The sequence below is a fragment of the Cohnella rhizosphaerae genome, from assembly GCF_029525575.1.
GTDB lineage: Bacteria > Bacillota > Bacilli > Paenibacillales > Paenibacillaceae > Cohnella > Cohnella rhizosphaerae.
Genome location: NZ_JAPDIA010000002.1, coordinates 346,030 through 397,433, shown reverse-complemented (window position 1 = coordinate 397,433; position 51,404 = coordinate 346,030). Strand labels below are relative to the sequence as shown.

Annotated in this window: 51 protein-coding genes and 6 pseudogenes (1 of these 57 running past the window's edge); 18 read left to right on the top strand and 39 right to left on the bottom strand. The window is 59.9% G+C overall.

The features are described from left to right. Positions 1-136 precede the first annotated feature (136 nt). The 9 genes from OMP40_RS05410 to OMP40_RS05370 all read right to left on the bottom strand — a co-directional run bounded on the left by OMP40_RS05410 (position 137) and on the right by OMP40_RS05370 (position 7,137). Positions 137-604, bottom strand: a complete 468-nt coding sequence (locus tag OMP40_RS05410; RefSeq protein ID WP_277529809.1) for a DUF6259 domain-containing protein — start codon at positions 602-604, stop codon at positions 137-139. Further along, positions 541-786 carry a hypothetical protein gene (locus tag OMP40_RS05405; RefSeq protein ID WP_277529818.1) on the bottom strand — a complete coding sequence of 82 codons (246 nt, stop codon included), beginning with the start codon at positions 784-786 and terminating at the stop codon, positions 541-543. Before OMP40_RS05405 ends, OMP40_RS05410 begins: the two co-directional genes overlap by 64 nt. Positions 787-800: 14 nt before the next feature. After that, positions 801-2,000 carry a DUF6259 domain-containing protein gene (locus tag OMP40_RS05400; RefSeq protein WP_277529770.1) on the bottom strand — a complete coding sequence of 400 codons (1,200 nt, stop codon included), beginning with the start codon at positions 1,998-2,000 and terminating at the stop codon, positions 801-803. A 65-nt stretch (positions 2,001-2,065) separates the two neighbouring features. Next, complete coding sequence (locus OMP40_RS05395) at positions 2,066-2,557, bottom strand: carbohydrate ABC transporter permease (protein ID WP_277529768.1); 492 nt, start codon at positions 2,555-2,557, stop codon at positions 2,066-2,068. Next, positions 2,517-2,891: an ABC transporter permease family protein gene (locus OMP40_RS05390; RefSeq protein WP_277529766.1), complete on the bottom strand. Its 375-nt coding sequence runs from the start codon at positions 2,889-2,891 to the stop codon at positions 2,517-2,519. The genes OMP40_RS05395 and OMP40_RS05390 overlap by 41 nt, the downstream gene beginning before the upstream one ends. Further along, positions 2,888-3,766, bottom strand: coding sequence for a carbohydrate ABC transporter permease (locus OMP40_RS05385; RefSeq protein ID WP_277529764.1), 879 nt, complete (start codon positions 3,764-3,766; stop codon positions 2,888-2,890). Before OMP40_RS05385 ends, OMP40_RS05390 begins: the two co-directional genes overlap by 4 nt. A 91-nt stretch (positions 3,767-3,857) precedes the next feature. Further along, positions 3,858-4,955: an ABC transporter substrate-binding protein gene (locus tag OMP40_RS05380; RefSeq protein WP_338131033.1), complete on the bottom strand. Its 1,098-nt coding sequence runs from the start codon at positions 4,953-4,955 to the stop codon at positions 3,858-3,860. 355 nt (positions 4,956-5,310) lie between these two features. Beyond that, positions 5,311-6,333 carry a LacI family DNA-binding transcriptional regulator gene (locus OMP40_RS05375; protein ID WP_277529762.1) on the bottom strand — a complete coding sequence of 341 codons (1,023 nt, stop codon included), beginning with the start codon at positions 6,331-6,333 and terminating at the stop codon, positions 5,311-5,313. A gap of 594 nt (positions 6,334-6,927) precedes the next feature. After that, positions 6,928-7,137 carry a hypothetical protein gene (locus OMP40_RS05370; RefSeq protein WP_277529760.1) on the bottom strand — a complete coding sequence of 70 codons (210 nt, stop codon included), beginning with the start codon at positions 7,135-7,137 and terminating at the stop codon, positions 6,928-6,930. A gap of 68 nt (positions 7,138-7,205) precedes the next feature. On the opposite strand from OMP40_RS05370, the gene OMP40_RS05365 reads away from it, so the two are divergent. The 9 genes and pseudogenes from OMP40_RS05365 to OMP40_RS05325 all read left to right on the top strand — a co-directional run bounded on the left by OMP40_RS05365 (position 7,206) and on the right by OMP40_RS05325 (position 13,439). Continuing rightward, complete coding sequence (locus tag OMP40_RS05365) at positions 7,206-8,189, top strand: SGNH/GDSL hydrolase family protein (protein ID WP_277529758.1); 984 nt, start codon at positions 7,206-7,208, stop codon at positions 8,187-8,189. Between the two features lie 195 nt (positions 8,190-8,384). Continuing rightward, on the top strand, positions 8,385-8,849 hold the full coding sequence (locus OMP40_RS05360) for an AraC family ligand binding domain-containing protein (protein ID WP_277529756.1): 465 nt from the start codon (positions 8,385-8,387) through the stop codon (positions 8,847-8,849). Continuing rightward, complete coding sequence (locus OMP40_RS05355) at positions 8,821-9,216, top strand: helix-turn-helix domain-containing protein (RefSeq protein ID WP_277529754.1); 396 nt, start codon at positions 8,821-8,823, stop codon at positions 9,214-9,216. Before OMP40_RS05360 ends, OMP40_RS05355 begins: the two co-directional genes overlap by 29 nt. A 219-nt stretch (positions 9,217-9,435) precedes the next feature. Further along, positions 9,436-10,101: pseudogene (locus OMP40_RS05350) on the top strand (spore germination protein); the annotation flags it as partial. A 73-nt stretch (positions 10,102-10,174) separates the two neighbouring features. Then, positions 10,175-10,879, top strand: a complete 705-nt coding sequence (locus OMP40_RS05345; RefSeq protein ID WP_277529805.1) for a spore germination protein — start codon at positions 10,175-10,177, stop codon at positions 10,877-10,879. After that, entirely contained in the window at positions 10,876-11,553 is a 678-nt protein-coding gene (locus OMP40_RS05340) for a Ger(x)C family spore germination protein (RefSeq protein ID WP_277529817.1), read from the top strand. The genes OMP40_RS05345 and OMP40_RS05340 overlap by 4 nt, the downstream gene beginning before the upstream one ends. A gap of 16 nt (positions 11,554-11,569) precedes the next feature. Continuing rightward, entirely contained in the window at positions 11,570-12,055 is a 486-nt protein-coding gene (locus tag OMP40_RS05335) for a Ger(x)C family spore germination C-terminal domain-containing protein (protein WP_277529752.1), read from the top strand. A gap of 3 nt (positions 12,056-12,058) precedes the next feature. Further along, positions 12,059-12,292 (top strand): hypothetical protein, encoded by a 234-nt coding sequence (locus OMP40_RS05330; RefSeq protein WP_277529750.1) that lies wholly within the window; start codon positions 12,059-12,061, stop codon positions 12,290-12,292. A gap of 184 nt (positions 12,293-12,476) precedes the next feature. Then, a complete protein-coding gene (locus OMP40_RS05325) occupies positions 12,477-13,439 on the top strand; it encodes a GerAB/ArcD/ProY family transporter (RefSeq protein WP_277529748.1) in 963 nt (320 codons plus the stop codon). Between the two features lie 52 nt (positions 13,440-13,491). Here OMP40_RS05325 and OMP40_RS05320 read toward each other — a convergent pair whose 3' ends face one another. Continuing rightward, a complete protein-coding gene (locus OMP40_RS05320; RefSeq protein ID WP_277529746.1) occupies positions 13,492-14,292 on the bottom strand; it encodes a hypothetical protein in 801 nt (266 codons plus the stop codon). Positions 14,293-14,374: 82 nt separating this feature from the next. Between OMP40_RS05320 and OMP40_RS05315 the strand changes: the two genes are divergently transcribed. Together OMP40_RS05315 and OMP40_RS05310 are read left to right on the top strand one after the other, a co-directional pair. Continuing rightward, positions 14,375-14,602 carry a hypothetical protein gene (locus OMP40_RS05315; RefSeq protein ID WP_277529745.1) on the top strand — a complete coding sequence of 76 codons (228 nt, stop codon included), beginning with the start codon at positions 14,375-14,377 and terminating at the stop codon, positions 14,600-14,602. A 316-nt stretch (positions 14,603-14,918) separates the two neighbouring features. Continuing rightward, on the top strand, positions 14,919-15,167 hold the full coding sequence (locus OMP40_RS05310; protein WP_277529743.1) for a hypothetical protein: 249 nt from the start codon (positions 14,919-14,921) through the stop codon (positions 15,165-15,167). Between the two features lie 64 nt (positions 15,168-15,231). On the opposite strand, the gene OMP40_RS05305 is transcribed toward OMP40_RS05310, so the two are convergent. The 8 genes and pseudogenes from OMP40_RS05305 to OMP40_RS05270 form a co-directional block, all read right to left on the bottom strand. Further along, positions 15,232-16,362 (bottom strand): DUF5107 domain-containing protein, encoded by a 1,131-nt coding sequence (locus tag OMP40_RS05305; protein WP_277529742.1) that lies wholly within the window; start codon positions 16,360-16,362, stop codon positions 15,232-15,234. Next, positions 16,251-17,897 carry a DUF5696 domain-containing protein gene (locus OMP40_RS05300; RefSeq protein WP_277529802.1) on the bottom strand — a complete coding sequence of 549 codons (1,647 nt, stop codon included), beginning with the start codon at positions 17,895-17,897 and terminating at the stop codon, positions 16,251-16,253. The genes OMP40_RS05305 and OMP40_RS05300 overlap by 112 nt, the downstream gene beginning before the upstream one ends. Next, a complete protein-coding gene (locus OMP40_RS05295) occupies positions 17,894-18,358 on the bottom strand; it encodes a hypothetical protein (RefSeq protein ID WP_277529741.1) in 465 nt (154 codons plus the stop codon). Before OMP40_RS05295 ends, OMP40_RS05300 begins: the two co-directional genes overlap by 4 nt. Positions 18,359-18,402: 44 nt before the next feature. Further along, positions 18,403-19,179: a hypothetical protein gene (locus OMP40_RS05290; RefSeq protein WP_277529740.1), complete on the bottom strand. Its 777-nt coding sequence runs from the start codon at positions 19,177-19,179 to the stop codon at positions 18,403-18,405. Positions 19,180-19,264: 85 nt separating this feature from the next. Next, on the bottom strand, positions 19,265-21,262 hold the full coding sequence (locus tag OMP40_RS05285) for a carbohydrate binding domain-containing protein (protein WP_277529739.1): 1,998 nt from the start codon (positions 21,260-21,262) through the stop codon (positions 19,265-19,267). A gap of 212 nt (positions 21,263-21,474) precedes the next feature. Then, the gene (locus tag OMP40_RS05280) at positions 21,475-22,365 is read right to left on the bottom strand and encodes a carbohydrate ABC transporter permease (RefSeq protein WP_277529737.1); all 891 of its coding nucleotides are present in this window, start codon (positions 22,363-22,365) and stop codon (positions 21,475-21,477) included. Positions 22,366-22,380: 15 nt separating this feature from the next. Continuing rightward, positions 22,381-23,284: pseudogene (locus OMP40_RS41215) on the bottom strand (ABC transporter permease). After that, positions 23,281-23,904 (bottom strand): hypothetical protein, encoded by a 624-nt coding sequence (locus tag OMP40_RS05270; protein WP_277529735.1) that lies wholly within the window; start codon positions 23,902-23,904, stop codon positions 23,281-23,283. Before OMP40_RS05270 ends, OMP40_RS41215 begins: the two are co-directional and overlap by 4 nt. Before the next feature lie 104 nt (positions 23,905-24,008). Here OMP40_RS05270 and OMP40_RS05265 point away from each other — a divergent pair, with 104 nt between their 5' ends. Next, on the top strand, positions 24,009-24,188 hold the full coding sequence (locus OMP40_RS05265; protein WP_277529734.1) for a hypothetical protein: 180 nt from the start codon (positions 24,009-24,011) through the stop codon (positions 24,186-24,188). Between the two features lie 99 nt (positions 24,189-24,287). On the opposite strand, the gene OMP40_RS05260 is transcribed toward OMP40_RS05265, so the two are convergent. From OMP40_RS05260 to OMP40_RS05240, 5 genes are all read right to left on the bottom strand, one after another. Continuing rightward, positions 24,288-24,455 carry a hypothetical protein gene (locus tag OMP40_RS05260; protein ID WP_277529732.1) on the bottom strand — a complete coding sequence of 56 codons (168 nt, stop codon included), beginning with the start codon at positions 24,453-24,455 and terminating at the stop codon, positions 24,288-24,290. Beyond that, positions 24,452-25,084 (bottom strand): hypothetical protein, encoded by a 633-nt coding sequence (locus OMP40_RS05255; RefSeq protein ID WP_277529730.1) that lies wholly within the window; start codon positions 25,082-25,084, stop codon positions 24,452-24,454. Before OMP40_RS05255 ends, OMP40_RS05260 begins: the two co-directional genes overlap by 4 nt. A 98-nt stretch (positions 25,085-25,182) precedes the next feature. After that, complete coding sequence (locus OMP40_RS05250) at positions 25,183-26,106, bottom strand: helix-turn-helix transcriptional regulator (RefSeq protein WP_277529727.1); 924 nt, start codon at positions 26,104-26,106, stop codon at positions 25,183-25,185. Position 26,107: 1 nt separating this feature from the next. After that, entirely contained in the window at positions 26,108-26,803 is a 696-nt protein-coding gene (locus OMP40_RS05245) for a response regulator (protein ID WP_277529725.1), read from the bottom strand. Next, positions 26,800-27,630 carry a sensor histidine kinase gene (locus tag OMP40_RS05240; RefSeq protein WP_277529801.1) on the bottom strand — a complete coding sequence of 277 codons (831 nt, stop codon included), beginning with the start codon at positions 27,628-27,630 and terminating at the stop codon, positions 26,800-26,802. Before OMP40_RS05240 ends, OMP40_RS05245 begins: the two co-directional genes overlap by 4 nt. 239 nt (positions 27,631-27,869) lie before the next feature. On the opposite strand from OMP40_RS05240, the gene OMP40_RS05235 reads away from it, so the two are divergent. The 3 genes from OMP40_RS05235 to OMP40_RS05225 all read left to right on the top strand — a co-directional run bounded on the left by OMP40_RS05235 (position 27,870) and on the right by OMP40_RS05225 (position 30,191). Beyond that, positions 27,870-28,070 (top strand): hypothetical protein, encoded by a 201-nt coding sequence (locus OMP40_RS05235; RefSeq protein WP_277529723.1) that lies wholly within the window; start codon positions 27,870-27,872, stop codon positions 28,068-28,070. A gap of 770 nt (positions 28,071-28,840) precedes the next feature. After that, positions 28,841-29,416 carry a hypothetical protein gene (locus OMP40_RS05230; RefSeq protein WP_277529722.1) on the top strand — a complete coding sequence of 192 codons (576 nt, stop codon included), beginning with the start codon at positions 28,841-28,843 and terminating at the stop codon, positions 29,414-29,416. Beyond that, on the top strand, positions 29,379-30,191 hold the full coding sequence (locus OMP40_RS05225; protein ID WP_277529721.1) for an SGNH/GDSL hydrolase family protein: 813 nt from the start codon (positions 29,379-29,381) through the stop codon (positions 30,189-30,191). Before OMP40_RS05230 ends, OMP40_RS05225 begins: the two co-directional genes overlap by 38 nt. A 707-nt stretch (positions 30,192-30,898) precedes the next feature. On the opposite strand, the gene OMP40_RS43045 is transcribed toward OMP40_RS05225, so the two are convergent. The 5 genes and pseudogenes from OMP40_RS43045 to OMP40_RS05200 all read right to left on the bottom strand — a co-directional run bounded on the left by OMP40_RS43045 (position 30,899) and on the right by OMP40_RS05200 (position 37,816). Further along, entirely contained in the window at positions 30,899-32,491 is a 1,593-nt protein-coding gene (locus OMP40_RS43045; RefSeq protein WP_277529719.1) for a response regulator transcription factor, read from the bottom strand. Further along, positions 32,488-34,230, bottom strand: coding sequence for a sensor histidine kinase (locus OMP40_RS05215; protein ID WP_277529717.1), 1,743 nt, complete (start codon positions 34,228-34,230; stop codon positions 32,488-32,490). Before OMP40_RS05215 ends, OMP40_RS43045 begins: the two co-directional genes overlap by 4 nt. Before the next feature lie 30 nt (positions 34,231-34,260). Beyond that, positions 34,261-35,132: pseudogene (locus OMP40_RS05210) on the bottom strand (carbohydrate ABC transporter permease). Between the two features lie 17 nt (positions 35,133-35,149). Next, a complete protein-coding gene (locus tag OMP40_RS05205; protein ID WP_277529716.1) occupies positions 35,150-36,061 on the bottom strand; it encodes an ABC transporter permease in 912 nt (303 codons plus the stop codon). Positions 36,062-36,151: 90 nt separating this feature from the next. Continuing rightward, on the bottom strand, positions 36,152-37,816 hold the full coding sequence (locus OMP40_RS05200) for a type 2 periplasmic-binding domain-containing protein (RefSeq protein WP_277529715.1): 1,665 nt from the start codon (positions 37,814-37,816) through the stop codon (positions 36,152-36,154). Positions 37,817-38,106: 290 nt separating this feature from the next. Here OMP40_RS05200 and OMP40_RS41200 point away from each other — a divergent pair. From OMP40_RS41200 to OMP40_RS05185, 3 genes and pseudogenes are all read left to right on the top strand, one after another. Continuing rightward, positions 38,107-38,457, top strand: a pseudogene (locus tag OMP40_RS41200) (beta-galactosidase); the annotation flags it as partial. Then, a complete protein-coding gene (locus OMP40_RS05190) occupies positions 38,441-40,057 on the top strand; it encodes a beta-galactosidase (protein WP_277529713.1) in 1,617 nt (538 codons plus the stop codon). The pseudogene OMP40_RS41200 and the gene OMP40_RS05190, both read left to right, overlap by 17 nt. A gap of 21 nt (positions 40,058-40,078) precedes the next feature. Beyond that, positions 40,079-41,506 (top strand): alpha-L-fucosidase, encoded by a 1,428-nt coding sequence (locus OMP40_RS05185; protein WP_277529712.1) that lies wholly within the window; start codon positions 40,079-40,081, stop codon positions 41,504-41,506. A gap of 584 nt (positions 41,507-42,090) precedes the next feature. Here OMP40_RS05185 and OMP40_RS41195 read toward each other — a convergent pair. The 11 genes and pseudogenes from OMP40_RS41195 to gtfA all read right to left on the bottom strand — a co-directional run. Then, a complete protein-coding gene (locus tag OMP40_RS41195; RefSeq protein WP_420871895.1) occupies positions 42,091-42,534 on the bottom strand; it encodes an MFS transporter in 444 nt (147 codons plus the stop codon). A gap of 16 nt (positions 42,535-42,550) precedes the next feature. Then, positions 42,551-43,315 (bottom strand): annotated as a pseudogene (locus OMP40_RS41190) (MFS transporter); the annotation flags it as partial. A 58-nt stretch (positions 43,316-43,373) separates the two neighbouring features. After that, positions 43,374-45,689, bottom strand: coding sequence for a GDSL-type esterase/lipase family protein (locus tag OMP40_RS05175; protein WP_277529709.1), 2,316 nt, complete (start codon positions 45,687-45,689; stop codon positions 43,374-43,376). 28 nt (positions 45,690-45,717) lie between these two features. Then, positions 45,718-46,251, bottom strand: coding sequence for a carbohydrate ABC transporter permease (locus OMP40_RS05170; RefSeq protein ID WP_277529707.1), 534 nt, complete (start codon positions 46,249-46,251; stop codon positions 45,718-45,720). Next, positions 46,142-46,594 carry an ABC transporter permease family protein gene (locus OMP40_RS05165; protein WP_277529705.1) on the bottom strand — a complete coding sequence of 151 codons (453 nt, stop codon included), beginning with the start codon at positions 46,592-46,594 and terminating at the stop codon, positions 46,142-46,144. The genes OMP40_RS05170 and OMP40_RS05165 overlap by 110 nt, the downstream gene beginning before the upstream one ends. Before the next feature lie 37 nt (positions 46,595-46,631). Beyond that, on the bottom strand, positions 46,632-47,537 hold the full coding sequence (locus OMP40_RS05160; RefSeq protein WP_277529702.1) for an ABC transporter permease: 906 nt from the start codon (positions 47,535-47,537) through the stop codon (positions 46,632-46,634). Between the two features lie 61 nt (positions 47,538-47,598). Next, positions 47,599-49,128 (bottom strand): ABC transporter substrate-binding protein, encoded by a 1,530-nt coding sequence (locus OMP40_RS05155; protein ID WP_277529701.1) that lies wholly within the window; start codon positions 49,126-49,128, stop codon positions 47,599-47,601. Next, a complete protein-coding gene (locus tag OMP40_RS05150; RefSeq protein ID WP_277529700.1) occupies positions 49,122-49,697 on the bottom strand; it encodes an alpha/beta hydrolase-fold protein in 576 nt (191 codons plus the stop codon). The genes OMP40_RS05155 and OMP40_RS05150 overlap by 7 nt, the downstream gene beginning before the upstream one ends. Next, the gene (locus OMP40_RS05145) at positions 49,698-49,985 is read right to left on the bottom strand and encodes an alpha/beta hydrolase (RefSeq protein WP_277529699.1); all 288 of its coding nucleotides are present in this window, start codon (positions 49,983-49,985) and stop codon (positions 49,698-49,700) included. Between the two features lie 46 nt (positions 49,986-50,031). Continuing rightward, entirely contained in the window at positions 50,032-50,955 is a 924-nt protein-coding gene (locus OMP40_RS05140; protein WP_277529799.1) for an alpha/beta hydrolase, read from the bottom strand. A 177-nt stretch (positions 50,956-51,132) separates the two neighbouring features. After that, positions 51,133-51,404, bottom strand: a pseudogene (gene gtfA, locus OMP40_RS05135) (sucrose phosphorylase); its annotated part runs 667 nt beyond the window's last position; the annotation flags it as partial.

Genomic DNA, 51,404 nt, shown 5'->3' with positions numbered 1-51,404 from the left:
GCTTCAGCACGCTGCCGTCCCGCATGTGAATGGTTTGCGCGGACACGCCGGTCAGCCGCTCCGGCGCGAGCATCCTGCCCGTCGCGAATATACGCGCTTGCCCGCGCCAAGTGCGCCAGGCGTCAAGATCGGGGAATCAGGGTGCCGAGATCGCCGGATGATCCGGCGCTGGGTAATCCCCATTCCCGTCCCCCAATCCCAGTTGATCGCCCCGCCGCGTCCGAGCACGACCGTGAACAGAACATATCTCCCGCCACGAAGATAGGCGGTCCGCACAGAGCAGTTTGTCCGGCGACTTGAGCAGGTCGATGCTCTGGCCGCTGAAGTTCTGGTTGCCCATGAAGTTGTTAACCCGATATTCGTGGTATACATACTGATAGACAGGCACCGGCTCGCCGGTGAACAAGGCCGATGCTGAAGCGCAGGTCGTTAAAAGGAAGCTCGCCCAGGAAGGGCTCTGCGGCTGCCGCTTCGCAGCCCGAGCACGATGTGCTCCGCCCATCGCCTTCCACTCCTGCCGAATCTTGCGGAACAACGTCTTCATCGCTTCCGTCTGCCAGCGCCCGGGCCCCGGCGGATGATCGTGCTCCTTGCTGTAGCACAGGTTCGACAGTTGCCCAGATTCTGGTCGAAATACTGCATGTAATCGCAGCCGCTGTTCGCGACGCCTCGGATCTCCTCGAGCACCGTCTCCGTCACAAATGGCTCTGACGGACACATGTCGTATCCCCAGCGCTGCACGCCGTTGCAGATCAAGGAGTACGGCAGCTCGCCCTCCGGCGACACGCACATGACCTTCTCTAGCTCCAGACGTTCGAAGTCCGCTTCCCGGTTGTAATCGGGGTCGAGCAGACTCCTCTGCGTCCAGGCGATGCCGCTCGCGTACAGACCGAGCAGATGGCCGCGCGCGTGCAGCTCGTCGGCGAACTGCCGCATGCCTTCTTCTCCCCGTAAGGGGGCCAGATGTAAGGCGGCGCCCAGGGGGCCGACCCTTCCCAGTGCATAAGCAGCGCCATCACCTTGCTATCGAAGCGCTCGGACAGCCGCTCCAGATGCGGAATCGCATTGACGTAAGGAAAATATTCGTTCGGGTCCATGCTGCCCGTATCCTTGACGCCGCGCACGGGATACGTCACGACGACGGGCGATTCCCGGTACCAGGCGGGGAGCTCCGGATTGTCCGCGATGCGCGGCGGCGTGCTTCCCTGTTCGAACCAACGTCGGTACAGCTCGGCAGCCTGATGCCAATCGCCGTGGAAGACGCCCAGCACCATATTAAAGTTCATTCGATAGGAACCTTGACCGGCCCCCTCGACGAAAATCCGATACTGGAGCCTCACGCCCCCGTCGAACGGAAGAAATTCGATCGATTTGACGTGGTGCCTCGCATCGTGCGCGCCTACGTAGAGGCCGCAGTCGTCATCGTAATAAGCCATGAACTGCGTCGGCGCGGGGCCGGGATAGGTTCCGTCCCAGCCTTTGCTGGGATAGCCGGTTTCCTGGTATTTCAGCCAAGTGTTCTCTCGTCTGCCGATGTCCTCGATCAGCACGCCCTCATGGGCCGGCCACAGAATCCGGGCAGTCCCGCCCGCGGCGACGAGATCGTTCGGCACGACGACGTCCGGGAAGTCGACCCATTCCACGAGGTATGACGTCCGATTGTCGAAGGAAATGCGCCAGTCGGTCAAGTTGGAATCTTGCGGGAGGTCGACCTCGACGACGGCATCCAGATCCAGGTTATTCAGCTTCGTATATTTAAATCGGAGCTGCGTGCCGTCGTCCGCCGATATCGAGGCCTGCTCCAGCGTGACGGACGCCGCTTGCAGCGCCGTAACGTCCAGCGCCTGTCCGGCGTCGTCCCGCAGCCGGAGCGTAAAGATCGGCCTGGCCGCGCTCCCGCCGTGAATCATGTTTTTCCCGGATCGCTTATCCGTAAATGCCAGCAAAGATCCGTTCGCCGAATCCAGTTCGATCGTATAGGCCGAGCGCTCGATGATCATCGTTTCATTTCTCCTTAGCTTGTCGTCAGCTTATCGTCTCTGTCCCAGCATGCCGTACACTTGTCTCAACCCTTGACCGCGCCGGCCGTCAGACCTTTGAGGAACTTATCCTGCACGAAGAAAAACAATAGAATCAGCGGAATCGTAGCTATGACGCTCAAGGCGAAAATCGGTCCCCAATCGGTCGTCCGCTCCTGCTTGAACTGATAAATGAGCGTCATCAGCGTTTGTTTGCCGGGGCTGTACAAGTAAATGAGCGGTCCGAAAAAATCGTTCCAGATCGTAAAGACGTTCGTCACGATGACGGTGCCGGTGGCAGGCAGCAGGAGCGGGAAAATAATCGTAAAAAAGGTTCGCGTCTTCCCGCAGCCTTCCATGGCGGCGGCCTCCTCCATCTCGGAAGGGATGCCTTTGACGAAGCCCGTGTAGATGATGGTGGCAAACGGAATCGCGCCGGCCGTATACAGCAAAATCATGAGCGTGCGCGTATTGATTAAGGAAATCGCGGTCGCGAGCTTAAAAATCGGGATGATCGTCGATTGCAGCGGAATGATCATGCCCGAGATCAGAATAAAAAAACACGATCTGGAATAAGCCCTTGCCTGAACGCCCGATCGCATATCCGGCCATGGAAGTGAAAAGCACGACGAGCCCCAGGCTTAATGAAGTGATGACGACGGTATTGAACAACGACTGCGCAAATCGGCCCTCGCCCAAAATCGCCCCGTAATGCGCGAACTCCCAGCTTGAAGGGAAATGGAGCGCGTCGAACACTTCGCTTGAAGGCTTGAAGCTGGCAAGAAGCACGTTCAAGAAAGGGACCAGAAAAAGACAAGCCGCGATCAGCATGACCAGTTCTGCGATGCCGAGGCCTATTCGAATCTTTTTCACATTTCCACCTCTCTTCTGCGCGTGATGCTCAGCTGCAAGAAGGTGATCACGGCGATCAAAATCATGAACAGCATCCCAGCCGCGGTCGCATAACCGTAGGACTCGTGCACGAAGGCGTACTTGTAAATCAATAGCCCGAGCGTCGTCGTCGCCGTGCCCGGACCGCCGTTGGTCAGGACGAACGGCACGTCGAACAGCTTCAGGCTGCCCGCGATACCGAGAAACGTATTGATCGTAATAAACGGCATAATCAGCGGAATGGTAATGTGGTAGATTCGTTGCAAGCCCGTGGCCCCGTCGATCTGCGCGGATTCCTGAAGCTCCCTGGGCACGGACTGCAGCCCGGCCAGGTAAATGACCGCCCCGAAGCCGGTCCCTTGCCACAGCAAGATCAGGATAACGGCCGGCAGCGCGTAATCCATCGTCCCGAGCCAGTCCTGAATCCCGTTCTCGAATCCGAATAGCGTCAGAACCGCATTGAGCAGGCCGTCGTATTGCAGGATGAAGCCCCAGCTGATCGAGATAACCATGAGACTCATGAGCGCGGGAAGAAAGAAAAGCGTCCTGAGCAGTCCTCGGCTCCGCAAGGGCAGATTGAGCAGCAGCGCGAGGGTCAGGGACAACGGATTGCCGATCAGCACCATGACGGCGAGAACGTAAAGCGTATTTTTAGCGGCTTGCATGATCGCTTTGTCGTGGAATAGCGCCCGGTAATTGGCCAGGCCTACATAGTCCGGGGACTGCAAGCCGTCCCAATTCGTAAAGGAATAAAGCAGGCTGCCGAGAAAGGGATACAACGTAAAAATGCCGTACAGCAGCAGGGCGGGCAGTACGAAAAATACTTTTAACCGGTAAAAGCTTCTGCTCGATCTCATGCGGTATCACTCACCTGACTGATCCTGGCGAGGGGCGGATGATGTGCCGCCCTCGCTTCGGATGAATAAGAATGGCTTACGCAATGTGCGCTTAGAAATTAACTTTGGATTTGTCCTTCTCGTAAAGCTTGGCCAGCTCCGCAGCCGAATCGCCCACGCCGCCGCCGGCCAGAATCTTGGTCAAGGCCGTGTTCAGAGCGTCCTGGACGGAAGGCGGGAAGTAGTCGCCGGGATTGCGATGCCCCGGGTGAGCCTGCAGCGCCGCCTGAATCTCGGACATCGCCGGGTTGGCGAATACGGGATTGACGTCGTTGAACGCGCTCAGCGCGTTGTCTTTGCCGTAAAGTTCAAGCATATCGGGCTCCAGCATGAGCTGCACCAGCGCAATGGCCTCTTCCGGATGCTCCGTTGCGGCATTGATGGACAGGCCCTTGTCCGTGCCGGCGGACATGACGGTGTTGCCGTCCTTGGCCGGAATGATGAAGAAGCCGAGCGGGAAGTTTTGCGTTTTGCCGTCGATGACGCCGGGCGTCCAGCTTCCCATCATGTGCATCGCCGCTTTGCCGTCGATAAAATCCTGCAGTGCCTGGTCGTTGCCGATGCTTAAGCTGTTCTTGTTGAAGTAGCCCTTGTCGGCCAGCTCCGCGAATTGCGTCAGCGCACCCGTAACTTCGGGGCCGTTCACGCTCGCTTTGCCGTCGTATACGTCGCGTTCGAAATTGGGATTCGTTCCGAAATAAGTGCTGATTGCAATCGGGATATAAGCGGCCTGCAGCGTCCAGATATCCTTGAAGCCCTCGACGATCGGCGTAATCTTCTGCGCCTTCAGCTTCTCGTTCAGCGACAAGAATTCGTCCCAGGTCGTCGGCGGAACAAGCTGCTGCTCCTCGAAAATCTTTTTATTGTAGAAAACGCCGAAGGTGTTCACCTCTAGGAAGGCGCCGTACGTTTTCCCTTCGAACTGCGCGGCCGTCTTGGCCGAATCGTTCATCCGCGCGATCCACGGCTGGCTCGACAGATCCATCAGATAGCCCGCCTTGGCGTAGGCGGTCATATTCATGTTGAACAGCACATCGTCCGCTTCCCCTGCGGCGAGCCGCGTATTCATCAGCTCATTGTATTTGTCTCCCGGGTGCTGATTGAATTCCACCGTTCCGTTCGGGTATTTTTCCTTGAAGCGTTTGGCCACCTCTTCGTAATAGCCGTTTTTTATTGTCCGCCCAGTAAGAGACCTTTAACGTAAAAGGCTCCGAGCCGGATGCGCCGGGTGCCGACGCCGAACCCGATGCCGGCGTCGTTGCGGCCGGAGCGCTGCTTGTCGGCGATCCGGCAGTCTCGTTATTGCCGTTCGAATTGCCGCAGGCGGATGCGACGAGGGTCGTGGCGAGGAACAACGTGGTGAGCTGCAGTTTCTTCAATGATCTTACCTCCCCTTTTTATTGAAGCTTATTACACAAATATGTAACTAGTTACATCTGTATGATAAGTTCATTTCCTCACGATGTCAACGCTTTCTTTTTTTGCGTAAGACAATCGGAGCAACATCACTGCTGCTCCGATTTGACCGTGCTTTGCCGCACGGCGAGCCTGGACCCGAATATCTCGTGCCTGCCCGGGCCCGAGTAACTCTCGTTCATGCGCGACAGCAGAAACTCGGCCAGCTTTTTGCCGATCTCGTACTTGGGCTGTACGACCGAGGTCAGGCGGGGGCGAATCAGCGAGCACCAGATGATATCGTCAAAGCCTGCGACGGCAATTTCGTCCGGTACGGATACCTTATGGTCCTCGAGCGCCATCATGGCGCCGATCGCCATCACGTCGTTCATCGCAAAAACGGCGGTCGGCCGCGGATTCATCTGCAGGATCTTCAGCATCGCTTCGTAGCCGGAATGCTGGCGGAAGTCACCTTTAACGACGAGTGCGGGATTTAGAGAGACATGATTGTCGATATGTGCCTCTCTGTAGCCTCTATAACGTTCCTCGGAAATCGTGCTGTCCGTACCGGCGATGAGCGCAATAGAGGAATGCCCCATCTTGAGCAAATGCTCGGTGGCGAGATATGCGCCTCTGACATTGTCGAATCCCACGCGGTCAATCTCGAATTTGCTGTCCACATAGCCGTTTAACACGACATGCACGTTATTTTTCAAGGCCGGCTCGATGATCGCATCCATATCGCCGAATTGCGTAAAGTCGCGCGAACACAGGATAATGCCGTCCACCCGGTTGCTGAGGAATCTCCGCACCATATTCGACATTTCCTCGTCGTCTTCCCCGGATTCCGCGTACATGAGAATGTAGCCTTTGTCCTTGAGGTAATCGTTGATCCCCTTGGATTGCTCGAGAAATACGGGATTATTGATATCGGGCACGAGCAGCCCGATCAGCTTGGTGCTGGACGTGGTGAGGCTCTGCGCCGCCTGATTCGGGGTATAGTGTAGGATGTTGATGGCTTCTTGGACTTTAAGACGGGACTTCTCGCTTACGTACCCGCGTTGATTGATGACGCGGGATACCGTGGCGACGGATACGCCCGCCATCTCCGCGACCTGATAAATACTCGACATATCGATGCCCCTTAATCAAAAATGTGTAACATGTTACACAAGGAATGTAACACGCATGTCAGGAAGTGTCAAACCGGCTCATGGACAATCCGCACGATTTTATAGACGCGCCTTTACGATTATCTATTCTGGTTCCGCGGGTCGAGATTTACAATAGGAGCAAACGAAGCAAAGACTGAAGGAGTGACTATCCTTGAACGCGCAAGTTTCCGGTCTTTCCGTGATTTCCACCGCGCCCGCCTCGATGGCGGTAATCGTGCAACCGGGTCGTCTGACGATCGGGGACCGCGTCTACGAAGTGCCGCGCGAAGCACAGCTGCCGATTCGGCCAGCCGGCCGGCGGCAGTATCGCGATCAAGTCTACGCGATGCGCGGCGAAGGCTCGGTCTCGCCTTCCTGGTGGAACGGCGAGGATATTCGCGGCAGCGGCGGCGCGCCCTACCAGCGCATGGTGCCGGGTTCGCTGTCGGTGTATTCGGACGATCGCGGGACGAAGTATGCGCCCGATGCCGACTATGCGTACGATTATCATTGGGGTACGGTGAAACGCATGCCGGGCGGACGGATCGCGGACGGCCAAAAACTCTCGCTCGACTATGACGTATGGCTTTGCCGGTACGACGCGATCGTGCTCGGGGCGGACGGCTCTCTGAAGGTCGTCGAGGGAGAGACGGAAGCCCCGGAAGCCAGGGAGCTGCTGCTGCCCGAGCCGCCGCTTGTTAGGGACGGTTTCGCGCTCGCCCATATTTTCACCGGCTGGGGACAGTCCTGCGTGTACGGCGGCGAGAGCACGCTGTCGCGCATGTCCGCCGCCTCCCCGCCCGTCGCGCTTCGCGGCCGATACGAAGATATGGTCAGACGGACGTATTTTATTGAAATCGAAGCGACGCCCGGCGGAGCCCCCCCGGATTCGGACCGCCGCGACGGGCGAAGATTACGGCACCGGATTGACGCTGACGCGGGACACTCTGCGCTGGACGTCCCCGCGAACGTTCGATTGGGACGAAGAGCTGCCGCTCTTCATCGAATCGGCATACGGCTTCGAAGTGGATTGGGGGCTGTGCCTCGCCTTCCCGAAGGCGCCGACGGAGGCGATCGACGCGACTTTGTCATTCACCATCGAAGCGATACCGGAGATGATCCTGGATCGCAGATCGGTTCTGGCAGGCGCCGCGCCGGCGACGGCCATTCCATTGGAGCAGCCCGCTCATCTCGCGGGCTTCCGGCAGGCCTTGTCGGCAGGACGTCCGCTGCGCATCGCCTTTTTCGGCGAGAGCGCGACCCGCTCGGGCTTGTGGCCTTATCGGGTCATGGAGGGCCTGCGCGCGCGGCATCCGGAATCCAGGCTGTTCAGCTCGAACGTCGCGGTCGGCGGGGAGCAATCGGCGATGGGCATTCATCGTCTGGAAAAGGAAGTGCTCGCCGCGGCCCCGGACCTCGTCGTGCTCGAGTATCTGATCAACGACGCATGCTCCGGCCGATCCGAAGCGCAAGTCGAGCAAACGGTCAGAGCCATCGTCGAACGAATCCTCGAATACGGCGCTGCTTGCATGATCGTGATGGCGAACGGCGTCAATCCGCTCTTCACCAAGCACGCCGCGAAACGCAACATCCGCCGGTTTTACGCCCTGTACCGCAGACTTGCAGCCGAATACGGGGTGACTTTTGTCGGCGGGTTCGAATACTTCGACAACCTGCACCGGTTCGGCAAATATTTCGTGACGGAGCTCAAGGGCAATATGGTCAATCACACGTTCGGAAACGAAGATCCCGGCTGGGGACCGTTCGATCGTGTTGTCGGCGAAGCGATGCTGATGGCGCTCCTGGACGGCGCGGATGAAGTCGCGGGGAAGTAACGCGGACCGGATCATCAATGGCGCCTAGGTTGTGAAAATGTAAAAAAGGGACGAGGCAGAGGAATTTCTGCATCGTTCCTTTTTGCGTTTCCGCTTTTGGCTAATTGCCGGGAGTCCAGTTCGGCATCGGGCGTTCGATGCGCTCATATCTGTTATAATCAATCAGGCATATAAAATAATGAAGGCAGGCATCCGATGGAACACTACCGCAAACAAATGATGCTGACCCACCTGGACAAAAAGCTGCCGATGTACATCGAGGCATTCGGATGGAATGAAGGCGAAAGCGAGTTCGATCGTCCCGACGGCTATCATTGCTACCATTGGCTGCATACGACGGCCGGGGCGGGAGAGTTCCGTTTCTCGGGCCAAAAGATTACGCTGTCGGCCAATGAAGGCATTTTGCTGAAGCCGAACGTCCCGCATTTTTACACGCCGCTGACCGATCCGTGGTCCACCTGGTACGTCACGTTCGGAGGCGCGCAGATCGGCGCGATTCTCGGCGCGCTGGACTTGGCCGAGTCGACGGTCATCAGCTGGGAGCCGTCGTCTCCGCTCGCGATCGTGCACAAAAAAGGCAAGCAAAATAGCCGGCGCTCCCTACGGATTCGCCGGTCTGGACAGCTCCGTCATGCTGTACCGCTTCCTGACGGATATTAAAAAATTCGGCCGCGCCGACAATATGCGCTCGCTGTCGCACTACCACGAGCGGCTGCTGCCGCTCATGCGCTATCTGGAGGAGGTCTACCGCGATCCGGCAGTCGGACTGGCGGATATGGCCCGGTTCGCCGGGCTTAGTCCCCAGCATCTGAATCATCTGTTTCGCGCGGCGACCGGCATGAGTCCCTATCAGTTTTTAATCCATCTGCGCATTCAAAAAGCGAAGGAAGAGCTTGTAGGCCCGGGCGATCGAACGATCAAAGCCATCGCGGTCCAGGTCGGCTTTCTCGACGCCAGCCATTTCGTATCGACGTTCCGCCGACTCGAACAAAAAACGCCCGAGCATTACCGCAGGCTGCATCGCTGACGGTGAGGCTGCGCTTCCTTCAAGCGCTCCGCGTCGATTCGCCGTTTTCGCGGGAACTGCTTGCCGGATGGATCTGCATATGCCAATCCTCGACGGGGAATAAATATGGAAGCAATGACCAATCGCGAAGGAGCGCTATCATGACCGGTCAGCTTCCCCCCTTCTCCGATCGACGATCCGTTGGACGGCGCGCCTTTGCCCTCTCGATTAAGCGACGCGATGGCGCTTGTGAATAGAAGCTTCGCGGACTGCGAAGATTTAAAAGCTTTTCCATGGCATTTCGGTATCGGACTTGAAAACGGCGCTTGCTCCGTTTTTCTGGAAACGCTGGTCAATCACCGCCGGCATAACGACTTTAAGGATGCGCTCCAAAATCTGACGACGACATGGGTCGGGCCGGCCGAATCCGTCCGTCTCGAAGCATTCATCGCATTTTTCGAACGGCATGGCGTCTCCGAGCCGGCCGCCGAGCTGCTGGACACCGTCGAGCTAGTCGTTGCCAGCATTCTGGATGGCTGCGTCGTCGTCTTGATCGACGGCTGGCATCGCGCGCTGGCCTTTCGGGCGCTCGATATCGTGAAGCGTCAGGTGTCCGAGCCGATCACCGAGCCGAACGTACAGGGGCCGCATGCGAGCACGATCGAGGATCTTGACAGCAATGTCGGCGTGATCCGAAGCTTGCTGAAAACAAGCCGCCTGAAGTTCCATTACATGAACGCCGGCGAGCATAGTCGCAGACGGTTCGTCTACGGCTATTTGGAGCATGCCGTCAACCCGGCGGCGCTGGAGCAATTTCGCGTTCGCGCGAAAGGCATCGACGCGGAGGAAATACTCGACGTGTCCTATCTGGAGAGCTGGATCAACAACAAACGTCTATCCCCGTTCCCGCAGGTTCGTTATACCGAACGGCCCGACACGGTCGTCGCAGCCTTGCTGGAGGGGGAAGATCGTCGCGCTCGTGAACGGCAGCCCTTCCGTCTTGATCGGCCCGGCCAGCTTTATGGAGTTCTTCGTAACGAGCGAGGATTATTATTACGGCATCGTCTACGCGACGCTGATCCGCTTTTTGCGCATAAGCGCGTTTGTGATCGCCCTGCTGCTGCCAAGCTCGTACATTGCGCTCACGACCTTTCATTCCGAGCTGATCCCGACCGTGCTGCTGCTGGCCATCTTGAATTCGCGCGAAGGAATCCCGTTCCCGGCCATGGTCGAAGCGCTGATCATGGAGTTTTTTTTCGAGCTGCTTCGCGAAGCCGGCATTCGTCTCCCGCGGCCGATCGGCTCCGCGGTCAGCATCGTCGGCGCGTTGGTCATCGGACAAGCCGCGATTCAATCGCAGATCGCTTCTCCCGTGATGGTCATCGTCGTCGCGCTGACCGGGATCGCATCCTTTGCCTTGCCGCAATACAACATGGCGATCGCGCTTCGGATATTGCGATTCCCGTTAATGTTCCTGGCCGCTTCGTTCGGAGGACTCGGCATTATGGTCGGCTTCGTCCTGATCTATTTGCATCTGACCTGTCTCCGCTCGCTTGGCGAGCCCTACTTGTCGCCGCTGGCGCCGCTTCGCGCGCGCAAGCTCAGGGACTCGCTGTTCGTGCCGCCCCGGCGTCCAATGCGTTCCGGCTTTCGCAAGCGCTCCGCGAACGGACCGCAGCCATGACGCTCACATCTTGGAGCAAGTGGGCTGCGATCCTGTCGGTCGCGATCGGCTTGTCCGGTTGCTGGGACAACAAAGAAATGGACGAATACGGTTATGTGCAAGCGGTCGCGATCGACGAGGCGCAGGACGGCTCCTTTGCGCTAACGACGTTAATTTACAATCCGACCTATTCCCAAACGGCCGGCTCTGCCAAACCGTCGGAGAAGCCGGTCTTAACGATTCATACGCATGGCGTTTCGCTTTTCGAAGCGACTCGCGAGATTCCGATGAAGTTGGGGCGCAAGGCAAAATGGGATCATATGCGGGTCATCCTGCTCGGAGAGAAGCTGCTGAAAACCCACGATGCCGGAGAGGTGCTGGACTTCTTCTCCAGAGATCATGAGCCCCGGGGTACCATTCTTCCGTTGGTCGCCCAGAGCGACGCGGGACGATTTCTGACATTCAAGCCGTTTATCGAGGAGACGATCGGCCAGCAATACAAGCGCATGGAGACCGAGGGCGCCCGTTATTCGGCCAAAACGTCAGGCATCCCGCTGTTCGATCTGGCGATTCAAATGAAAAGCCCGGCCCGGGTCGCCGTCATTCCTTACCTTCAACAAGAAGAGGAGAGGAACGAAACGATCGTCTCCGGCCTCGCGATTTTAAAAAAAAGGCAAGCTGGCAGGGAAGCTTGACAACAAAAGCACGGCCATGTTCATGATGCTGGACAACCGCTATCGGACCGGGATCCTTACCATTCCCTGCAAAGGATCGTCCGCGCCGCAAATCGGCAGCGCCGAATCGCTCGAAGTGCTTTCTTTCTCCAACAAGACGAAGATCTCCTCCGATGAAGAAGGAAGCGTCACCGTCGGCATGCGCATTCGCATCCGGGGCACGATCGGCGAACTGCAGTGCTCAAAGCTCGATACGCCGAAAGAAACGAAAAGATTCGAGAAGCAGGTCAGCGATACCGTGGAGGAACAGCTTCAGCGGACCGTGTCAACGATTCAGCAGTACGGGACGGATGCGCTCGGGATCGGCAATCGAATCGCCAGACGGCATCCGAAGTTGTGGAAGGAAAAGGAACCGACGTGGAACGACGAATTCGCAAAAGTCAGATTCCGCTTCGACATCGAGACGGAAGTCGTCGGCACCGGGATGGACATCGGAACGCCGTTCAGCCAGGAGGAGGAATAACGGATGCTGGACAAAATCGCTTATTTCGCGATTCTCTCCCTCGCCATCGTGACGGCCGATCTCGCGCAGCTCCGTCGCGCCCGAAAACGCGAGAAGGCCGCATACGGCTCGCTGCTGGCCGTTGCGGTTTATCTCGGCATTATTTTCGCCATGCACAGGTTGGATTGGCCCAATCTGAACACCTTGTTCGATCTGCTCAAAGACCCGGCCGGAAAGCTGGTCAAGTCCATGTCTTAATCGGTATCGTACGACCGGCCCGTTTTTAATAGGAGGTATCGGCAGCCCATGCAACAGCCGTCAAAGGTAAGTTCCGCTCAAATGGCCACGCTGTTTCTGTTTTTCATGACCGGATCGTCCATCGTGCTGATTCCTGCCCCCCCTAACCCACGAAGCCGGTACCGGGTCGTGGCTCTCTCTGATCATGGCGTGGGGGATGGGGGCCGTCTATCTCGCCTGCATTTTATACCTTTACCGGAAAAATCCCGAACGGTCGCTGCTCGAAAGCGCCCGGCGCGCGTTCGGCAAGCTGCCTGCAGGCGCGCTGATGCTTCCTTTCATCGTCCTCATGTTCTGGAACGTTGCCGGCATCGTCAGCGAGATCGGATTGTTTTTCAAAAGCACCATGCTGAAGGAAACGCCTACGAGCGTCGTTCACGCGCTCATGTTCGTCATGATCGCCCTCACCGCAAGAGCCGGCATCGTCGTCGTCGCGCGAATGTCGGCTCTGCTGCTAGCGCTGATGATCGCCTTCATCTTCATCGTCCTGATCATGGTATCGAATTTGTTCCAGCCTGAATTTTTGCTGCCGTTGCTGCCGAGCGATACGGGAGCCGTGTTTCGCGCCGCGTATATCGCCTACGGATTTCCCTATTCCGAACTGATCGTCTTCGCCTTCATCCTGCAGCTCGTCCGGCGGGAGGAGGCGTCTAAAGTCGGCAAGCACCTTTATATCGCCCTCGCCGTCAACGGGCTCCTCCTTCTTCTCTCCCTCGTATGCAGCCTTCTCGTATTAGGACCGCTGACCGGCGACCTCAAATACTCGTTGTTTCAGCTGGCGCGCCTCATCGTCATTCGCGAATTCGTCGAAAGGATCGAATCCGTGATCGGCTTCTCCCTGATCGTCGGTTTTTATTTCAAGGCCACGATCTTGCTGTTGATCCTCGTCCGCACCGTCGTCGAATGGCTGAACCTTCGCGACGAAAGGCTGTTCACCTTGCCGGTCGCCTTTGTTTGCCTGCTGCTGTCCATCACGACCTACACGAAGGAATCGTCGCTCAACGAGATGGTGAACGTCGTCTGGCCGCTTCTCAACAATTTTTGTTATGTGCTCCCGATGCTGCTCGTCGTCGCCGCAACGCTCTTTCGCCGTCGGAAAAGACCTTGATCCCCCCCTATTTCCGAATGCCGGAATAGGGGGGAATCAAGGTCCTGTCCATCTAAGGCCGAATGCGACGCAGCTCCGCCAGACATCGCAGGCTGTACTGCCTGCTTCGTTCGGTCTTCGGAATTTCCTCGCGCTCCAGCTCCCGATAACCGTCCAGCCAATAGCTCGCCGCTTCCTCCGTCCGGCCGCGCGCGGCGCTCACCTGCCCCCGAACGAAGTTCACCTCGGAGCGGGATAGATGGATCGGCTCTCCGTACACCAGATTGTCCGGATAGCGGTCGATCCGGTCCGCCCAATCCGCGGCGGCGGCGATATCGCCGTTCGCCAGCTTCTTGCGGACCAGCGACAGCACGGTATCGCGGTAGCAAGGTCCGCTGATCTCCTCGCCCTCCCAGTTTTCGAAAGGCTCGGTCTCCAGCAGCTCCAGCGCGCGTTCCTCCTGCCCGGCTTCCCGCAGCAGATCGACCATACGCACGACGACAAGCGTCCGGTTGCCCGCCCGTTCCATATAAGGCAGGAGCGCCAGACGCGCCGCCAGATCGCCCCGCTGCCGGTAAATATCGTCGAGCAGGCAGAGCGTTCCCTCGTTTGTCCCGCCGTTCACGGCCACATCTTCCGCCAGTATGTCTGCGGCGCCGGACAGGTCGCCCTGCGCCGTCAGCCGAACGTAGCCGATGCTGCGCAGCAGCGACGTATGGCGAAGCCCTTTCCGATAGGCGTCCAGCAGAAGCTCTGCCCCGCGCTCCCGATCGCCTGCGGCGTAGCAGGCGATGCCGAGCAAATAATCGGCAGCGCCGCCGGTATCGAGCGGACGAACTCGCTCCAGCGCCCGCAGCAGCGGCCGTTCCTTCAAAAAAGACGCGGTCCAGACTGTCCTTTCGCAGCGCCTCCAGCAGCAAAGCGGAGTCTCCGGCGTCCGTCAGGCGGAGCAGCCCTTGGGCGAGCCGCGTCTTCGCGCCCGGCCGCCGCACGAGCGCAAGCAGCGATGCCGCATCCGCGGTCAGCCCCAGCTCTGCGTAGGCCAGGGCAATCGGGAGCAGGCTGTCCGCTTCGCCGCGGGTCAGCTCCAGCAAAGACGCCTTGGCGGCATCGGAGCCTTCGGTCAAATAACGCTCCGCCATTCCCTGCGCATCTTCCGGCAGGCTTCGCTCCCGCGCGGATGACGGCGTTCGGGTCTGCGCGCTTGAAGGCGCTGCGGCCCGCGCGGCTTCCCCGGCTTCCGCGGCGCCCGCGCCGGCGAATGCGCGGCGGCGGGCGATCGCGGCCAGGAGACGGCCGTCGGCGTTCTCCTCCGGCAGCAGCGCGCAGGCCGCCATCGCGTCCGCGAACCGTCCTGCCGCGATGTCCATGCCGGCGAGCTCGATCAATGCCGCGTCGAAGCTCTCCGCGTCGGCGCCGATATCGGCGAACAGCCGCTGCGCCCTGCGCGTATTGCCGCGTTCCCGCTCCGTCACGGCCAAGTAGTAGCGGGCCCAGCCGTTGCGGTTGTTATCGCGCAGCAGCCGCTCGAAGCAGTCCGCCGCCCGCTCGCAGCGGAAGCTTTTCAAATACAGCAGACCGAGCCGCAGCAGCGACTCCTGGCAGTCCGGACGGAGCGCCAGCCGTTCGCCGTACAGCGCGATCGCGTCCGCCGTCAGCCCGAGCGACTCGCTCCACTGCGCCCGCTTCAGCACGCTAGCCGATTCGTCCTGCAGCACCGTTACGCGCGCGTCCTCGTACAGGTCGTGATCCGGATATTCCGCGTCGCATGGCGGATCGCCGTCGATGTCGAGCAGCAGCCGCTGCCCGCATGTCAGAAGCAGCCGAAGGCCGCCGGCCGGAGCGGACCAATCGCCCGGCACCTTGACGGTCGTCGGACGTTCCGCGGACAAATCCAGGGCAATCTCCTGCGCCGCGCTCCCGCGTCCCACGACGAGCCGACAGCCGGGCAGCGCTTCGGTTGCCGACAGGACGAGCGTAGCCTCCCCCCTGCCCCGGGCTCCAGCGAATCGCGACGGCCTCCGACGCTTGATGGAAGCCCCCCCGTTCCGAAAACGGGATACCAGTACTCGGTCCATTGAAGCCGGCCGTGCGGCTTCAGGTACTTATAGACGTTCTGGCTTTCGTACGGGCCGCTCTGCACCTCGATATATTGATCGTCGTTCTCGGTCAGCGCCCGGTTCCACGCCTTGGCCTTGTCGTCGTTGCCCCAGACGAAAAACTTGGCGCCCTTCAGCTTGCGGCGGTCGGCGACGTGGACGAGTCCGGCGTCTTTATTGCCGTTGTAGGCCCCGAAGCTGTCGCCGGTCATGCCTTTGCCGAACGTCTCGTAGGCGTAAGGAATCTGCTGCGGCAGCCGGCAGTCGATCTCTTTGTAGTACGGCCATTTGGCGTACCGGTCGTCCAGATTGACGCACCAGTCGAACGGGTAGGCGAGCCGGACGCTGTCGTCGTATGCGACGGCCGTATTCGTCCAGAAATAATACTTGTGCTCCATCGCGGTCGGATTGCGCAGCGTCACCCGCTGCTCGAGACGAGCCTGCCCCGGGTGCAGCCGCAGCTCGACCTGCCAATGCATGAAGGACATTTGCTCGATGCCCCCGATCAGCACCGACGCGCTGCCGTCCTCGTTGCCCCGGGTCTGACAGTCGACGCGCGACATCGTCGTCGGCGAATGGCTGATCGGGAAATTGAACTCCATGCCCCCGGCGAACCAGGCGCCGCGCGTGCCGATCATCCGCGGCCGGATGACGGGATTGCGATACAGCGCTTCTTCGCCGCTGCGCTTGTCGAGCATGCTGTACAGCCGTCCGCCCAGCTCGGGCAGAACGATCAGATGCAAATAATCGTTTTCGAGATGAACGGCCTCGTACAGCGCTTCTTCCTTCTCGCGCTGCATCGCGTTTTGCATCGGATACGGATACGGATCGAGCCGCTTGTCCAAAATCGGGTTGATGTCTTCCTCGAGCAGCCGGTACGTCGGAATCGCCAGCTCTGACCTATAGACCCGGACTGCGGACATCGGCCGGCTCCTCTCCGTACCGGACGGCATATGCCTTCGTATCGAGGTCGATCTCGACGACGGTGCCGTCGGCGTAGACGGACCGCTGCCTGCGGACATTGCCGTCGACGAAGCTGTGCCCGGTCATCTCCAGGCAGCCGACCCGGCGGTGCAGCTCCGACATCTCGCGGGCCAGCGCGGCCTCCTCGGCGGTCGGCTCGATGTTCAGGCACGGCAGTCCGGCGTTCAGCAGGCCGTGCAGGAATCCCCAATCCTCCGGCGGAATGCCCCACTCCCCCTTCGCCCGGGAACCAGGGCAAAAACACCGCGTCGTGGTAAACGAGCGAGAACAGCGGAACCGGGATGCCGACGACCGGCCCTTTGCCCGGATTCGGATCGCGCGCGTACGGACCGTGATGAACGAGATCGAGCGCCGGAAGCGCCCAGTCGACCGGCTCTTCGGAGCTGGCGATCAAGCCGCGCGAGCGGATGGAATGGAAGCACGACAGTCGGTGCTCCATGCACGACTTGCGGGTCATCGGATGGGCCGGATGATAATCCTCTTCCAGCGCGATGACGGCGAAGACGTCCAGATACGCGCCGTCCGGCAGGACGCCCTCCGCCTCGAGCCGCTCGTAATTGCGTTCGACGTAACCTTTGGCCAGACTGGCGCTCAGAAAATGATGGGCGCCGCCGGGCCATATCGTGCACAGCTCGTTGTTGCCGTCGCGATCCATCACCGCCTGCTCCGCACCGTAGCTCGGCGCGTCGTGATAGAAATCGCGGTATTGATCGTGAAGCGCCAGCAAATAACCGAGCTCCTCGCACCGCTGCCGCAACAGCCGCATCCCCTCCCAGCCGCCGTTGACCGGGCTCGGCGGCAGCACGTCGGGATGCAAATTGTCGTAGCCGCGCTGGCCCCATCCGTCCAGATGGACGTAAACGGGTCCGTCGTACGCGTCTTTGAGCTTGGCCAGCTGCTCGGCCCGAAGCGCGAAGGAATGCCGCTCGTCGTTTTTCTCGGGATGGTCCGGGTCGTAATAGTCCGATTCCGGCACGGCGTAGAAGTGAATGAGCGTATTGACGACCGCCGCTCCGCGCAGCCGGCCGACGCGCGGATTTTCGGCGATTTTCTCCGCCATCGAGCGGAACCGGCCGATCGATTTGACGTAGGCCCGGTAGATTTTCGCCATGTCGACATAGTCCATTTTCGAACCGAACCGGTATCTCACGCTGCGGTTGTCGTCGTAGCGGCCAAGCGCGGGCAGCCAGCGGACGCCGAAATGCGAATGCAATCGCGGCGCATGGTCAAAGTTGCCCTTGGCGTCCCAAAACGTATCGACGATCGCCGTGTAGCCGTGCGCTCCGTCGGTCTGACCCCACCAGGGCATATAGGCGTCGCGGCCATGGAGAAAGCCGTCCTCATAGCGGACGATCTCCGCCTCCCAGTCGGCCGGAACGAGAAAGCCCTGCATCATCGGCACGGCCGTATAGCGCCCCGGCGCTTCTCCCCCCGAACCCGAACGGCGCGGGCCAGGCGATATGCACGATGTCTCCCGCATCGCGTTCCAGCGGGTGCAGCTCGCACACAAGCTCGCCCGTTTGCGTGTACAGCAGCGCGGACAGCCGAACGGACAAATGCCGCTGCGCGTCGCCGCTCGCGCCGTCCGCCTCGGGGGAAGCCCGACAGCGTCGCATAGACGCCTTCATAGTAGCCCGAGCGCCGAATCTCGAATGTCTTCACGGCTGCGTCGGCCAGCCGGACGAGCCGCTCTCCCTCCTCCGTCCGAAGCAGGATATGATCTTCGCCCCGGACGGTCTTCCAACTCCGGCCGGCGGCCGTATCGGTCAGCGTCAGGACAAGCGTATTCGTATCGATCTCAAGCTGCCGGTCCGCCGCCCGGACGATCCAGCCGCTTTCATTTTCGTGTATAGTCACGGTTTCGGTTCTCCTTTAAACGCTGCTTTTCATTTTGCTCCTGTTCAATAGCCGAGCTCGCGGTAAACCTTCTCGTCGATCTCGATCTTCGCGGCCGCGGCCGCTTGGTCGGTCCATTGCTGAAAACGGGAAGACCAGTAATCGTTTCGCACGACGTCCCTGATTCGTTCGAAAGACAAATCGGCCGGGCCGTCGCTTCGGTAGCGCGCATCCTTGACGGAATCGTAAAAAGCCAGAAGCGTCTTGTCGTCCGCCGGCCACAGCCGGGGTCCCATAACCTCGATCAGCCGGTTGCGCAGGTTCGACATCGAATAGTCGTAATAGTCCGCAAGATCGTACTTCGTCGGACCGTATACGATGCCTCCCGTCGCGACAAGCCGTTCCCGCCTTGCATTCTCCTTTTCCAGCCGCTTCAGGAAAGACGCGTACGAATCGCTGCCCAGCAAGCCGTACGACACCGCCTCCCGTTGCTGCACTTTGATTCGCGTCAACTGCGCAAGCGCCCGCCGTTTGGCCGTATCGAGCGGCGTCGCGCCGTCCAGCACCGTCGTCCAGAACGACGCTCCGCTGTCTGCTTCGATGCCGTAGCGTTCGCCGTATTCGGCGATGGTCGGCGCGCGCTCGTTGTCCAGCAGCAGCATATATTCCGCCGCCTCGACCGGTTCGCCGTCGATTCGAAGCGGAATCGCCGCCGTCGACGCGCCTTTGGCCGACAGGACAAGCGCAACCGCCGCCGCGCACAACGCAGCCAGCGCAACTAGCGCGACCGTCGGCCGGACCCACCGTCCGACGGACCTTCCTTTGCCGGAAATCGTCCTCAAGACCTCACCCCCTCCCGCCGCCGGAGCGGGCAGGGAAAGGAGCGGCGCGCTCCTTCCCCCCTTATGCCGCCCAGTCGTTCGGACGTTAGTTTTTGGTCAGCTCGACATCGTCGATCAGCGCATAGTCGGCGCCGCTCGTATAATTGATGTACACTTTAACGGCCGTCGTGGACGGTCCGGTCGTAAAGGTCGTAATCGCCGGCTTCCAAACGGCGATGCCGATCTCGTAGAAGCCGTTCAGCGAAGGATTGGCGGCATCCTGCAGGCCGATCCACACCTGACCGGGAAACAGGCCCGGGCCAGTCGGCTTCGCCCAGCCTTTGAGCGTGTACGTGGTGTTCGGCTGGACGGTCACCGTCTGCTCGAGATAAGCGCCGGGATAGATCTTGGCGGCGTAGGCGCCGGCCCGGACGTCGCCGCTGGCGACGGATGCGGGGCTCGAGCCTGCGCTCACGGTCGTCCAGCCGCTCAGGCTGCCGGTCTCGAAGCCGGGATTGACCGTCAGATTGGGCGGCGTCACGCCCGCGCCGTTATACGCGCCGATATTCGGCGCCGCCGAAGCGGATACCGCGTTGCCCCAATAATCCGCGCCGCCGTTGCCGGCCACGAGTTTGCCGGCGCCAAGGGCGGGGGAGCCCGTCTTCAGCCGGTAGCCGTCCAGCGTATCCATGCCGTCGCGGCCGCTGCCGGGACTGACGAACTTGGGATCGGACGTTATTTTGTTCGCGTCCGACGGTTCATTGGAAGGATGATAGCCGTAAAAAAGATTGTGCTCGAACGTATTGGCCGATCCGTTCATCAGGTAGCTGACTTCGCCGAGATTGTAAAAAATATTGTTCGCCCAGTAGGCGCTCGCCGCGGAGGAGCCGACGGCGATCAAATAAGGCGCCGTATCGGGATGGACGAAGACGGTGTTGTTGTAGATTTTCGTATTCTCGGAGTCCGCGCAGAAGCCGAATATTTGCGTATTGTCGTTCTGGCTCACGTTGTAGCGAATGACGCTGTCGCGCACGAAGCCGGCCGCCGGGTCCTTGCAGACGAGCACGAAGCCGCCGTCGTTGTCGTGGCTGTAATTGTACTGGACGACCGTGCCGGTCTGCCCGTGGTCGATGTCGAAGGCCATGCCGTCCATCGGCGTATTGCCATTGTAAACTTCGTTGTGCTGCATGACCGCGTGATCGCTGGCCCATGTCCATATGCCGGCATTGAAGGTGCCCGAGCGGACGTTGAAGCCGTCCACCACGTTGTACTCGATCAGCGCCCCGTCCGTCACATGGGGCGTGATGCCGTCGCCGCCCGTATCGCTCACGAAATTGTTGCGGACGACGACATGGGTGAGCGGCACCCAGGCCGGTCCGGAATACCCGATGCCGGCGCTGTACCGCCAGCTGGAAAAGGTTGCGATGCCGGTACGGTCCACGGACGAAACCCGATTGTTCTCGATGAGGACATCGTCGAACGACGTTTGCACCGTCGTGCCCTTCACCTCGACGAGAATGCCCGCGCTGCCGCCCGCATCCTTCGTATTGTCGCCCTTCACCCGATGGACGTACAAATTGCGCAGATGAATCGCATGCAGCGTGCCCGCATTTTCGCCGACGACGTAGACGCCCCTGCGATTGGATGCCGTCGCGCTGTCGTTCGTCACTTCCAGATCGGAGATGTCCCAATATTGCTGGTTGTACAAATAAACCGCGTTCGCCGCGCCCGCCCCGTTGATGAGCGGCGCGCGGCCGCTGCCGTATTTGCCGACCGTGATCGGATCGGCGGCGTCGCCCGAGCCCTTCGGCCAGAGCGTGCCCGTCCATACGCCCCCGGCCTTGAACAGAATGGCGTCTCCGGGATCGAAGGTCGTCGCGTTGACTTTGGCGAGCGTCTGCCAGGCCGTCGCCGGCGTCAGGCCGTTGTTGCTGTCGCTGCCGCCGGCGGAATCGACGTAGTATACGGTGCCCGCGAACGAAAGCGCTTTGGCCTTGGGCGGCGTCTTGGCGTCGGCGGGAGCGGCGTAGCCGGTCGGAATCGCCAGCGCCAGCAGCAGGAAAATCGCGGACAGAAGTCGCCAAGGGGAAGTTCGGATACTCATTATAGTCCTCCTCAGGGGATCGGCCGTCATGCGGCGCGATCTTTATTTTGCAAAAAAAGCCGCCGCCCCGCCTCTTCTTCCGCCTCCTCGCGCGGCCTTCTGGACGACCTTGCTTTTCTACAAGCGAACGTATCGCCGCCGAAGCGCAAGCTATCCGGACCAACCGGCTGACGCCCCCTGTACGGCCCGACGCCAGCCTTTGCGCTTCGTCGCTATTCCTTGACGCTTCCGAGTACGATGCCTTTTATGAAAAACCGCTGCAAAAACGGGTATACGAGCAGGATGGGGAGCGCCGCTACGACGATTTGGGCCGAATGAACGGTTCTGTCCGAGATGAGCGCCATCGCCGCCGCGTCCTGTATGGACGAGAACTGCGCGTCCTTGGCGATGACGATCGTCTGCAGCAGCGTCTGCAGCGGATAATTGTCCTTGGCGTTCATATAAATCAGGCCGTCAAACCAGTTGTTCCAGTGCGCCACCATCGTGAACAGCGTCGTCGTGGCGAGCGCCGGCAGCGACAGCGGCAGGTAGATCCGCAGCAGCACTTTAAAGTGGCCGGCGCCGTCCAGCTTCGCCGACTCCTCCAGCCCGCGCGGCAGCCCCCGGAAAAAATTGAGCAGCAGCAGCACGTTGAACACCGGCACGGCGCCGGGAATGACCAAAGCCCAGATCGTGTCGAGCAGATGCGTATCCTTGACCGTCATATAAAGCGGAATGAGTCCGCCGCCGAAAAACAAAACGAACGCAAAATACCAGGCGTACAGCGTCCTGCCGGCAAATTCGCGCGGCTCGCGCGACAACGGGTAAGCGGCCAGGCTGGTCAGTACGAAGCCGACCGCCGTCGCCAGCGCGACACGCTTCACCGAGATCCACGCCGCCTCGAGAAATTGCCGCTGGCGGAAGACGAAGCGGTAAGACGACAGCGTCGCCTCCTCGGGCCACAGCACGACGCTGCCGGAAGCCGCCGCGTGCGAGGAGCTGAACGAGACGGCGATCACATGGATAAGAGGGAACAGACAGAGCAGCGACGACACGAGCAGGATCGCATAGAGGATGCCGCCCGACCAGCCGTCTTTCCATTTCCGGGCTGCTAACAGGAGCATTCACCCCGCTTTCGTTCAAAATAGCCGGTAATTGGCGAACCGATAGGCCAGACCGTACGAGATGACGATAAAAAAACATGGACACGAGCGACTTGAACAAGCCGACCGCCGTCGCGACGCTGTATTGCGCCTGCTCGAGGCCGATCCGGTAGACGAGCGTATCGATGACGTCGCCGCTCTCGTAGACGAGCGCATTGTACAAATTAAAAATTTGCTCGAAGCCCGCGTTCAGCACGTTGCCGAGACTGAGCGCGGCCATCAGGACGATGATCGGAGCCATCCCGGGGAGCGATACGTAGAGCGTCCGCTTCCAGCGGCTCGCCCCGTCGATCTCGGCGGCCTCGTACAGCGCCGGGTTGATCGAGGTCAACGCGGCCAGATAAATGATCGTCGCGTATCCGAATTCCTTCCAGACGTCGGAGGCGACGAGCACGAACGGAAACCAGCGGTTGTCGGTCAGAAAAAACACCGGTTGCAGGCCAAGCCCGGCGATCGCCTTGTTGACGATGCCTTCGGACGGCGACAAAATGTCGATCAAAATGCCCGACAGGATGACCCAGGAGAGAAAATGGGGCAAATAAACGAGCGTCTGAAACGTTCGCTTGACCGCGGCGACCCGCACCTCGTTCAGCATCAGGGCGAAGGCGATCGGCACGAGCAGCCCGGCGACGATTTTCATCGCCGCGATGTAGACGGTGTTGAACAGCACGCGGCCCATATCCGGCATGCTGAAGATGTACCGGAAATTATCCAGCCCCACCCATGGGGAAGCGAACACGCCCTTGGCCGGATTAAATTTCTGAAATGCCATAAACAGGGCGCCGGCGATCGGCACGTAGCTGTAGACGAACAGAAGCGCGACGGCCGGCCAAATCATCAGATGAAGCGGCCATTGATTTTTCCATCTCGAAGCTTTCACCACATGACCTCCCGCTGTCGATCGGGGAACGCGCCTTCGCCCGCCCCCGACGACAGACTTGCCGCTATTGTTAGTGCGCCTGCAGCCAATCGTTCACTTCCTGCGTAATCTGCGCGCCGCCCAGCGTCTTCCATTGCTCCGCGTACTTGTCGAATTCGTCGACAGACGCGCCGTTCGTGACGATCTTCGTGAACACTTCCATCTCCTTCGCCTGCAGCGTCGCCCAGCGATCCGCCATCGTGGCGGTCGGGGGGACCCGAGTAGGCGTTGGTCAAATAGCGTCCCTCTTGAAAATACTGATACAGCAACGGCTGCGAGCCGCCTTCCTTGAAGGCCATATAGGCGCCGTACTGATTGGCGTCGCCTGCTTCGAACTTCATCACGTTTTCGTAATTGATTTTGTTCTCGTTGTTCAGCATGGACGGATCCTTCGCCTTGATCGCCTTGGGCATCATCTCGCCGGAATAGAGCTGGGCGCCGATGTTGTAGACGAGCACCGGATTTAACGTGTAATACGCTTGCGGCTTGTCCTTCAGCGACCCCTGCGAATATTTGGCGACGTCCTCCGTCGGGTCGTTGCGCGTCAGCGCCGTCACCCAGCGGTTCAGCAGCTTGAACACCGCCTCCGGATGCTTGGCCTTTTTTGGAAATGACGTAGTAGCCGGTGACGCCGAGATCGACGGGCTGCATGGCGGGCTTGTCGTCGATCGACGGAACTTCGTAAATGCCCCAGTCCTGCACGACCTTGCCGTCCTTGACCGCGCCGCCCTGCAGCGGCCAGCTGGGCATCCAGAACGGGCCGTACACCATGCCGGCTTTGTCGGAGACGAGCAGCTCCGCGCTCTTGCTGCTGTCCTTGACCATGAATTCCTTGTCCAGCTCGCCGGCCTTGAACATGTCCTGAAGCTGCTTCAGCGCCGTCTTCACCTCGGGCTGGATGCCGCCGTATTCCACCTGGCCGGAGGCGGTCTTGATCCATTTGCCGGGATAGGCATGATAGCTGCTAAAGTAGCCGATCAGTCCGGAATCGCTGGCCAGTATTTCTTTTTTGCAGCGACAGGCCGATCGTGTCCGGCTTGCCGTTGCCGTCGGGGTCCATCGTGGCGAACGCATGGGAGATATTCAGGACGTCCTGCATCGTCTTCGGCGCCTGCAGGTTCAGCTTTTTCAACCAATCGTTGCGGATGTACAAAATTTGCGCGGGGACGTACGGCGCGTCCGTGCGGGGGGATGGCCATCAGCTTGCCGTCCGATTTGGCCGAATCGAGCTGCGCCCCGCCGTCCGCCGTCAGAAACTTTTTCGTCTCGGGGGGTCGCGTACTTCTCGTACAGGTCGGTCAGATCCATCACCATGTCGGACTTGACCAGCTGATCCAGATCGGCCCGCTGCACGTACATAAAGTCGGGCAAATCGTTGGAGGCGATCGTGATCTTTACCTTGGCGTCGTACTGGCTGGTGTCGACCGCCCATTTGTTTTTGACCCGTATGCCCAGCTCTTGCTCGTAGTTGTCGTAGACGCTGTTCTTGTCGATGCTCTCGCCCGGATTCCAGACGACCGTCGGATTGACCGAAGCGCCCGTCGATATTTCGATCGGCGGATCGTACTTGGCCATGATGTCCTCCGGCTGTGCATCGGGACTTTGGTCGCCGCCCGTCTGGCTCGGAGACTGCGACGCGCCTGCCGACGCTTCTCCCTGCCCTTCGCTTTTGTTCCCTGCGCCGCCGTCGCTGCATGCCGCCGTCGTCCCGAGCGCCACGATCAGCAGCGCGGCGAGCCACGCTCTTCCTGTTTTTGTCAACCTTTTTCGCCCCTTCCGAATAAGTTGCGCTGCTTTACGACTTCATTATAAAAACGGAAAGGAAGCCCTTCCACGCTCATCTGATGACATGACGACCACTATTGTTTACTTGCGGAGCCGTCCGGGAATTGACGATATTCCTGAGGCGTAGCGCCCGTCTGGCTTTTGAAAAAGCGCGCGAAAGCAAACGAAGAATTGTAGCCGAGGGCCGCCGCGATCTCGTGGACCTTCAGCGAGCTTTGGCGCAAATATTTGCGCGCCGCGGCAAGACGCCGCTCCGAAATGTAATCGTACAGCCCGCGGCCGGTCATTTCTTTGTATAGCCGGGACAAATACGAAGGGTGCAATCGAACGAGATCGGCGAGCCGGTTCAGCGAGATATCGTCGCCCAGATGGTCGTCGATATGACGGTGGATCGTCGCCAGCACCTCCGATTCCCGCTCCGCCTGCCCTTGGCGCCGCCGCTCGAACAGCCGCTCCGCCTGCTCGGCGAAGTCGGCCAGCTCCTCTTCCCAGCCGGGCTCGTCGGGATCGTCGAAGCCGCCGCCGGGCTGACGTTCTTCGCCGCCGGCATCGGAGGCCAGCAGCAGCGCCCGCAGGCCCAAGCGGAGCGCCGTGCGCTCCTCCGCGCCGGCCTCCGACGCGGCTGCCGCCAGCTCCCGCAGCGCCGGGAAGAACAGGTCCCTGCGATTGTTTTCGAGCAGCGCGGACAGCTCCGCCAGGCCGTCGAAGCGAAAGCGCGGCCGCTCCGCACCCGCGCCGCCCTCCGGAGCGGCGGCGTCCCCGCCGGCTTGCGTCCCGATCAGCAGCGCGCCCGGACGCAGCCCCATGCCGCGGCCCATCTGCGCGCTCAGCCGCCGGAACGTATCGGCCGTATCCCGCCAGGCGGTCTCCTGTCCGGCGAGCATAAACGATACCGTCGCCTGCAGCGTCCGGCAACAGGCCGTCTGAACCGATGCCAGCGTTTCCGCGAGGAACGGCTGGATGCCGCCGTCTCCCTTTTGCTGAACAAACCAGACCATTCTAAAGGAATCGTACGGCAGCGCAAAAAAAAGTCAACCGATCTCCCGCCATCTCGGCCACGATTCGCTGGATGGAGAGCGGCAGCAGCGTCCGGTCGGCGTATCGTTCGTCAGGGGGCCGCTCGTCGATCCGACCGATCAACAGATGCAGCGGCTCGTCCGCCGCCAGCGGCGAGCCCAGTTCTTCCAGCCTTTCGGCGAGCCGCTCTTCTTCCGTCCAACGGCCTTGAAGCAGCTCGCGGAAAAACTCCCTTTGCAAGGTCGGCCGGTACGTCTCAAGCTGACGTCTGGCGTACTCGATCGAATGCGCCATTTTCTCCTCTTCGCGCAGCGCCTCCGCAGCCCGGCGAACGGCGCCGACGATCTTGTCGTCGTCCTCCGTCTTCAGCAAATAATCGAAGCCGCCGGACGCGATCGCCCGCTTCGCATACTCGAACTCGTTGTAGCTGGTCAAAAAGACGACCTTGCAGCGCGGCCAGCGGCGGCGGATTCGATCGAGCAGCTCCAATCCGTCCATCTCCGGCATTTTGATGTCGGTGAGCACGATATCGATCCGGATCCGCTCCAGCAGCGCAAGCGCCTCCGGCGCCGAATACGCCTTGTAGCATTCCAGCTCCAACCCGGGCAGTTCGTCCATCAGCTCGAACAGGCTGTCCACGATAATGGCGACGTCGTCGACGATCAGCAGTCGGTTCAAGATGGCTCCTCTCCCTTCGTCGGCTTTAGCGTCAGCTCCACCAGCAGACCGCCAAGCGAACTTCGCCCGAAGCGCAGGCCCGAAGGCGCGCCGAGGCGGATGCGGATACGCTGATGGATGTTGACGAGGCCGGTGCTCTCCGCCGCATCGTCCGGCGAGATCGCGAGCCGTCGGTTCAGCTCCTCGATCGCGGCGTCGTCCAACGTATCGCCGCTGTCCTCGATCAAGATGCGGACGAGGCCCTCCTCCTCCGCCGACGCCTCGAAACGCATGCTCAGCCGCCCGCCCGCGATTTTGCGCTCGAACGTATATTTGTAGGCGTTCTCGATAATCGGCTGCAAGATAAGCCGCGGCACGAGAAGCTGTCGCGCCGACTCGGGCAGCGGACCGATGTCGACCGCGACCCTGGAGGCGAAGCTGAACGTCTGCAGTTCGATGTAGACGAGCGCATGCGCCACTTCGCGCTCCAGCGTCATCTCCTCGGCCGCATCGCGCGTGATGAACTGCAAATATTCGCCGATATAACGCGAGAAGCGCTCGGCGGTCTCGTAATTTTGCGACTTGATCAACCGGGATAAGATGAAGTGATTGTTGAACAGAAAATGAGGATTGATTTGCGATTGCAGCCGCTTCAGCTCCGACTGCTGAAATCGTATTTTCGCCTTGTACACGTCCTGGATCAGGTTGCCGAGGCGTCCGACCATGTCGTTGAAGGCGGCGTACAAATAGCCGAATTCGTCCTTTTTCCGATGCTGGATCGTAAAGTTGAACGCGCCGTCCTCCAGCCTGCGGAACGCGAAGCCCAGCTTCACGAGCGGCCGGTGAATAAGGCGGTAGATGCGCAGCGAGAAAAAGAGGATGACGGCGACGGACAGGAGGGAAAAAAAACCAGAACCATTGCTCGTAAAGCTTCAGCGGGCCGACGACGCGCGACTCGGGAAGGACAGCGACGATCGCTTTGCCCAGGTAGGGCGAATAGTCGGCGACGGTCAGACGGCCGTCTCCCCATGTCGTCTCCGTCTGCGCGACGCCGACGCGGCTCCAGCTTCGGACGTCGCCGACCAGCTTGCCGGCCGCGCTCCGTTCAATCGGCTCGCCGCCAAGGACGTTCGCTCCGGAGCCGCCGTCGATCAGCAGGCTGAAGCCCGAAGGTCCGCCGTCCGTATCGAACGCGCGGTTCATCGCCGCTCCGATGCGGTCCGGCGACATCTCCGCCACGATGACGAAAATCGTCTTCGACGGCCCGTCTCTCGGCAGGCTGTCGTAAGGCAGCCCCACATACAGCCGCCCGTCCCGAAGCAGCAGCGTCTTGGCGTTGTCCGGCTGCCGGAATGCCGCGAACTGCGATTCGTCGATCTGCGTGTCGTAATGGAGCGCCGAGACGGTCCGGTTCATGCCCGGAATGAACAGGCGGACATCGGAGATATACGGACTGGACGCGCTCATCACCTTGAGCCGCTTCTGCAGATTGAGCACCGCCCGGTTCCGCTCGTAATCGCTCATTTGCGCGGCCGCCACGCTTAATTGAAGCAAGTCCTCGTCCACGATATAATCCTGCTCCAGCTCCACGATCCTTTGCACCTCCAGCTCCAATCCGTCCGAGAACGCTTGCACCTTCGACGACAAAGAATTCGCGATTTCCCGCCTGTTCTGCTCCGCTCCCATACGGTTCATCAGGAGCGTCATCGCATAGAGCGGGGTAATGACGATCAGGAACGTCAACAGCAGCCGCGTGAAAATGGAAAAAAACAAGGTGTCCGGTTTCATGAAAACGCCCGTCCCTTCTCTCCTCAGGTTCTAGCGTACTAACGGGGCGGCGGACGCGCCACGCACTTTTTTTGAGGTGCGGGCCACAATTATCGACTCTGCGTTGCCGCCGTATTTCTCTTCATTATACTGAAGTTAAAATCGGCCATAGGCATGAAGATACGGGGAGGACGTTGTCGATGATAGGGACAGGTTTGGAAGATTCGCTTGGGGGATTGTCTTTTCTGCGCCGCTACGGGAGCCGCTTGACGGCTTGCCGCGTTTCCCGCATTGGCGGACAACCGGCGGAAGCGCCGGACGACCTGCAGGGAGATTTTGCTGTTCGGCGACAGCCACAGCTGGGGGCAAGGGAGCGCCGATTACGACGGACGCGCCCATTATTCGACGCATATGAGCTTTCCGTACAGCAAGGGCTACTATGCCCGGCTGGAGGCGCATGCAAGAGAGCGGCTCGCGTTCAATGCGGAGCTGCGCTTCCCGGATGGCGGCGGCGCGAAAAGCGAGCTCGGGCTGACCGTACCCGTGCGCGGGACGGGCTTATACGGACCCGCGGCATATCGGGACCGCGCGCGCGAGCATTTGGGCTATTTGGCCGAGCGGCAAGCGTTTGGCCCGGCGATCTGGACGATCGAAAGGAAGTCCGGAATTGGCGGCGAAGCGGTGACTGAGGAACAGGAATTTCGGTTTCCGTTGCGCGGGCATGCAAGCATGCTGTTTGTCGGCGTCGTCGCCGATCCCGACGGGGCGGTGCTGGAGGCAGGACTCGAAGCCCCTTATTATTACGCCGCGCCCCCCGGGATATCCGAAATTGTATCTGGTCGAGGCTGGCATGCTGAAGGCGCTTGACGCGCCCGGAGCGGGCAAGGGGGGCGGCTTCGCCACGGTCCTTATCGATACGTACGCGCCGGTCGCCGAGGAGCGGGCGTACGCGATCGATTTCGGCATGAAGCAAACGGGCGAAGTCGTTTTTCGCCTGGCGGCCGAACGGGGGAACAACGGGCCGCGAGCGCATGCGCCGTCTGCGATGAGCGCGAAGGCGGAAGACGACAGAGCGATTTTGCGCGGGATCATCCCCGATTTGAATCGCATCCGCAATTTTGCGATGGGCGGCCATACGGTCGGCCAATGGCTCGGCGACGGCACGGCAAGCTTTAACGACGGCCCTTACGGCCACGTGGACGAGCTGCTCCGCTACGTCGCATTTACGCCGGCGCTTGCCGTCATTCAGGCGCCCGTCGTCAACGAATATTTAAGGCAGACGCCGATCAGCGACTTCGAAGCCGCGCTGGAGACGCTAACGCTGCGGCTGAGTCGTCATTTGAACCCCGAAGGCGACCGGCGGACCGACGTGCTGATGTTTACGACGCTCGGCGATCGCGGCATCGCCTTCGAAGGCGCGCCGTCTCTGGCCATCTCCTACGAGGACTACTACGAGGCCGTTCGCCGCTTCTGCGCCCGGAGATCGTTCGGGCTGATCGAATTCCACCGCTTTTTCGAAGATGCCGTCCGGGGCGGGCTCGTCGATGTCGAGCTGCTGTTCGACGACGCCATCCACCCCGGTCCATTCGCTAACGAGATGATCGCGCAAGGATTGATCGCGGCTTTTGATCTTGTGTGGTAGAAGTGATTTCGCAGACTTCAAAAAAAAGCGCCTGCGGCATTTTGGAGCGCATTCGCGCGCAACGAGGTTAGCCCCTTCCACACCCTGCGGACCGTGTCGCGAGCCTGTAGAGTAACTTTTTGCCTCTACGGCACCATGCAGACCGTGTCGCGAGCTTGTAGAGTAACTTTTTGCCTTTACAGCATCATTTAGACCGTATCGCGAGCCTGTAGAGTAACTTTTTGCCTCTACGGCACCATTTAGACCGTTTCGCGAGCCTGTAGAGTAACTTTTTGCCTTTATAGCATCATTTAGACCGTTTCGCGAGCCTGTAGAGTAACTTTTTGCCTCTACGGCACCATGCAGACCGTGTCGCGAGCCTGTAGAGTAACTTTTTGCCTTTACAGCATCATTTAGACCGTTTCGCGAGCCTGTAGAGTAACTTTTTGCCTCTACGGCACCATTTAGACCGTGTCGCGAGCCTGTAGAGTAACTTTTTGCCTTTACAGCATCATTTAGACCGTTTCGCGAGCCTGTAGAGTAACTTTTTGCCTTTACAGCATCATTTAGACCGTTTCGCGAGCCTGTAGAGTAACTTTTTGCCTCTAGCTACGGCACCATTTAGACCGTTTCGCGAGAATGCAGAGCTTCAGTAACGTCCGCCCAGTCCGAAACGCTCGCCAGGGGACCGCTTTTTACGAAATAGCGTCGTCTGAGTCCGGCACCGTCTACCCGGGCTGCATTACTCCCTGAACTCCTGGGGCGTTACCCCGAAGCGGTCCTTGAACACTTTGATAAAATACGTCGGATTTTTGTAGCCCAGAAGACCCGCCACTTCGTAAATTTTGTATTTGCTGTCCTTCAGCAAAAAGACGGCTTTGTCCATTCGCAGCCGGAGCACGTATTCGGATATATTTTCGCCTGTCTCTTTTTTTGAACACTTTGGACACGTGCGTCGGGTGCATGTACACATGATCGGCGATCGCCTGCAGCGACACGTCCTCCGACAAATGCGTCTGAAGAAAACGCTGAATCTGATGGACCAGCGAATGCCGGGATTCGGACATCTCCGCATTCATCTCTTCCTGCAGCTTGTCGAGCATGCCGAACGCCCAATAGGAGAGCTCGCCGATTCCTTTGAAATCCGTCGCGAGATTCAGTCGATAGTCCGCCAGCAGCCTTCCGTTTTTGTGGACGAAATAGGAGAATGCCGCCTTGAGCGCATACTCGATCTCGGACAGATGCTCGCCCGAGCCGCTGTATTTGGTTCTCCACTCGCGGAATATATTTTCGAGCTTCTCCCGGGCGGCCGGCCAGTTGCCTGCCTCGAGCAGGTGCGCGAACAAGGGCGGCGTATATAAGGAAGCGACGATATGGGGGGCCGCCTTCGCATGGTCCTCGTTCAGCCGAACGACGACGTCGCTGTCGGAGCCGATCTGCGAGCGGATCGTAGCGACGCAGCGCTGGTACAGCTCCACCAGACTGTCGGGAAAAGCGTCTGCGGAAGACACGACGATGGATACGGTTAAACGCAGCAGCCGGCTGACGATTCGTCTCGCCTCGTCCGCGAGCCGCTCAAGCGGCTCCGACTGCTCCTGTTCCGGGCTATGTCGGACGACGAACAGCAGGTGCCCGTACAGATCTTCGCAGCTCCAGCTGCCGTAGCCGTCTCCCAGCAGTTCTTCCACGATATTGGCGACGGCAAAGCCCATCACCGGCATATCCGATAGGCCGTAACGCTGCTCCCTGTCTTCAATCCGTACGAGGATCAAAGTCGTCTCGTCGCCGACGCGAACCGGTATGTCATAAAGCGCCAGCTCCTCCGCCAGCTTGCGATCGTGCCACGGACGGCCTTGGATCAGATTGTTCAACAAATTGGCGCGAAGGACGGGGCGGTTGCGATGAACCATCGCCTGCGACTGCACGAGGGCGCGCATCTGCTCCTGTTCGGCGAGCAGTCCCTCGATCGCCTCCCTGACGTTGGCCAGCAGCTCCTCGTCCTTGACGGGCTTGAGCAAGTAGTGGGATACCTTGTGCTTCAGCCCTTCCTGCGCGTATTCGAACTCGGCGTGACCGGTCAGCAGCATGCAGACCGTGCGCGGCCATCGGCTCTTGATCGCGCCGATCAGTTCGATGCCGCTCATGCCGGGCATGCGAACGTCGGTAATGACGAGATCCGCGGGGTCCTGTTCCATGACGCGAAGCGCCTGCTTGCCGGAATAGGCGGCGCTAAGATTCGTGATGCCGACTTCGGACCAGGGCAGGCTCTCGGTCATGCTCTCGACGAGATGCTCTTCGTCGTCCACGATCAACAGCTTCAATGCGGCTCCTCCTCCTCTCTCCAATACAACTCCGCCCTCAGGCCGGATTCGGCGTTGATGGACAGACGCAAGCCGGATTCGGCGCCATACCGAAGCCGAAGACGCCGATGCACGTTGACGAGTCCGCAGCTCTCCGACCGCTCGTCGAGCGGACTTGCGAGCAGCAGGTTCAAGCGATTGAGCGATTCGGCCGTCATCTTGCCGCCGTTGTCTTCCACGGACAGCGAGCAGGCGCCGTCGGCCCGCCGGCCCGTCAATGTGATCGTGCCGATGTCTTCCAGCGCTTCGATGCCGTGAATCAGGGCGTTCTCCACGATCGGCTGCAGGATGAGCCTGGGAACTTTAAGCTCAAGCATGTCCTTATCGACATGGATCTCGTAGCGGATGCGATTCATCCGCAGTCGGTGAATGCTCAGGTAGTCGGCCGCATTTTTAAGCTCCTCGCCGAGCTTGACCTGCTGATTCTGCACCCGCGTCGAATAGCGGTAATAATCGGACAGATGATAAGCCATTTCCAGCACGGCGTCTTTGCGCTCCAGCTTGGTCATGCTGATGATATACGACAAGCTGTTGTACAAAAAGTGGGGATTAATTTGCGACTGCAGCTGTTTGAGCTCGGCCTCGCGCGCATGAAGCTTCTGCTCCAGCACGTTTTCGATGAGCCGCTGAATCTCGTCCGCCATCTCGTTGAACCGGGAGATGATGAGCCGGAATTCATTGTTGACCTTCAGCGGAATTCGGGACTTATACTGTCCCATCTTGATCTTCTGCACGCCTTTGACGAGCTCCCGCAGCGGCACCTGAACGTTGCGATACAGTACCCAGGCCACGGCGATGCCGACGATGAGCAGCAAGGCGTATACGAGATAGGAAAAACGGTTCGTCGTTCGCAGCGGCGTCAAAATGTCGGACAACGGAACGATATTGACCACGTAGCCCTGCAAGGACGCCACCTCGGAATACGTCAGCAAATAAGAAATCCCGCCCGCTGCGAGCGTGATGTCGCCCTGCGGAGACAAACGCGCCGTCCCGAGCGCGGATATCGCTTCCGCGAGCAGCTCCGGCGGGCAAGCGCTCGACGCCAGCGAGGCGGCATTCGGTTTGTAGAACAGCACGTCGCCGCTTCCCTGCGCCTCGAACGTATTGAGCATGCGCACGATATTGTTCCGGTCGAAGCTGATCTCGACGATCGAATTGGCTTTGGGCATGTCCGCTTCCGCTTCGTAAGGCTCGACCGTGACGAGCGATAGCTGCGGCGCGTTCCCTGCGCCGTCGTCTGCCGAAGGAAAATTCCAGCTGCCTTCTGAGAGCTTCTCCAGACGCACGGGATCGTACGTTTTGCCGCGGGCGGTCGAGATCGTCTGCCCCGTCCGGGGCGAATATACCGTGACCTCCTGCGTCCAGTCCGTCGAAGCGACCTGCAGGTACAGCTTGTCCTGAATGATTTTCTTGCGGCTGATTTGCTCGTAATCGCTGTAGTTCAGCAGCGACATATCCTGGAATTCGATGACGTTCGGGTCCCGGAGCAAGACGCGGGAGAACGTCTCGAGCTGCATAAAGATGTTGTCCATCTGCGCGGCGAGCGTCGACAGCTGTCCGATGCTCGACTGCTTGATCTGCCGGGTAATGACCTTCTCGTTAATGCTGTGGGAATAAACCGAGAGGATCAGGACGGGCAGCAGCAAAAAAATCAGAGAGCCGACCAGCTTGGAGAAGAGACTGCGTTCTTTGTGGCTCATTCGCTTCGGCTCCCGCATTTTTCGCCCATTTTATTCTTTAACGGCGCCCATCGTCAACCCGTGCACGAAAAACCGCTGCAAAAAAGGGATACACAAGCAAGATCGGGAGCGCCCCGATGAGAATCTGCGAGGACCGAACGGTTCTCTCGGATAGAATCTGCAGTTGGGACGGATCGATATTCGTATTGCGCATGTCTCCGCTCTGAATAATCGTCTGGAGAAACGTCGCCAGCGGATATTGCCGGTAGTCGGTCATGTAGATCAAGCCGTCGAACCAGGAATTCCAGTGCCACACCATCGCGAACAGCGACAGCGTAGCCAGCGAAGGCAGCGACAGCGGCAGATAGATCTTCGTCAGCGAGCGCATATAGCCTGCGCCGTCGATATAGGCCGCCTCCTCGAGCTCCTTGGGAATGGCTCTGAAAAATTGCTTCATTAATATCGTGTTGTACACGTTGACGGCCGAAGGGAGAATGAGCGCCCACAGCGTATTCGTCAACTCAAGCTTCGTCACGACCAGATAGGTCGGGATCAGGCCGCCGTTGAACAGCATCGTGAACACAAAAAAACCAGGAATAGAACGCTCTGCCGGCAAACGGGCGCGACAGCACGAACGCCGCCGACACCGTCAGGACCATGGACAGCACCGTGCCGGCGACCGTCCGCTCCGTCGACAGCAGGAGCGAGCGCAAAAACAGCGGATTGGCGAGCGTTCTCGCATAAGCCTCCGCAGAGAAGCCGACCGGCCAGAAATAAACCTGGTTGGCCATCGCGGCCGAGCTGGAGCTGAAGGATACCGCTGCCACGTGAATGAGCGGAAGGATGCAAAGTACCGCGATCGCGGCCAGAAGTACCGTATTGAAGCCGGAGAACCAGCGATAACCTATCGTATTGCGATACATATCATCAGCCGCCTTTCTTAAAAGATCCGATAATTGCCAAACCGGTACGCCAGTCTGTATGCCGCCACGATCAGCACGAAACTGACTGCCGATTTGAACAAGCCGACGGCTGTCGCAAAGCTGAAAGAGCCGTTCATCAGTCCGACGCGGTATACGAACGTGTCGATGATATCGCCTTCTCGATACACGAGCGGATTGTACAGATTAAATATTTGATCGAAGCCCGCGTTCAAAATATTGCCGAGCGACAGCGTCCCGACGACCAGAATGACCGGTACGAGCGCGGGCAGCGTAACATGCAGCGTTTGCTTCAGCCGTGTGGCCCCGTCGATCTCGGCGGCCTCGTAGAGCGACATGTTGATGCCGGTCAGCGCAGCCAGATAGATGATCGTAGAGAAGCCGAATTCCTTCCATACGTCGCTGACGACGACCGTGAACCGGAACCAGTCGCCGTCGCCGAGGAAAAAGACCGGATCGAGCCCGATGCCGGACAGCAGTTGATTGACGATCCCTTTATTGCCGAGAATGTCCGTCAAAATGCCGCCCAAAATGACCCATGAAAGAAAATGCGGGAGATAGACGAGCGTCTGTACGGACCGTTTAAAGAAAAGCGTGCGCACTTCGTTCAGCAGAAGCGCAAACAAAATCGGGACCACGGTGTTGGCCGCGATCTTGAGCGATGCGATCAAAAACGTGTTCCAAATGACCTGGGTGCTGTCCGGATAGGTAAACATATAATGAAGATGCTTCATGCCGACCCACGGCGAATCCCAAAAACCAAGCCGCGCCTTGTAGTCCTTGAAGGCCATCAGCAGTCCCGTCATCGGCGCGTAGTTGAATACGAGCAAACAAACGATCGACGGCAGTATGAGCAGATGAAGCGGCAGCTGGCGTGCCAGCCTCACGCTGCTTTTTCTCCCTTCACGCATCCTGTATCGCCTCTTTTTCTGGGCCAACGGCGACAGGCCTCACGCGTCGATTGCACCGCAAGGCCTGCCACCGGAAAAGCCTGTTATTTTTTAACCGAATCGTACCATTCGTTCACTTCTTTGGTGATCTGTTCGCCGCCCGACGAATTCCACTTGCTCACGAAGCTGTCGAACGCATCCGGGGAATCCTGCCCGTAAATGATTTTCAAAAAAGGTTTCGTTTTCCATTTTTCGCAGCAGCTCGCCCTTTTCGGCCATCGTCGGCGTCGGCGGTCCCGTAAACTGATCGTAAACGGCGGCTTGGTTCAGATAGGGCTCGAGTACCGCAGCGGCCTCCGCCCACTTCTTCGGCCTTGCCGCGAAGTACTTCTCGTAAGGCGTTTCCGGCGTTTCGCCGCGGCCGAGCTTGGCCATCACTTCGAGTTCCTTTTTCGGCGTCTGAATATCGTTGCCGTATATCGTATACTTCTTGACGTCGACGAAGCCGCCCGGAATTTTATCCGAATCGTAGACCGGCTTGCCGTCGATCATCACGTAGTCGTAGCCTTCCGCCCAGCCGTTGGCGAATTCCGACGACGGATCGTAGAAGCCCGGCCCCATGATCGCGTCGAGATATTTGAACAAAGCGTCCATATGCTTGAAGTCCTTGTTGAAGTAGAAACGCACGGACGATTGCGGCTCGCTGCCGAAGCCCATCTGCCCGTCGATGCCCGCCGGGATCGGCACCGCTTTATAGTCGAACTTCATATCCGCGTTAAACGGCCAGGTCGCCATCCAGGTCGGTCCGAAGACCATGCCCGACTTGCCCTGCACGAAGCTTTCCGCCGCTTTGGACTCGTCCATCGCGCCCGCGTCCTTGTCCAGGTATCCTTTTTTCATCCAATCGCTGAGCTTGACCAGTCCCTGCTTGACGCTCGGCTGAATCGATCCGTACTGCAGCTTGCCGTCCGCGCCTTCGGTCCAATACGTCGGCACGGCGGTATGTCCGAACAGGAAGTCGCTGGATACCATAAACGTATCCTTTACCGCGCTGACGCCTTTTTTCAGCGACAGCGACAAGCCGATCGTATCCTTCTTGCCGTTGCCGTCGGGATCCTGGTTGACGAACGCGTCCATGACCTTGTCCATGTCCTCGATCGTCTTGGGCGCCTGCAAGCCCAGCTTGTCCAGCCAGTCCTGACGGATCCACAGCACGCTGAACGAGCTGTTGGCATTAAAGGTAGGAAGTCCGTAATGCTTGCCGTCATAGGAGACGGTATTCCAGATCTCGGGATATTGGGCGTACAGCTCCTTGAGTCTCGGCGAAGCGTATTGATCGAACGCTTCCGTAATATCCATGACCTTGCCGGAATCGACGACCTGATTTTCCAGCGTCGGATCGTTCAGCGTGAATACGTCCGGCAGCTTGCCGTTCGAATTCAGCAGCAGGCGCAGCTTTGTCGTATAGGCTTCGCCCGTGCCGACCGACCAGTCCACCTTGAAGTCGATGCCGAACTTTTCTTTGGCCCATCGGGTGTGCACATTATCCTCGATCGTCTCGCCGTTTTTAAATTTGTTGTCGGAGCCGACCACGCGGCCGAGCGAGATCGTAACGTCTTGCGGCGGACTCTGCGTGCTTGCTCCCGCGGTCTGCGAAGGTTCGCCCGAAGGCGAATTCGCCTCCGTGTTCGATTTTGCGTTGCAGCCTGCGGCTGACAGCATCGCGACGGCGACGGCAAGCGCGGCCCACGACTTTTTCTTGAAGTTCTTCTTCAATGCAACGGCCTCCCTTTTGATGATTCATGATGTAGTATAGCGCCGGGGCGCAAAGCGGATATATATCAAAAAAAGAGAGATTTATATCACTTTATTGGTCGTTATCCCGGACCTTCATTTTTTTATATCATTGCGATTTATATTATATTTCGTGCGACATAATTTAAGATTATGATTACTTTCATATTTCAAAATTTTTATATGGCGGTGATAGAAGGTTGTTGTATGCAGGCACGAATTACCACCCGCACGACTGGGCGCGGGAACGGTGGCAGCGCGATATCGACCTGATGAAGCAGGCCTCTTTTAATATGGTTCGGCTCGGCCACCTGTGCTGGGATAGCTTTGAACCGTCCGAGGGAAAATATACCTTTGAATGGTTCGACGAGGTGATGGACCTGTTCGCGGCGGCCGGCATCCGGGTCGTGCTCGACATCGCGACGAGGCCGGCGCCGACCTGGCTGCATAAAAAATATCCGGAGATCGATCTGACGGACGCCGGCGGCAATCGGATGGAAGCGCTGACCCGCTATATGGAAGACGTCGGGCATCCGGTCTTCCAGGAATACGCCTACAAGTTCGCGGAGACGCTCATCGTTCGTTATCGCGAACATCCGGCCCTTTATGCGTTCGGCTTGTGCAACGAATTCGGCTCGGGCTCCCCCTTCCTTTTCGACCGCCGCAAGAGATCGTTTCCAGAACTGGCTGGCGGACAAATACGAGAACGTCGACCGTCTCAACCGCGCGTGGGCGACGCAGCGATGGTCCCGCAAGCTGAGCAGCTTCCGCGATGTCGCGCTCCCGGTCTCGGGCCCGATCAAGGGAGCTCCGGAACGGCTGCTGGATATGTGGCGGTTTTATTCCGACGAGACGCTGGCCTTTATGCAAGGCCTGAGCCGCCTCGTCAAACGGCTCGCGCCGTCCGCCAGGGAGACGACGAATCATTGGTCCGAAAATCCCGGCTACGGCTTCGACTATTTGAAGCAATACGGCGACATCGTCGATCTGCCCGGCATCGGCTTCTATCCGGGAACCAATCCCGAAGACAGGAGAGCGCTTACTGCGGCCTGCTTCTTCATGGATCATCGCATCGGCGAGCTCGGCAGACCGATCTGGTGTCTGGAATTCCAGACCGGCGACTTCGGCGGATACGGCTCGCCGCGCAAAGCGATGCGCATGTATGCGTACCTGTCGCTACTTCACCGGGCCCAGGCCGTTTGCGCCTGGACCTGGCGCTCCATGCTGGGCGGCGAGGAGCAGTACTTGTTCGGTCTGGTCGACCATGACGGCGAGCCGGGCTGGAAGTACGGGGAATTCAAGCAGATCGCGGAGGAGTTCGGCCTGCTGAAGGATCGCGGTCTTCCCCGCAGCGTCTCGCCCGACGTCGCGATCGCCTATTCCTTCGAAAGTCTCAAGGTCGCGGCCGGCAACCCGAGCTACTACAAGTCGGATTATACCGACCAGGTGCTCCAAGCTTACGAGACGCTCGAGCTCGCCAACCTCGACTGCAATATCGTGAATCTGCGCGAGCTGCGCCAGAATTACAAGCTGCTCGTCGTTCCCGGACATGCCGTGATGGACGACGCATCTGCCGCGACGATTCGCGCATTCGTCGAACGCGGCGGCACGGTCGTCATGACGGCCTACTCGGCCAAAGTCAATGCGCACAATCAGGTGTTCGATACGACGCTGCCGGGCGCGCTCAGCGACGTCTTCGGCATCCGCGTCGGCGCGTTCGTGCGCACGCGAAGCCATACGCCGAGCGAGAACGCCGGCGGGCTGGAGAAAACCGAGCTTCGCCTGGAGCGCGAGCGGCCGATCGTCGCCTTCGGGGAGTCGCGATACGAGCCGCCGATCGACTACTACGAGATCGTCGAGACGAGGACGGCCACCGCGGCGGCCAGCTTCGTCAACACGCTGGAGCGCTCGCCCGCGATCACGCGCAACCGGTACGGCAAGGGCGAAGCGATCTATGTCGCCGTCCCCGCCAGTACCGCGATCCTGAGGCCGCTATTGGCGTCGCTGTACCCTGCGCTCGGCATCGAGCCCGGACCGGCCACGCCGCCCGGCGTCGCGGCGCGCACGCTGGAAGACGGCTCGACGCTATACGTGAATACGACCGGCGAAGACCGGACGGTGACGCTTGCGCGTCCGGGCAAGGGATCGCTGTCCGGCGTGCAGTACGACGGCGAGCTCAAGCTGAGCGCCTACGAAGTCGATTTGCTGACAAGCCTATCCTAAATATAAAGGAGCTCGATTCTCATGAACGATACGATTCGGAAAGCGGCGTTCGTCGCGCCGTCTTCCCGGCAGCTGGCCTGGCAGCGTCTGGAATTTTATTCCTTCATCCATTTCGGCATCAATACCTTCACGGACAAAGAATGGGGACTCGGCGACGAGGATCCCGCCCTGTTCAACCCGACGGCGTTCAGCGCCAAGCAGTGGGTCGACGTCTGCAAGTCCGCAGGCATGCGGGGACTTATCCTGACCTGCAAGCACCACGACGGCTTCTGCCTGTGGCCTAGCGCCTATACCGAGCATTCGGTCAAAAACAGTCCTTGGCGCGAAGGCAAAGGCGACCTCGTCCGCGAGGTCGCGGAAGCCTGCCGGGAAGGCGGAATCCGGTTCGGCGTCTACCTGTCCCCCTGGGACAGGCACGATCCCCGGTACGGGACCGACGAATACAACGAATACTTCAAAAATCAACTGCGCGAGCTGCTGACGCAATACGGAGATGTCTTCTGCGTCTGGTTCGACGGCGCTTGCGGCGAAGGTCCGAACGGGCTGAAGCAGGTTTACGACTGGGACGGCTATTACGAGGTCATCCGCGAGCTGCAGCCCGAGGCGGCGATCTCCGTGTGCGGACCCGATGTCCGCTGGTGCGGCAACGAAGCGGGCCATACGCGGGAATCCGAGTGGAGCGTCGTGCCGGCCCATCTTCAGGATATCGAGAAGATTCAGGAGAAATCGCAGCACGTCGACGACGGGGCCTTCTCCCGGCTCGTCCGCTCCCAGGACGACAACCTCGGAGGCAGAGATGCGATCCGGGACGCCGGGCAGCTCGTCTGGTATCCGGCCGAAGTCAACACGTCCATCCGTCCGGGCTGGTTCTATCACGCTGCGGAAGACGACCAGGTCAGAAGCGTAGACAAGCTGCTGGACATCTACTACAAATCCGTCGGCGGCAACTCCACCTTTCTCTTGAATCTGCCGCCGGACAGACGGGGACTCATCCACGAAAACGACGCTGCGAACATGGCCGAGCTGGGCAGGGTGCTGTCCGCCACGTTCAGCCGCAATCTGGCGTCCGGCGGCGATGCGAGCGCATCCGAAGAAGCGGACGGCCTCCACGCGGCCGGCAGCATCCTCGACGGCAGCGCCGATACCTACTGGCGTCCATTGGAAGGCACCGAGCAGGCTTCGGTCGTCATCGAGCTTCCGCAGGAAGCGACGTTCGACACGATCGTGCTTCAGGAGCATATCCAGTCCGGTCAGCGTATCGAAAACTTCAGCATCGAAGTCGAGCGGGATGGAAGCTGGCAACCGCTTTACCGCCATACGGTCGTAGGCTACAAACGCATTTGCCGGTTTTCGGAGACGACGGCCAAGCGGCTGCGGCTGAAGATCGAGGCGTCCCGCTGGTGCCCGACCCTCTCCGCGTTCGAGGTGTATCTGAGCCCGAAGAACTGATTGGCGCCGCTTTGGCAGATGTCGGCCGAACCGCCTGCGAGAGTGCGCGGTCGTACCTAAGTCGCGGACATCGCCGGCACCTGGTTGAACGTTAAAAACCCTCGCGCGTCTCGCACTTCCAAGTGCGTCGCGTGAGGGTCTTTTTCATTTCGCCGTGCACATCAACAAGATCGACAGGAGAACAGTCAGGGAAATGCCCTCTAACGGTTAATGGCGGACCCACAAAACCTGCAATTATACATCTTTTTCCGCCGATGTTGACCCCTTAAAACAAAATTCCTGCAAATATACATTCATTTTCCTAAATCGTCCTCCTATTCGGCTTATGATTTGAATTTTCCTGCACATTTGCAGGTTTTTCATCCAGCGTCGTTGGTCGTCGGAACATAGATGTAAAAATGCAGGCTTTTTCGACCCGCAAAACATCAAAAAGCGTCGGCACGCCGAAAGTCCGATTACTTGTCGCCGTTCGCCTTCAAACCGGCACATCGAGTTGTGCGGTTTTTCCGTGCAACTCCGCTCCCGATACGAATGAATCGGTTGCTCCCGATTCGCGATCATGCCGCCGATTCGTCTGCCTACGATCATGCCTCCGACTCGGCGGCCGCCATCAGACGTCTGCGGCGGAACAGGAAGAGCACCAGCGCGATCGCGATCGGCAGCGTCATCACCTGGAACATGACCGCGTAGCCGGCGACGGCGCCGCCGCCGCTTTGCGACAGCGTCACGATCGCGCCCGCGATCGACGGCGTGACCAGATAGCCGATGTCGACGCCGATATAGCTCGTATTGCCGGCGATGCCCCGCCGCTCCTGCGGCACCAGCTTCATGCACAGCGTCTGGATGACGGGCTGGCAGATGCCGTAGCCGAACGCCGATACGGCGCCGGACAGCAGGAACATCGGCAGCGTGCGGGAAAAGCTGATCAGCACGAAGGACAAGGCGAACATCAGCATGGCCGGAATCAATATTTTGTCCAAACCGTACTTGTCCGCCATCCTGCCGCTGAACGGCCGCGTGAACAGCACGCACACCGCATAAGCCGTAAAAAAAGAGACCGATCTCCTGGACGCCGCAGGCTTTGCCGTAGATGAGAATAAACGAATTGATCGTGGAATAGGCACCGGCAAGGAACAGCATGATAAGCGCGGGCAGAACGACCTCGGGCGCAACGACCGTGGACATCGAGATGCGGAAGCCCTGTTCCCGGTTAGGCGCTCTTGTTCGCAGCCGAAGCGCCAGCAGCAGCACGACCGCCATCAGCGCGGCGCCGATCTGGAAGGTGTGATTGTAGCCGACGCCCTTCACCAGCTCGAGCCCGATCGAAGGACCGATCGCCGTCGCGACAGCCTGTCCGAGCGAGAAGATGCCGATGCCTGACGCGATCTTGTGGCTGGGCAGCGCATCGCTGGCAAGCGAGAGACACAGCGGCGCGAGAAAGCCCATGCCGACGCCGTGGAACAATCTGCCGACAACGAGCATGCCGATCGTAGAGGCGAAGCCGTAGCAGATGAAGGCGACGATAATCATGCCGATCGCGGCGGCCAGCAGCCGGTTGTGCCGGAAGTAGCCCGTGGCCGGCCCGACGACCGGACGGATGCCGAGCGCCGTGACGGCGAACATGCTCGACACCATGCCGACGATCAGCGCGGTGCCGCCGAGATGCTCCGCGAACTTGGGGATCAGCGTGTTCATCATGAACTGCCCGACGTTCAACACGATATTGATGAGAAATATGCTGACGAACGCTTTGTTCCAGATCGTCTGTCTGTTCGCCGCCGCGACGGACGCCGTTGGCAGCTCGCTCATACCGGCCGCCTTTCTGCCGGGCGCTGGCGCGACGCGTGCGTCTTCCCTGCCCGGGCCGTCATCGTCCCGCACCTTCGCCTTCGTCGATCAGCTCCTGAATGGCCGCCCTCAACACAGCGTAACCTGCGATCGTCAGGTGAAGACCGTCGTATGTGTACGCCTGCCTTAATCGGCCGTCGGCGTCCGCCAGTCTGTCGTATTGGGAGATATATTCGATATCCAATCCGGCTGCAGCTTCCGCGATCAAGCCGTTCAACCGGCGAATATCCTCGTTCGTGCGGGAGCCGACGACCGGGAAGGGCAGCTCGGGCTCCGCCCGATCGTTCACGGGCAGCACCGATTGGACGGCGATTCTCGTCCGCGGCAGCGCCTCCTTCAAAGCGGCGCCGATCGACTTGATTCGCCCGGCTATCGCTTCCGGCGCTTCTCCCTGGCCCAGATCGTTCGTACCGATCATGAGGACGATTAATGAAGGAGACAGACCGACGGCCAGATGCGCCAGCTTGTCCAGCACGCCGGCGGACGTATCGCCGCTTATGCCGCGGTTGTAGATCCGCCGCTTCGAGGACAGCAGCTCGTGCACGGGGAAGCCCTCCGTGATCGAGTCTCCCAGCAGGACGATGCCGTGCGGCTCGGCGAAAGGCTGCAGCTCCCGGTAGTTGGCCGACCGTCGCGCCTGCATGAACTGCCCGAGCGTCCGGAGCTTGTCGTCCATGGCGGTCGTGCCGGCGTCGGTATTCGGCGATTCTGAAGCAGCGCCGGTCTCGGCAGCATCGGTCTCGGTAGCATCGGTCTCCTCAGCATCGGTCTCCTCAGCATCGGTCTCGGCAGCATCGGCCTCGGCAGTCCCGCTCCGCTTCGCCGGGCCTTCATCCTGTGCGCCGGCTCCCTCCTCGTCGTCCCGCAGCACCTCCTCGCGGAGCAGTCTCGCCATGTTCAGCGACAGCTCCGCATGATGGTCGGTCGCGTACAGCACGCCGTCGCATGTCGACACATGCCAGTTCAGCAGCGACTGGAATGCCCACTGCGCGGAGACGTACATCTCTCCGTCGCGCCAGACGGCCTCGCACAGCATCGAGACGATCCGGCCTTCGCGCACGCAGCCGATGCTGCCGCGGGCGAACTGCAGCGTCCGGCCGTCCGGCAGCGTCAGCTCGGCAGTCATACCCTCTTCGCCTGCGGCATAGTGCGCCGACAGCGCCGCGGCGATGAACGAGAGCGGCGCGAGCAAGTAGCTGCCCCGCACGATGGTACCGCCCTGCAAGCCGTGATATTTTAGTTTGTCGTGCGAGAAAGCGGCGCCGCGCATAAAGGCGACGTTTCCGTTCAGCAGCGCGAATCTGCTGCCGGCCGCGAGCGCGACGGCATATTCGTCGCCTTGCCGCGGAAGCTCCGTCTCCCCGCCGGCGATCGCGCCGTCCGGCGTCCGCCGCATGCCGGAGAAAAAGTAATCCCAAACGAGCTCGGCATCGTCGAACGTCTGGCCGTGGTCGCGGTTTTTCACGTCCAGAAAAACATAGTCCGCGCTTTCGCCTTTGTAAAAGGCGAAATTGCGCTCTCCCCGGATCCGGATCGCGGGCCGCTCCGCGCACCCGTTGACCCTGCGCCAATAATCCCGGTTCAGACCGACGAACGCTCCCGTCTCCTCTTCGTGGAACGGCACGCTGTCGTGCTCCATGCGGGAGTGCCAGACGGGTATCGGTCCGCCGCGCCCTCGCGGCTCTCCCTGCGCGTCGAACAGCACCTCCGGCCATACGATGCCCGCCGCCCCCGCTTGTCCGGCGAACATGCCGCCGTAATGGCGGGCGAGCTGACTCGCCATAATATCGCCCATCGACATGCCGTGGAGGAAGATCCGCCCGGCGTCGATCCGATACTTGCCCTTCATCGCCTCGATCATCGACAGGACGGCCGCCATGTCCCGATTGTCATCCGGATCGTCCGGCGGGATATGCATGTAAAAGCCTTCCGGATTCGGCCGGCTGAGCACCTCCAGCGTTTGGCGCTCGCACTCGACCATCCAGATCTTTCTGGCGCTCGCATTCGGGAACAGGACGATGAAGCCCGCCCGTTCCGCCACGAGCGTCCAGGAGGAATAGATCGCCTGACCCCACCCTGTCATGAGTCCGCCGTGCAGCGATACGACGAGCGGCACATCGGCCGAGCCGTCATAGGAGGCGGGCACGTACTCGTACCATACGCGCCGTTCTCCGTCGTCCGCAAGCGTCGCGTATTCGGTCAATCGTTCCGGATACGGCAGCGAATTGTTGCCGTTCTCGTTGACGACCATGTCCGAGCCGCGGATCGCTTCCGGCAAATAGTCGCGGTTGTCGTCGTTCGGCATACCGGGCATGATCCAGCTTCTGTTTGGCATCGCACTCACTGTCCTTCTCTTCGGTTAATCAGCCCTTGACAGCGCCGGACATGATGCCGCTCGCAAAATACTTTTGCAAAAACGGATACATGATCAGAATCGGCAGGATCGCGACGAAGGCGATCGCCATGCGGATCGATACCTGCGGCAGCTGGACCATGGAGCTGGAGCTCATGCTTGTATAGGAGAGCACGGCCTGAATATTCTGGTTCATCTTGTTTAGCACCGCCTGGATGCTGAGCATCGAGGGATCCGTAATGAAGTACAAGCCGTTCTGCCAGTCGTTCCAGTAATTGAGGCAAGAGAACAGCCCGATCGTCACCAGGATCGGCTTGCCGAGCGGCATGGCCATGCGCCAGAAAATCCTGAAGTAGCCCGCGCCGTCCATCTTGGCGGACTCGTACAGTTCGCCCGGTATCGTCGATGAGAAAAAGGAACGAATCAGGATGATGCTAAAAGCGTTGGTCAGCATGAACGGCAGCACGTACGCCCAGATCGTATTGACGACGCCGAAGCCCGTCCACATGATGTATGAAGGAACGAGGCCGCCGTTGAACAGCATCGTAAAAAAACACGAGGAAGCTGATGACGGACTGACCCGGCAGGTCGCGAATCGAGAGCGAGAAGCTCATGAGAGCGGTCACGATCAATCCTGCCGCCGTGCCGATGGCGGTCACGAGGATCGTAATGCCGTAGGCCCTGAAAATCGTCGAAGAATTGGTCGTAATGTACGTATAGGCGCCCAGGCTGAGCTTCGCCGGAAATAGCGAATATCCGTCCGAGACGAGCGTATTTTCGTCCGTAATGGAAGACATGAACAGCAGCAGCAGCGGCACGATCATCGCGAGCGCGACGAGAATGAGAATAACGTGAAATACGAGCTGCTGGGACTTGCTTTCGCGCATGAGTAAGGCCCTCCCTTCGTCCGGTAACGATCCGTTTCTAGAAAATGGCGTCCTTGGAACTGAGTCTGCGGACGACCGCATTCGCCAGCAGCACGAGGACGAAGCCGACGACGGCCTGCAGCAGGCCGGTCGCGGCCGAACGCCCGATACCGCCCGGCGACATCAGCGCGCCGTACACATACGTATCGATCGTCGCCGTCACGTCGAACAGCGGCCCGGAGTTCTGCGGGACGAGGTAGAACAAGCCGAAGTCCGAATAGCAGATGCGACCGATGCTTAGCAGAAAAAGCGTCACGATCGACGGCACCAGCGCGGGCAGCGTGATGCTGCGGATTTGCTTCCACTTGCCGGCTCCGTCGATGGAGGCCGCCTCGTACAGCGATCGGTCGATGCCGGAGATGCCGGCTATATAGATCAACGTGCCATACCCGACGTATTTCCAGCAGTTGACGACGATCAGGATCAGCGGCCACCAGGTAGGGTCGTTGTACCATTCGACAGGATTGTTTTTGAACAGGCTGTTGTTCAGCATGCCGTTCTGCTGGCTCAGGAAGGCGAACACGACGTAGCTGATGACGACCATCGACATCGTGAACGGCAGCAGCACCGAGCTTTGATACCATTTTTTCATCCGGTCGCTCTTGATGCCCGTGATCAGGATCGCCAGCACGATGCCGACGACGTTGTTGACGATGATAAACGCGCCGTTGTAGAGCAGCGTATTGCGGACGATGGTGGCGACGTCGCTGGAGCGGAACAAATACTCGAAATTTTTGAGCCCGACCCACGGACTTCCGAATATGCCTTCGGACACTTTGAACGATTTGAACGCGGAGATGATGCCGACCATCGGCATGTAATTGTTGACGATGAGATAAGCGGCGCACGGGATCATCATCAGGTAGAGCGGGAGATAGGGCTTCAGTTTTCTCATTTTGATCATATTCCCTTCGCGCCTTATTGGGAGGCCGCCCGCGGCAAGGCGGGCGGTCTCCGCCGCGTCGTTACTTCTGCTTGGCAAGCCAGTCGTCAAGCTGCTTCTGCTTGGCGTCCATCACTTCCTGCAGGCCTGCGTCGTACAGCTCCTTGTTCATTTTCGGCAGCATCTTGGCGGGATCGACCGAGCCGAAGCTGACGCTGTTCTCGTACTTCGCCAGCACCGCGGCCAGCTGCGACTCCTCCGTCGCCACCGACGACGAGTCGAACGTAAAGCCGTAAGCCTTGGATACGAGCGCGTCCGCGTCGAACTTCTTGTAGCGGTCCCAGATGTCGGCCGGGCTGCCGGCCCAAGGCGTCATCAGATACTGGTTGGGGTAAATGAAGCCGTAATCGGAGTGATAGTTGACCGTGGCCGCCGTGACGCCCTCCGGATAGTCCGCCTGTCCGTCCTTGTTCACGACCCAGTCTTTGTCCGGCACGCCCCAGTTGAGCAGGTCGTTGAATTCTTTGCTCTTGTACGCCCAGTTGAGGAATTGGAACGCCTTCGCCTTGTCCGCGGACGAATTCAGCACGACATTCAGCGCGCCGTTGACGGCGGTCGTCGACTTCATCTTGCTCGATACGGGAATGAGCACGGTGTCGTAGCCGGTCTGCGACTTCACGTCGGTGAGGGCGTTGGCGCCGTAGGAGGCGAAGAAGGCGAACGTCTTGCCGGCCTTCATCTTCGCCTGCCCGAGCTCCTTGTCGACGGCGATGTCCTTGGAGGCGTAGCCTTTGGTGAACCATTCGCGGTTCAGCTCGGCGAACTTTTTGAACTGCTCGGATTCGTACCAGTTGGTGATCTTGGTCGTCTGGCCGTAGTTCTCCAGCACGCCGAAGTTGTCGCCGAGTCCGTCGACGTAGGTGATCGTGTTCAGACCGAACGTGCGGAAGCCGTCAAAGGGCGTCATGTCCGGGTACTTCGCCTTCACCTCGGCGAACAGCTTGGTGAGCTGGTCGAAGCTCGACATGTCGTCGGTCGTGACGGTGAAGTCCGACGCCTTGTGGCCGAGCGCTTCGAAGATGTCCTTGCGCACGAAGATACCGGACGGCGTGGCGCGCACGTTCATCATCGGGAAGCCTGCCAGCATGTCGCCGATATGTCCCGCCTCTACGTCGTCGCCCATCACCTCGTAAATATCCTTCGTGTACTCGGCATATTTGGAGGCGTCGACGATGTAGCCCTGGTCGATGAAGCTCGGCAGGCTGAAGGCGAAGGCGAAGGAAATATCGATCGGCTCCCCGGCCGCCAGCATGAGCGACATTTTGGAATTGTAGGTATCCCAAGTAATCGGGATCAGCTTGACCTTCATGTTGAGATCCTTCATCGTGAGCTGGTTGATCAGCTCGTTCACCTCGGCCTGATTGCCTTCCTTGGGCGCGTGGTAGGCGAAGTTGACCGTGTACGGCGCCTCGCTTGAGGAAGCCGAAGCCGAAGCGCCGGACGGGGAACCGCTCCCGGCGGCGCTGCCGCCGGATTCGTTTTTGGCGCAGCCTGCAAGCGACGAAGCCAGCAAAACGGATGCAACGCTTAATGATAGCGCTTTCTTTAACATGAACAATCCTCCTCGAGATAGATCGGCGTTCGCCTGAGCGGCAACCATTCGCCGAGCGCTTTTTGTAAATATAAATCCCACATCTCGTAATCGTGACCCATGCCCGGCGCCTCTTCGTACCGAACCTCGTAACCGAGCCGCCGCAGCACGGAAGCGTCCGCGCGCACGCGGTCCCGGATAAAGTCGCGGTCCCCCGTCGCGATGAAGAACGCCGGCGTCCGAACGCCCTCGGCGATGTTACGCTCCGCATAGTGGAGAAGGTCGTGCTCCGAGCGGACGAACGCGTCCGCTCCGGCCAGCGTATCGCGCACGCGGCTGAAGCCCCAGCCGAGACTGTCCTTGTACGCTTCCCGATCGAGCGTCGCGCCGATGCCGCCGGACAGATCGACCGCCGCCGCGTACAGGTCCGGCCGCATCAGGCCGAGCGCGAGCGCGCCGTTGCCGCCCATCGCCATCCCCACCGTGAACGTATGCTCGCGGCCGTCGGCCGCCGCGAACAGCGATTTCACGACGAGAGGCAACTCCTGGGTCAAATAATCGAAGTACTTGAAGCCGTACGTGGTGTTCATTTAGAAGCTGTCATTGACCGAAGGGGTGACGAGCATCACCTGGTTGTCTTCGGCATACCGTTCGAGCCGCGTATAGCGGTAAGGCACCGTATCGTCCTCGCCGCCGCCGTGCAGCAGGTACACCACCTGAAACTTCATGCCCGGCCGGTAGGGCCGCTTGCCGCTCTCCGGCAGCAGCGGGTCCTTGTAGCCGAGCCCCGTCGTGAGCGCCCCAGTCGGATAGCATACCGTAATATTCGTGCTCAAGCTAAGCAGCTCCGAGCGATACTGCATCCGCAGCAGGCCCACGGCCTCTCCCCCTCTCGTTGACCTTTATCCGCGCCGTTCGATCCCGTTATTCGCCTGCGAACGCCCGCGCCAGCGCGCCGATATAGCTTTCCCTCGCCCGCTTGCTGACCGAGGCGTCGCGCACGAAATTTTCGAAGGCGTGATAGCAGCCCGGATACAGGTGCAGCTCGACCTCGACGCCCGCCTGGGCGAGACGGGCGGCATACGAGATCGTCTCGTCCCGGAACAGGTCCAGCTGCCCGATGCAGATGTAAGCCGGGGGCAATCCCTCGAGCCGTTCGGCGCGAGCCGGTGCGGCATAGGGGCCGTCGCCGCCGCCCAGATACATCTGCCAGGCCGCGATATTGTTGGCCCGGTTCCAGACGGCTGGCTCCGTGATCTCATAGCTCGACGGCGCCTCGTGCCGGTCGTCGATCATCGGATACAGCGGCATCTGATAGCAGAGAGACGGTCCTCCGCGATCACGGGCCAGCAGCGCCAGCGCCGCGCACAGTCCGCCGCCGGCGCTGCCTCCGCCGATCGCGATGCGCGAAGCGTCGATGCGCTGCGCCTCCGCGTCGCCGGCCAGCCAGGCCAACGCGGCATAGGCATCCTCAAGGCCGGCGGGATACGGATGCTCGGGCGCCAGCCGATAGTCCGGCGCATAGACGACGCAATCCGCCAGGACGGCCAGCTCCTCGCACGCCGGCGTCTCGTAGTCCGGATGGCCGAGCACGTAGCCGCCGCCGTGCAGCCAGAGCAGCGCGGGCAGCACGCGGCCATCGCGCGAGGCAGGCTCGTACACGTTTACCAGCATCGGCTGTCCGCCGGCGCCCGCGATCGTGATCGTCGAGAACTTCGCCTCGGGCGAATGCGGGAACGCCAGCGGCGGAAAATTTCTGACCTTGTCGAGATCGTCCGGCAGCTTGAGCGCCGGCAGCATGCCCAGTCCTTCCCGCAGCTCCGGGTGAACCCTGCTCATAAAGTCCATAGCCGACCGTCCCCTCCCGTGTAGGTAATATCGTAAACCTTGCTGCGAAAATCCGCGCTCAGCGCCGACCGGTGCTCGCCGCTGCGCCACGTGAGCAAGAGTATGCCCCCCCGCTCCCTCCGCGACCTCCAGCTCCCCGTCGAAGGCCGGATGCGTATTGCGCAGCCGCATGACCTTGAACAGCTTCTGCAGCATCGGATGGGATACGCGGGCCGCGATCTCTTCTACCGTATAGTTGTGCCGGTTCACGCTGCGCGGCTCGCCGAGCCTGCGAATCGCTTCCTCGTCGTTGGCGCCGGCCAGCAGTCCGACATAGTAGACCTGCGGGATGCCCGGCGCGTACAGCTGCACGACCCGCGCCAGCAAGTACGCATCGTCGTCCTCGTCCAGCGCCGAATAGTAGGTCGACATCAGCTGGTATTGTCTCGCCTTGGCGCCGGACATTTTGA

What these genes read in the sequence shown, in the direction of transcription:
- OMP40_RS05400 (WP_277529770.1), bottom strand. Translation starts at nt 2,000, where the DNA reads ATGATCATCGAGCGCTCGGCCTATACGATCGAACTGGATTCGGCGAAC.
- OMP40_RS05395 (WP_277529768.1), bottom strand. Translation starts at nt 2,557, where the DNA reads ATGATCATTCCGCTGCAATCGACGATCATCCCGATTTTTAAGCTCGCG.
- OMP40_RS05385 (WP_277529764.1), bottom strand. Translation starts at nt 3,766, where the DNA reads ATGAGATCGAGCAGAAGCTTTTACCGGTTAAAAGTATTTTTCGTACTG.
- OMP40_RS05375 (WP_277529762.1), bottom strand. Translation starts at nt 6,333, where the DNA reads ATGTCGAGTATTTATCAGGTCGCGGAGATGGCGGGCGTATCCGTCGCC.
- OMP40_RS05370 (WP_277529760.1), bottom strand. Translation starts at nt 7,137, where the DNA reads ATGCGCGACAGCGTGCTCTCGCCGCCGTACACGCAGGACTGTCCCCAG.
- OMP40_RS05360 (WP_277529756.1), top strand. Translation starts at nt 8,385, where the DNA reads ATGGAACACTACCGCAAACAAATGATGCTGACCCACCTGGACAAAAAG.
- OMP40_RS05355 (WP_277529754.1), top strand. Translation starts at nt 8,821, where the DNA reads ATGCTGTACCGCTTCCTGACGGATATTAAAAAATTCGGCCGCGCCGAC.
- OMP40_RS05340 (WP_277529817.1), top strand. Translation starts at nt 10,876, where the DNA reads ATGACGCTCACATCTTGGAGCAAGTGGGCTGCGATCCTGTCGGTCGCG.
- OMP40_RS05335 (WP_277529752.1), top strand. Translation starts at nt 11,570, where the DNA reads ATGTTCATGATGCTGGACAACCGCTATCGGACCGGGATCCTTACCATT.
- OMP40_RS05330 (WP_277529750.1), top strand. Translation starts at nt 12,059, where the DNA reads ATGCTGGACAAAATCGCTTATTTCGCGATTCTCTCCCTCGCCATCGTG.
- OMP40_RS05325 (WP_277529748.1), top strand. Translation starts at nt 12,477, where the DNA reads ATGGCGTGGGGGATGGGGGCCGTCTATCTCGCCTGCATTTTATACCTT.
- OMP40_RS05300 (WP_277529802.1), bottom strand. Translation starts at nt 17,897, where the DNA reads ATGATGCAGGGCTTTCTCGTTCCGGCCGACTGGGAGGCGGAGATCGTC.
- OMP40_RS05285 (WP_277529739.1), bottom strand. Translation starts at nt 21,262, where the DNA reads ATGAGTATCCGAACTTCCCCTTGGCGACTTCTGTCCGCGATTTTCCTG.
- OMP40_RS05280 (WP_277529737.1), bottom strand. Translation starts at nt 22,365, where the DNA reads ATGCTCCTGTTAGCAGCCCGGAAATGGAAAGACGGCTGGTCGGGCGGC.
- OMP40_RS05265 (WP_277529734.1), top strand. Translation starts at nt 24,009, where the DNA reads ATGCCCCAGTCCTGCACGACCTTGCCGTCCTTGACCGCGCCGCCCTGC.
- OMP40_RS05250 (WP_277529727.1), bottom strand. Translation starts at nt 26,106, where the DNA reads ATGGTCTGGTTTGTTCAGCAAAAGGGAGACGGCGGCATCCAGCCGTTC.
- OMP40_RS05215 (WP_277529717.1), bottom strand. Translation starts at nt 34,230, where the DNA reads ATGAGCCACAAAGAACGCAGTCTCTTCTCCAAGCTGGTCGGCTCTCTG.
- OMP40_RS05205 (WP_277529716.1), bottom strand. Translation starts at nt 36,061, where the DNA reads ATGCGTGAAGGGAGAAAAAGCAGCGTGAGGCTGGCACGCCAGCTGCCG.
- OMP40_RS05190 (WP_277529713.1), top strand. Translation starts at nt 38,441, where the DNA reads ATGCGTTCGGCTTGTGCAACGAATTCGGCTCGGGCTCCCCCTTCCTTT.
- OMP40_RS05185 (WP_277529712.1), top strand. Translation starts at nt 40,079, where the DNA reads ATGAACGATACGATTCGGAAAGCGGCGTTCGTCGCGCCGTCTTCCCGG.
- OMP40_RS05175 (WP_277529709.1), bottom strand. Translation starts at nt 45,689, where the DNA reads ATGCCAAACAGAAGCTGGATCATGCCCGGTATGCCGAACGACGACAAC.
- OMP40_RS05170 (WP_277529707.1), bottom strand. Translation starts at nt 46,251, where the DNA reads ATGCTGTTCAACGGCGGCCTCGTTCCTTCATACATCATGTGGACGGGC.
- OMP40_RS05165 (WP_277529705.1), bottom strand. Translation starts at nt 46,594, where the DNA reads ATGCGCGAAAGCAAGTCCCAGCAGCTCGTATTTCACGTTATTCTCATT.
- OMP40_RS05160 (WP_277529702.1), bottom strand. Translation starts at nt 47,537, where the DNA reads ATGATCAAAATGAGAAAACTGAAGCCCTATCTCCCGCTCTACCTGATG.
- OMP40_RS05155 (WP_277529701.1), bottom strand. Translation starts at nt 49,128, where the DNA reads ATGTTAAAGAAAGCGCTATCATTAAGCGTTGCATCCGTTTTGCTGGCT.
- OMP40_RS05150 (WP_277529700.1), bottom strand. Translation starts at nt 49,697, where the DNA reads ATGAACACCACGTACGGCTTCAAGTACTTCGATTATTTGACCCAGGAG.
- OMP40_RS05140 (WP_277529799.1), bottom strand. Translation starts at nt 50,955, where the DNA reads ATGGACTTTATGAGCAGGGTTCACCCGGAGCTGCGGGAAGGACTGGGC.